Origin of the sequence: Oleidesulfovibrio sp. (assembly GCF_047973035.1) — a bacterium.
In the GTDB taxonomy this organism is placed as follows: domain Bacteria; phylum Desulfobacterota; class Desulfovibrionia; order Desulfovibrionales; family Desulfovibrionaceae; genus Oleidesulfovibrio.
In genome coordinates, this window is sequence record NZ_JBKEBF010000039.1 from 1 (window position 1) to 57,671 (window position 57,671).

Consider the following 57,671-nt stretch of genomic DNA (forward strand, 5'->3'; position numbering starts at 1 on the left):
TATGAGCCGACGTGGCAACTGCCACGACAACGCGGTTGCAGAAAGCTTCTTTCAACTTCTCAAACGAGAACGAATTAAGCGGAAAACTTACAGAAGCCGGGAAGAGGCCCGGCAGGACGTATTTAATTATATAGAGATGTTCTATAACCCGATTCGCCGCCATGGACACAATGGCAACTTATCTCCAATAAAATTTGAAGAAAAGTTTGTTAGTAAAGTTGGGGGTGTCTAGTAAATTAGTGGCGATTCACCCCAGCCATTTTACCACATGCTCTGTATCTCATTTTGATTAATTCCTTTTGGATGTAAGGGCAGGCCCCGGGGGGGGGATGGGCCTGCCCTTTTCGGGAGGAAGCACCAGATTTCCCTAAACGGTAATAATGTTACCTTGGTCCATCAGTGCCTGGAGGATTGCATCAGGGTCAGTTACACCTAATGCCGCCCCCAAAGAGTCTGCTGTTACGCCACTCAGTAGAATGTTTTGCCCGATGCTGCTGTTCGCGTCGCGAATGCTAAGGATCAGGTTGGCATTTGCATCTGCGGTCAGCTCTAATTCCCAATTCATACTGGCGCCGGCGGTGTTGAAGATGTCTGCAAGATTGATCACGTCACCTTCAGCAATACTGAAGTCACTGATGGCATGAGTCGAATCTTCGCTGTATTGGAAAGCAAAGGTATCCTGGCCAGTTCCGCCGACAAGTATGTCATTGCCTTGATGGCCCCAGAGAATATCGTCACCAAGTCCCCCGACAAGGTAATCATCTCCTGCGCCCCCATTCAGTATGTCGTTGCCGTCACCACCGTACATGGAGTCATTGCCGTCACCGCCAAAAAGCGAGTCATTTCCCTCTTCTCCATAAAGAACGTCAGCCCCGTCTAGACCATGCAAGGTGTCGTTATCCTCGCCGCCAAAGATGCTGTCGTCATCATCTCCCCCTTCCAGCCAGTCGTTTCCTGCGCCGGAAGTGATATAATCTTGGCCTGCTCCGCCATAGATGGTGTCGTTTCCGCCACCATCCCACAGCCAATCATCCCCGTCTTCACCGTAAATAAGATCGTGCCCGTTTCCACCCCACACGGTATCTGCGCCAGCGCCTCCGTATATGGTGTCGTTGTCATTGCCGGCATTGATGTTGTCGTCCCCGTCTCCTCCGAGAATGCTGTCGTTGCCATCGGCAGAGTAGAGTGTATCGTTGCCGTTTCCACCTACCAGCGTGTCATTCCCTTCGTTTGCCCATATTTTGTCATCTCCGTCTTCACCGTACAGCTTGTCATCTCCAAGGCCGCCTTCAAGGTAGTCATTGTCTGCCCCCCCGAGCAGCGTGTCATTTCCTGAATCTCCATAAAGAGAATCTTCGCCTATCCCGCCTAGCAGGCTGTCACTGCCATCGCCGCCTTTCAGAAGATCGTTCCCGAAGTCTCCCTCTAGGGTGTCATTTCCTGCACCGCCGGAGAGGGTGTCATCACCCCCGTTGGGGTCGGTGCCAAAGTCGTCGCCAAGCAGCCAGTCGTTCCCTTCTCCTCCTTCCAGGTCGTCTGCCCCTTGTCCTCCAAACAGAAAATCGTTTCCGCCACCACCGATGAGTGAGTCATTCCCTTCTTCCCCTTCCAGATAGTCCGCACCCTCATTGCCGAGCAGCGTGTCATTTCCCGTATCTCCGAATAACGTATCGTTACCCAGCTCTCCTTCAAGCAGGTCGTTATCGGCTCCGCCTTCCAGCCAGTCATTGCCTTCACCTCCAGTGATGCTGTCTTTGCCAGCGCCGCCGTATATGGTGTCGTTTCCTCCCTGCCCGTGAAGTGTGTCGTCGCCAGCCTGCCCGGAAAGCGTATCACTGCCTGCACCGCCCCAGATTTTGTCGTCACCGCCGCCGCCAAGGATGGTGTCGTTTCCGGCGTCTCCATACAAAGAGTCAGCCCCTAGGCCACCCCGAATGCTGTCATCGCTATTGCCAGTTGTAATTGTTCCGCCGGCGTTCGCGTTTAGTATGACAGTGTCTTCGCCATCCCCTGTGTCGATAGTGATCTGAGTTCTTTCGTCGGAATTGTTGATGCTTATTGTATCGTTGCCAGCGCCGGAATCGATCTGAAGGGCATTGTTGTCAGCAGAAAAACTGATCGTGTCATCTCCGGCTCCACTGGTAACCTCAAAGCTTTGAGGTTCTTCGATAGCATATTCCGCCCCGGGAAATGTGCCTGTACCGTAGCCGAGGCTCCCTGTAATTGTATCGTTCCCTGAGCCGGTAGATACCTCGCCACGAAATGCATTATTAATGGTGACGCTACTTGCTTCTTCTCCGCCAAGTGTAACGTAGGTGCCGACAAAGTCAGTCAGCTCAACTGATGCCGCATGGTCTCGTTCCAGATGTACATTAACAACAGAGCCCCAGCCGGAGTCTACGGTTGCGCTGATCGCGTTATCTATTTCACTGACAGTTGAAATGCTGGGACCACCGATCGGACTTGGGCCGATTGCCGCACCTACATCCCATACACGGCTTTCGGTTGCATCTAAGCAGCGTGAAGGATCATCCCACATGGGATAAGCGTCCTGATTGTTAAACGTGAGAATTAGTCCGTCGGGAACAAGCGGAAGTTGATTGTCAGGTCCTGCTTCGTTTGTCCCAGATAATAATGAATCCGTTGGAAGCAGAGGGATTTCCATAGAAGTTGTATCGAAGGTAATTCCCCGAATTCCATCCAATCCATGAAGCCCTTCAATGATTGCGCCGGCATCGTCGCGGTATTCTCCAGTTCCTCCACCTTGGGGTTGGTCTCCGGCTTCGGGGGTGATGACTGCAGTAGCATCCAACGTTGCAAGAAGTTGTGCGATATTAACTTCCGTGCTTTCTGGTGTTGCTAACGCAAGCAGGTCCTCATAACCGCTTCCATCAATGGTTATCGGGGCTTCTCCCGGAATATTCAAAATCAGACTGTTTCCTTCTTTTATAATAGAAGCATCATCTAAATTAAGGGTGGGGGCAATAAGCTGAAGCTCACCAACTATAATTCGGCTTCCTTCAGCGGATAAATCTGTATAAAGCGTATCTGGGCTGTGCTCTTGTGCTTTTATCATTTCGCTCCCTTCCCTGTTTTGGGTTGCCTTGTGACAGTCTTAACCTTTCGAGCTAAAGCAAATGCTATGCCAGTAAGAGAAGAGTATTTTGTTCTTTTTTTATCTGGTGTTAGAGAGGTGGGACGGGAGGGGGATAGTTTGGAATATTGCGATGCGTAATATCTTGAGGGGGCTTCGTTAAATGTTGAGGCTCTGATAATATAAAAGGCAGAAGAGATATCTCTTCTGCCTTTTGTATTATCAGCTGATGTTGCTGGCGGTCGGGTGAGACGACATTGCGTCACAAAACGCAGGGATTTTGTCTGCATCAAGTGGTGGACTATAATAATATCCTTGAATTATTCGGCAACCAAGGCTTTGCAACTTATTCAGCTGCTCCTTTGTTTCAACAAATTCTGCAACAATCTCTACGCCTAACTGGCTACATAATTGATTGATGGAATAGATAATTTCAGCACTATTTTCGCAATGTTCAATATCTCTTGTCAGGATGCAGTCAAGCTTTAAGCTGTCAGCCTGAAGCAATTTTAGGTACCTTATTGAACTGTGTCCCATGCCAAAATCATCAATAGCAAGTTTGGCTCCAGCCTTTTGAAGTTGCTGCAGTGTTCCGTTTTTAAATACTTGATCCGTTAAAGCTTTTGCTTCAGTCACCTCTAGTTTCACTAGCTGCGAGGAAATAGCTGTCTCTTGGATTATTGAGAGATACCTGTCAGGGAAAACAGGGTCTTCCAACTGCTTGCTTGAAACATTAACCGACATGGTTAGCTGCCTGATTCCTGCCGCCCGCCATTGAGAAAGCTGATTAACAGAGGTGCGAAGAATCCATTCTCCAAGCTCTATGATTTTGTCTGTTTCTTCTGCCAATTGAATAATAACTGGCGGTGGAATCATCCCGAATTTAGGGTGATTCCACCTGATAAGACTCTCAACTCCGACAACCCTTTCTGTAGTGCTGTCAACTTGTGGCTGATAGACAAGGTAGATTTCGTTTTTTTTGATCGCTGGAAAGATGTCCACTGCTAATCCGCGAGCAATTGTTCCAAGGTCTCCTGGCTGTTGCAGAAGCCGGCGACCACTTTCAGGGCTGAAGGCTACTTCCATGAGATCATTAAATTTTTTCTTTGACGTAATATTTCTCAGTCGTGTGTCGAGCGATATAAATGGTAAATATATGAAGGCCGATACGATAATGCACGAGAGTTGTAATATTGATCCGGCAATGCTGCCGGTAGCTGCGTAAGCATTAAGTAGTAGCGGGGTATTCCATGCAACTTCGTTCAGGGTATAAGGGGCAAAGCCGGTAGTCATAGCAACATAGGCGATCATCTGTGTTGTAAGCGGGGCAAGGATGAAGGGAATCAGAAGTGCCGGATTCAGAACAATCGGTATGCCGAAAATGAGTAGTTCATTTACGTTAAATATAGCAGGGATAATGGAAAAAAATGCAATTTTGCGAATCATAAGGTCCTTGCAGCCTATGAAAATTGCAAGGATGAGGCCTGCAGAGGCACCTGAACCTCCAACCGAAGTGAAACAGTCAAAAAAGGCCTTCGTATAATGAAATGAAGACGAAAGGTCTCCCTGATGAGGATTGACGTACAGCTCCTGCATGACAGGCTCCAGAATATTTGAACCATGTATGCCGAAGAACCAGAAAACATGACGTGAAAAATTATAAAGGGTAGCACTGCTGATGGAGTCCGCCCCCAGACTTGTGAAAGGGGCAGCTATTGTGCGGTAGATGTATTCGTATGTGTTACTGACTCCTAAGCTGCAAGCTCCTGCTTTGATAAGAGCAAAAACTGAGATTGTTATCAGTGCGGGGATAGCGAGTAATAAGAGTTGGGAGATGGTGGTGTCGAAAACATCTTTTGTCGAGACACTGCGAAGAAGGTTCGCTCGCAATAATGTTTTAAATAAAAAACAGGAAAGTAGAGTGATGATCAAGGTGAGAAACAGGCCCTGTACTCCTAGCCATTTAATGGGCAGTTGGCCATCTAAAGCGGGGCCAAGTGTACATGCGACAGAACTGCTTGCAACTACTGTGAAGGCCAAGGGCGGTGTGTATCGTGGCGATTCTGAATTTTGGATAAGTCCAATGTGATAGGATAGGCTTATGCAGACAACCACGGACATGATCCCGAAGCTTCCATTGTAAAGGAAGTTGCCAAAGTCTTTCTAGTTCGTACCGAACTGGTCTGACATGAAGTTTTGATACCCCTCAAGAGGGAAGGAATTCATAAGGATGGCTACTACGCCGGGGATTAAAACTATAAGTGTAATTCCGAAAGTATTTCGTAGCGCAGATACTAACGGTAGCTCTGCAAAATGTGATATTTTTTGTAAATATTTCATGGCCAACCTAAGGGTCGTGTTAGTCGATTCTATGCTGAAAGCACAGTCATGCCATTTGGTCGGTCTTGTTTTTACCTATGGCTTGAGTTTGAATGGTATTTCTAAACATTAATCCAGTATTCGAGTTTAAAAAGGCTACTTGCATAGATATAAGGTGGATTTGTTTTTTCCTGTCGCTTTACTGTGGTACATTGCTTGGTCCGCCTGATCTATAGCATCCAATGCAGTAGTGTTTTGTGAAAAAGCTCCACCTATAGAAACTGTGACTTTTAGCTTTGTATCATGCACATTCGTCCATGCATTCTCAATATGAGTTCGTAGTCGTTCGGCCATTTCGCCCAATGCTGTGTAGGTGGTGTTGGGGACAAAGACTACAAACTCTTCTCCTCCCCAACGAATAAGAGTGTCTCTTGAGCGTATCGTAGCTGCTAGTGTTGTTGCGACAACTTTTAAGACTCTGTCACCTGTTTCGTGCCCATATGTGTCGTTGATCACCTTAAAGTCATCTATATCAATAAAGAAAATTCCAAATGGTGTGCCGTAGAGCTGTTGCGACTGGTCCATCTGCTTGATGAGTTGTTGCCCGTATCGTCTGTTGCCCACTGCAGTTAGCGGGTCAAGGAGGCTTGCTTTCCGTAGCTTCTGAAGTTCATTCAGAAGGATATGAGGGGCAGGTGAGGGGGATATTGTAAATATCTGTACTGCGCCATTTATCAGCTTATTATCTGAGAAAGTGGGAAGAAAGGAGGCCATAACGCTAACTTTATGCCCCTTTTGATGGTGTAGATGCATGGGGACTGAGATAGTTGTTTCGCCTTGAAGAGCTTTATACAACAGGCATGTATCACAACATAAATAATGTTTTTTTTGTGCGGGACAGATGGCAGCCTCAGAACAGTGTGTTCCGATCAGGTCATATGCACTGCATCCACATACTTGCTCTGCACTGCGATTCCAGAAGACGACCTTGCGGTCCATATTGATGCTGCATACCCCGTCGCTGAGGCTGCTAAGTGCATGATGCGCAAGTAGAAAACTCTTCATTCTTTGCCCTTTGTTTGAATCTTTTCCTCAGAAAATGCCTGTTTCAATACAGGGTTTTTATGGACCTTGTTTCGGGATGCAAACGTGCTGCATTACAATTTTGCGCCCTCCCACAGTAGTGTTTTGAAGGGGGGACACTACAGGGAGGGCGCGCTACAGGATGGTTGTAGGCAGCACTAAGCCTAATGCGGGGGGGATTGCACCATCCTTAATATAGACCAGAAGCGGGATTGCTGGAACTTCTGTGTCTATTCTGTAGCAATTTATTATATTGTATTACTTGTTGGTGAGAGTTCATGAATCTTATATGATGCCCGGTATATAATTGCGCAAAAAATATTTATTTGAAATTGTAATTTGTTATTTGTAAAGGCGTGTTGCCAATTTTACTGGTCACCAAGTGGAAGATGGCGTGTTTTTTTATTTTGTAATAGCTATACGGGTAAAATGAATTGTAGAACGCTATATCAAGTGTTTGTCATCATAACAATGCATAAGTGCGCAAGCTTATCTAAAATCCATAACATCTAATTTATCTTGATTGATACGTAGCGCTTATACATGCGCTACAAGAGAAACACCGCTTGTTCATGGCGAAGTTATATTCTACTCCATCGACAAACGAAGATTGGACATACCCGTCGAATTGTTTTGGTATTGAATTTATTATTCTGTTTCCGATTTTATTAGAATTTGAAACGTGTGATTCTGTTATTCCACAGCCATTGTCTTTATATAGGATGGAAAACCTGTCTGGACATCTGCTTGTCACTGATATGCTGATAGTCGGACATGGGCATTTGTCAAAAGCATGCTTTATAGAATTTACAATCAGTTCACTTACGAGAACTCCAGATAAAAATAATACACGTTGGCACACATGCACTTCATGTAATTTCATTTGCAGCTTTATTTCTTTGTCTGTTGAAGATAGAATAAGCATTTCAGAAATACTTTTTATGAGGTCGTTAACATTTACGAACTTACTCTTTGAAAGAGAAACAATATCGTGAACTTCTGAAATTATACTTATTCTTTTTAATATATCTTCAAGCGTTGCATTGTGATCATATTGTTCGTCCTGTTCATTGATCATTTTAACCTGAATAATATTTGCAAGCATATTTAAATGGTTTTTGATGCTGTGATGCGCTTCCAGTAACGAGATTTCTTGTTCTTCCGCCAAGGCTTTAAAGCGTGCTTTTTCTGTGAGGTCGCTCAGGCTACGTTCTATTTCGCTTTGGCAAGAACGGAGTAATTCCCCGAGAGGGCCGGACAACTCAATCGGCTCACCGTCCAAAATGCAGATTGTTCCGAAAAATTCACCGTCAGGCCAGCGTATAGGCAGTCCTAAATAAGAGGTCATCCCGAATCGGATATCTGGATTATTATGCCAATACTCGTGATCAAGAGCATCATGGATATAAGTCATGTCGCCCCTGCCAATTGTTTCTTCACAGTATAACCCTAAGCTGAGCTGCTCTTTAGCCCCCAGACTATACGGGTTCCCAGGGGTATTGCTGGTAACGTAAACCTCTATATCCTTAGGATGGAGGCGCATAATCAGAGCTGCAGGAACGTTGGTCACTTCTGCCACTATGTTGGCAATGTTTTGCCAACCCTTGAGCAAGTCCTCTGGAATTTCAGGCTTAGTGGAAGCTGTGATAGGAATTGCAAAGAGTTCCCCCACTGTGGTTTTTATTTGGATATAATTTGACATATGAAACAGATATGTTTGTATAATCATGTTGTTAAAAACTGCATAAGGCCTTTTAGGCCTTTACTCCCCCCCCATGAGGTGTGCGATGAATAAAGCAAAGCATGTGCCATTTTTTTAATCATTTGACTTTAAAGGCTTTTTTTGTGTCTTGTAGTGTCCGCACTTTTTTTTGTGAGTGATTTCTCAATATGCCAAGGTGGCGGCTCAAAATATTGAGAGATGCTTTTGTCTAAATTCGATGGGGAAACTTGTGAGAAAGGTGAAGGAAAATAAGAAAGCGTTAGGGGGATTGCTTGCGCCAGATCTTGAAGAATGCGCTATGCATGTTTTTGAAGAAAGCTTGGACCCGATTGTATTCATTAATAGTGCGTCGGTAATTGTAGGGGCAAATCCGGCTTGCGAGAAGGCTTTCGGGTGGGAAGCTGCTGAGCTGCTTGGGCGTACTATTTTTGAGCTTTTGCCCGCAGAAAATCATGAAACAGCCCGAAGAGTTATTTACCGTGGGCTGAACGGGGCCAATTTTCGTTCTTTAAGGGGCGTTTGCTTTTCGAAGAGTGGAGAGCGGAAAAAATTTTTGGTTTCACTTAGTCGTATTTCGTCTCAGTTGGAAACCAAAAATGTGCTGCTGGCCATTTTTAAAGACCTGACACCACTTCATCGCTACCACGACACCATGGCTTGTACTCTTTTCAAATTCAAATCAAAGGATTGCAGTCTGGGGTGTGGAGGGCAAAAAAAAGATATTGTTAGCGACGCTCATTACTCACAAGATACTCTTGTAATTGATGGAGAATTTTTTACAAGTGTTACCCATGAACTCCGTACTCCTTTAAATGCAGTCATCGGACTTTCTGAGTTGACTTTGCAAACTGAATTGAGTTCAGAAGCAAGGGAGAATATAGAAAAGATATATTATTCTGCAAAGTATGTTGCTGCAATTGTAAGTGATATATTAGACTATACAAAACTTGAGTCGGCAAAAATCGAATTAGAGAAGCGAGCTTTCAATATTAATAACATACTTGAGAGCGTTTACGAGGTTTTCAATCATCAATTCGTAGCTAAGGGGCTTGAATTTAAATTCAAAGGGCTACAAGGGGGGGATGTGTGGATTTGGGGTGACCCTTATCGAGTCGCCCAGGTTGTGATTAACCTGATTGGAAATGCCTTGAAGTTTACCAGCGAAGGGGTTGTTGAACTTACTGCAGTGTCCCGCGCTGAAACCGATAACTCGATAGCAATTGATATTTCAGTGCGAGATACCGGTATCGGAATGAATGATGCTCAGTTGGAGAAGTTGTTTACTGAATTTTCACAAGCTGATGCATCCATCGCGAGGCGTTTTGGTGGGAGCGGTTTAGGCCTTTATATTACTCATAATCTTGTTTCACTAATGGGTGGGAGTATCAGGGCGGAATTTCAAATCGGGAAGGGGGCTTTGTTCGTGGTTTCTTTACAATTTCCAAAAGCTATGCCGCGTGCAGATGGCACAAGACAACTGCGCTCCTCTGTGAACCAAACTCTCTCTTCTGTTGCGGCTGCTGCGAATCACCCTTGTTTTGTAGGCAAAAAGGTTTTGCTGGCTGAGGACAATATAATCAATCAGGAGCTGGCCAAAACTGTATTAGAGCGGGCTGGCTTTTTGGTTTTTGTTGCAAACGATGGTCAGGAAGCCGTGGACTATTGCCGTAAAGAAGATTTTGATCTGATTTTGATGGATGTACAGATGCCCGTATTGAATGGCTTCAGTGCTACAAAAATTATCAGGGAAGAGATTGACAATGCTGTGCCGATTCTTGCTTTTACGGCTAGAAGCATGGAGGCAGACAGAGAAGAAGGGCGACGAGTGGGGGTATCCGGGTTTATTGTTAAACCTGTTGATACGCTAGCTATGTTTGCGCTTTTAGCTGAACAGCTAAAGTGCAAAGGTTTCTGTATTCACGGGGTACCAGAGACTGTAGAGCCTTTTCCGCAAGTGGAAAAGACTCCGGTTATTAATTTGGAGCGCCTTTATAAGCAGTTTGGTGCTAAGTTCGGTGTTGTTGAAAGCAGCTTGGAACGATTCTACTATACACATAAAGATGCTGCTTCTGAGATAGCTGCGGACTTCGAGGCCAATGATTTAGAGACTGCGAGGCGGAAAGCACACATCTTGCAAGGTGTTTCTGGGAATTTGGGGATGGCTGGTGTTCATCTGGCTGCAAAAAATCTGGAAGCCTTAATTCCCGAAGGTGATTCTTCGTCCGTACATGCTGAATTGGAAGCCCTTACTATAGCTTTGAAGCGTGTGATGGAAGAACTGGAGAGTTCTTCATTTCTTGATAGTAAAACGCAGGGTGATATTACGCCGGTAAACACGTCCCTTTTGCTTGAAAATGTCGTGAGCCAGATAAAGCACCATGAATTTCAAGCTTTCGAAACTAGCAAAGCACTTCTGACTGCTGTTGAAAATGATGGCTTGCTAGCACCGATAGTGGCAAATATTGTGGCAGCTCTTGGCAACTTTGATTTCGATGCTGCTGCTACTATTTTGAAACAATTAGAAAAACATGAAGTTTGAGTCGGATATTGAGGAGTGTGTGATGGGGGAAAACTTAAAGCGCAAAGAGCGCATCGTGATTGTCGATGACAGTAAGGAGAACGTGCACCTCCTGAGTGAGCTCCTCACTCAGGAGGGGTATGTTATTAGTCCTTTTACACATCCGGACAGAGCGTTAAGTGGTATCGAGCAACATGGGGCTGACCTTATCCTGCTGGATGTGGATATGCCTTCAATGAGTGGTTTTGATATGATTAGCGTTATTCGAAACGATCTTAACTGCCACGATATCCCGATTATTTTTATAAGCGCGCTTGCCGATATTGAAACACGGATAAAAGCGTTTAAATCCGGAGCAAGGGATTATATTTCAAGGCCTTTTTATCGTGAAGAGGTTTTAGCAAGGGTCACAACCCAGCTTACGCTTAGCCGTCAACATAAAGCCCTGCAGCAGGAAATTGTGCTGAGAAAATCAGCTGAAGAGAGGCTTGTTAATATAAATCAGGAGCTTGAAATCCGTATTGACGAACGGACGAGAGAGCTGCGTGAAGCTTACGAGACTATTAAGGAGCTTAAAGCGGAAGTTGATAATGACAATAGTTACTTGCGTGAGGAGATTTTTCAAAAGCATAATTTTGGTCATATCGTAGGGCAGAGTACTCCACTGAAAGGTCTGTTGACCTTGATTAAGCAGGTTGCAAAAACTGATAGTACCGCTTTACTCCTTGGTGAAACAGGAACCGGTAAGGAACTGATTGCCCGAGCGATTCATAGCAGTAGTGGCAGAAACAGCAGACCGTTGATTAAGGTCGACTGTGCCTCTTTACCTCCCACTTTGATCGAAAGTGAGCTTTTCGGGCATGAGCGTGGAGCTTTTAGTGGAGCAGATCGGGCTCGAACTGGTCGCTTTGAGCTTGCTAATAATGGAACATTGTTTCTTGACGAAATAGGTGAGCTGCCGCTCGCCTTGCAGTCAAAGCTGCTGCGGGTCTTGCAAGATGGCGAATTTGAACGTGTAGGTGGCAATAAGACGCTGAAAACAAATATACGTTTTATTGCTGCAACTCACAGGGATCTGCAAGCCTTTGTCCGCGATGGTAAATTTAGAGAAGACCTGTGGTTCCGGTTGAATGTTTTTCCTATCCGTGTTCCTCCGTTGCGGAGCCGGGTGGAAGATATTCCGCTGCTGGTTAAGCACCTTGTCGAGAAACATAGTTCCAGAATAGGCAAACGTATTTCGAAAGTCCCGGGTTCTGTAATCAGGAAGCTCATTCAATACAGCTGGCCTGAGAATGTGCGGGAGCTGGAAAATATAATTGAAAGGTTGATTATTTTATCTCCTGGCGATGAGTTGGACAGCTCTGCATTACAGTTGCCTTCAGACCTTATTGTACCAGAAAAAAAGCTTAAGCTGAAAGAAGTTGCACCTGAGCATAAGGCTAATGAGTCTCTTGCAGAAGTAGAAAAGAATCACATTGAGCGAGTTCTTGAAGCTGCCGAATGGAAAATTGATGGACCTGGCGGAGGGGCAGAGATTCTGGGCCTGAACCCGAGCACGCTTCGGTTTCGTATGAAGAAGCATAAGATTAAGCGCCCCATCTGATAATCTGGCAGACCTCTACTACGTTGAGAAAGAACAGGGTGTTGGCACGCGTGCTGACGCCCTTTTTTATGCGGATGAGCACACTCTCCGGGCTGCTTTCATAAGAATACCTGTTGTTACCTGAAGAGACTTTTTAGTGATTTTAAGCTGTAGAGAATTTGAGCAACAAGCTTTTACTTATCTAGAACCGTTCGGATAAATCTCATCCCGTATTGAATTTGGAGTTATTTCAGGGTGGAGATATTGTTAACAGTTTTAAATAGGTATTTATTCTGCACGTTACTACCCCTCACCCTCCCGGATTGTCTAACTTATACCCGAAGGCACTAGTTTCAAAGCCTACCACCTTTACCACAAAAAAGAACGGCAACAGATGAGGTGGTCTGTTGCCGCTTAAGGATTGTTATACGGTTTGCTTCAGTTCACTATCTTTTCGCGCTCTGCTGTCCGGGATTCCAGGCAGGCTTGTTGCAGGCAGCAAGAAACTCATTAATTGCGTCCTGACCGCCTACAAAATCTGCCATCTCAGGCCAGACTTTAGATATTGCAAGTGTTCTCCACTGATCTTCATCGCTCAGAGAGGAGATGGTGACGCCTTCATCAATAAGGAGCTGCTTTGCTTTGCCGGATTCGTTGATCTGATAATCAAGCACGGCTTTCTGAGCAACCTTGCCGCCATCAATAATGATCTGCTGGTATTCCGGTGAAAGTTTGCGGAATACCCGTTCGCTGACGCTAAGCGGCTGAAGCTGATAGGTATAATGCACTTCTGTAATAAACTTCTGGTTTGCTTCAGCAAACTTCATGGCGTTGAATCCGATATATCCATAACACTGACCGTCAACTACTCCCTGTTGCAGGGCCGTAAACGTTTCAGACCAGGAAATCGGTACGGGGTTTGCGCCCCAGGCCTTGTAGCTAGCTAGGAGAACAGCACTTTGCGGAACACGAAACTTCATCCCTTTTATATCTGCCAGTTTGGTGATGGGGCCCTTGGAGTTCGATATGTAGCGAAAATCTGTGTAGGTCCATGTCAGAATCCGGAAACCTCCTTCCTTCACCGCATAACCGTTAAGCAATTCATGTGCAGAGCCATTCGTCGCCTCAACAACGTCTGTCAGCCCGTCAAAGAGATAGGGAAGGGTAAGTACCCCAAGTTTTTTTACAAACGGTACATAGTTTGCGATACCTGCAATGGTAAAGTCCAATGTGCCGCGTCTGACATTGTGGATAGTCTCTGTTTCGCTGCCGAGGGCGCTGGCAAAGAAAAGTTGAACTTCCAACTCTCCGTTGGTCTGTTCTTCCACATACTTTTTAAAGCTTTTGCCGACGACTCCCATTTCAGAATTCTCGGGGTCACCAATGGCCATTTTCATAACGGTTTTGGCATTGGCTGTACTGATGGCAGCAATAATTACTGCAATACTTAACGCCAGACATAATAGGACTTTTTTCATGTGTCTCTCCTTTTTTATATTAGGTATGCCTGCATGTTCAGTTGCAAAGGTTGGTGTTAATTCCCGATCAATTCTGGCAACCAGAGGACTAATTGCGGGAATACTACAAGCAGGAAAACGACGCTGAGATTGACGCACACTAAGGGAATGGCTTTCATGGCAACTCTCTCCAGTGGCTCGTTAGCTATCCCTGATGCTACAAACATGTTTTCACCCAGCGGAGGAGTAGAGAATCCGATTCCGCAACAGCAGACCAGAATGACACCGAAATGCGTAGGGTCCACGCCGAAGGCCTGCATGACAGGAAGCAATACTGGTGTGACTAGTAGGATAATTGCCAATGTTTCCATGAACATACCGATAAAAATAAGGAAGGTGACTACTAATGCCCACACTACGTAAACATTATTTGTGTAATTAAGTATCCAGTTCGCTATTTCTATCGGGATTCTGTACTCGGTCAGAACTCTGCCAAAGGCGTACGCCGTGAAGACAATGATTAGAACACGCCCCGAGAGCCAGGTTGTGGTTTCAAGAGAACGTTTAATTGCTTTAAATTTTATTTCCTTATGGATGAAAAAGCCGACGAACAACGTGTAAAATATTGCCACAACGGCGGCTTCAGTCGGTGTAAATATACCGGCGTAAATGCCGCCGAGGATTATTACCGGGGCCGTAATAGCCCAGAAGCCTTCCTTAAGTGACGCGAAAAGTTTGGAAAGTGACCAGCTATGCTCACCATTACGGTGTGCTCTGCACAGGAACATGTGCGTAAGACTTAAACCCAGCGCAATCATTACACCCGGGATAATACCGGCCATAAACATTTTGGAAATCGACTGCTGACCGGCGACACCGTAGATGACCATCGGGATTGAGGGAGGAATGATAATTCCAACTCCGCCGGCAGTCGCAGTGGCAGCTGCGGCATAACCGGGGCTGTAGCCTTTTCTGGTCATGGCGGGAATCATAAGCATACCCACCGCGGCTGTAGTTGCCGGGCCCGAGCCTGAAATTGCCCCGAAGAAAACACATGCCAGAGCGGTGGAAACGGCTAGGCCGCCTGGGGTTGGCCCGACGATGTTTTCGGCAATTTTGACAAGTCGTTTAGATATACCGGCACATTCCATCAATGCTCCGGCAAGAATGAAACAAGGTAGAGCCATCAGGGGGAAAGAAGACAGCGAAGACGAAGCCATCTGAATAAGAACGCCAAGGTCTGTTCCTTGCAGAATGAATACCGCCATGGCCGCAATGCCAAGGGCGACCATGATGGGAGCACCGAGTAAAAGAAGTACTGCAAAAACAGCAAAAAGGACTTCAGCGATTTCTGTAGGGGACATAACTTACTCACCTTCCTCTGAGAGGGCGTTTTTACTGTCTTGAATTGCCTCCTGATCAGGGTCGGCGATGTTTTGTCCAAAAGCGTAGTGAAGCACATTGACCTGAACGATGCGTATGGCCATGAGCGAAAAGCTGATAGGAAAAGCGATGTAGACCCAACTCAGGCTCCAGTCCAAAGCCGGAGTAAAGTAAGGGAATTCTGCCAGATCAAGCACCTGCAGATAGCCCTGGTATGCCATGATAAGAGCAAAAATCAGCCAGATTGCGTCTGCAAGTAGCAGGCATGCGTTTTTAAACTTAGCAGGAAATTTTGAAAATTGGAGTGTTACTCTGTTCAAGGCTGCTTTTCGTGTTGCATAGCTTGCGCCGAAAAGAATGAACCAGAGAAATGCAAATCTTGAAACTTCTTCAGTCCACGTAAGTGGCCATTGAAAACATCTGAATATAATTTGAAGAAACAGGATGGTAACAAAGAAAATGAGAAGTACCTTACAGAGCATTGCTTCAAAGTTGTCGAGTACATAGGTAACTATCGTCTTTAGCATTAGCACTCCTTTCTTCGTGATTGTATGAAAAACGGGCTTTGATGCGCATGTTACGCACCAAAGCCCGTTCAATTTAAGGGGTCGTCTGGGCCTCGATACCCGCTCGGATTGCATCTACGATGCGATCAATTTCATTATTTGTAACGATGTATGCCGGAGACATTGTCAGTACGTTGTTCAATAACGGAACGCTTCTGTTCATACGGCCCAGAAGGATACCGTTCTGATAGGCATGACCAAGAATGCCGGCTACAAAGCCTTCGTCAACGGGTTCCTTGGTCTTTTTGTTTTTAACAAATTCAATGCCTGCAAACAGGCCTTTACCTCTGATATCACCCACATAAGGCATGTCACTCAGTTCATGCAGGCGATCAAAGAGATACTTGCCGGCTTCCTTCACTCTGTTGAGCAGATTTTCTTCTTCGATAATTTTGATGTTTTCCAGAGCTGCTGCACAACTACCAGCACAGCCGCCGTACGTGCTGATGTCGCGGAAGTAGCCAAACTTATCTGAAGGCTCGGTTACGAAAGCATCAAAAATTTGATTGCTGGCCACGGTACAGGATATGGGCTGGTAAGCACTGGCCATCCCTTTGGCCATTGTCACGATATCAGGCTGCACATCGAAGTGCTGATAGCCGAACCAGGTACCTGTCCGGCCAAAGCCGCATACAACCTCATCCATGATCAAAAGGACGTCGTGCTTCTTACAAATAGCCTGAACCATGGGGAAATATTCTTTCACCGGTTCAAGAATACCGCCGCCTGCTGTAATCGGCTCTACAATAAATGCAGCGACTCTGTCTGCCCCGAATTCAAGGATTTTGCTTTCTACCGCCTTTGCGCAGTCAATTTCACAGTTCGGGTATGTTTTGCCAAAGGGGCAACGATAGCAGAAAGCTTCGGGCACCATTTCAAAATCAGGAACTAAAGGACCGAAACCTGCCCGACGCTCTTCCTGCCCGGTAGCAGACAATGCCGCAATGGTTGTTCCATGATAGTCCCTGTGGCGGTAAAGGATTTTTGTTTTCTGTTTGCTGCCTGTGAGCTGGGCATACAGACGGGACATCTTGAAAGCTTTTTCGTTAGCTTCGGAGCCGCTGTTTGAGAAAAAGGCTCTGCGGGGCAAACCCGGCATAAGATTTACAACCTTTTCAGCAAGTTCAATCGCGGGCAGATTGCCTGCGGTCAGTGCGTAGTACGGCATTGTGCTCAGCTGCTCGTAAACAGAACGGGCGATTCTATCGCGACCGTAGCCTACGTTTACGCACCATACCCCGCCGGAAACTGCATCAAGAAATTCTTTGCCATGGATGTTGGTTAAGGTACACCCTTCGCCTTTGACAAAAATAGGCGGCTCACCATCAAGATATGGTTTGTGCTGAACAAGGTGGTGCCAGACAAAGGACTTATCCCTTTCAATATATTGGTCAGGTTTCATAGCTACTCCTTTTAGTGTTGATGTCGGCAGGGCAGGAATTCCTGCCGACATCAACTTCGGGCTGTTACCAGTTTTTATGGTCGAGGTGAGCGTACTTCGACAGGTGTCTTACAGGCATCTGGAATGCATCGCGGCGGAAAGGCGGTGCAAGGAAGGGAGCACTTCCATCGACCACTATTTCGATAACAGTGGGCTTTTTGTCTTTGATGGCTTTTTCAACAGCCATACCCACATCACCGGGTGAATTTACAGTAATACCCTGAGCACCCATAGATTCTGCAACTTTGGCAAAGCTTGCGGGAACAGGGATATCAACACCGATGAAGTGGTTGTTGAAGAAGTCGACTTGGTTTTTCTTTTCTGCGCACCATGCGCCGTTGCGGAATACACAAGCGACTACTGGCAGGTTCTGCTCCACTGCGGTGCTTACTTCGTGCAGGCTCATGCCCCATGCGCCGTCACCGATGACTGCAACAACAGGGGCTTCAGGCCGTGCCAGCTGCGCACCGAGCGCTGCCGGATACGCAAAGCCGGTGTTGCCGAAGGTCAAAGCCGCAATGTGCATGCCTTTACCGGTGAACTTCAGGTAGCTGTTTGCAGTAGAAGAAACGTTACCGATATCTGTGGTTACAATGGAGTCAGTGGGAAGCACTTTTTGCATTTCCATCAGCGCACGGCGAGGATTGATGGGATTTGCATCTTTCATGGCAAGGTCGTGGATTTCTTTTTCCCATGCTGCCTGCTGCTTTTTCATTTCTTCAATATACTGCAGCTTGGGAGGAACGCTTTCACCTGCTCTGAGTGCATTCAGAATTTCCGTGCTTGATTCACCTGCATCACCGCAGATGCCTACTTCCACGGGGTGGGTTCTGCCGATGTGTTTGGGATTGATATCAATCTGAATTATTTTGGCATTGCCGGTAAAGTAGTTAATGTCATACTGAGGCAGGGTGCCGAAAACTGAAAGGCGTGTGCCTACAGCAAGGACCACATCCGCGTCCTTAAGCATGTTCATCGCAGCTTTCGAGCCCATGTAGCCGATGGGGCCGACAAAGTTGCTGTGTTCGCAGTCAAAAGCGTCGTTGTGCAGGTAAGTGACACCTACAGGTGCCGAAATGAATTCTGAAATTTCGGCAATTACCTGCTTGCAGTCAGCATCTACAACACCGCGACCGGCAAGAATAACAGGGCGCTTAGCCTGCCTCAACAAGCTGGCCGCTCTTTTAATGTCTTCAAGCGAACCGCAGCCGCGGGCGGAAACGCGGTACTGATGAGGCTCAAGAATACGCTCTTCAAGCTCTCCATAAAAATAGTCGCGCGGGATATCATACAAAACTGCACCACGATCCGCGTAAGCAATGCGGAACGCCGTCCGGAGGCAGTCTGCGGCACGCTTGGGATGCGGTACCCGTACGACAGCTTTGGTAATGGGGCGGAACAGGTTTACCTGATCGCACTCCTGAAAGCCGTCCCAGCCTACGCTGACTGTCCCGGCAGACGGAGAGAGCACAACAACCGGAGTGTGCGCATGGGTGGCTGCTGCAACTGATGTAACCATGTTGGTGATGCCGGGGCCGTTCTGGCCGGTACATACGCCGCAACGGCCGGAAACGCGTGAGTACGCGTCTTCCATATGGGCCGCAGTCTGCTCATGGCGTACCGGAATAAAATTGATGCCCGCAGTCGGGAACAGGTCGAGCATATCCATGAACGCAGAACCAACAATACCGGAAACGTGTGTAACGTTTTCTTTGACCAGAGTTTCTACAATCGCTTCGCTTGGAGTCATTTTTACTTTTTGGCTCATGTGTATCATCCTTTAATCAAAGTGCTAAAAGTTACAGTTTGTGCTGGTAAGGTTAAACAAGGACTTCTTCCACGTCATAAACCGGCAGGTTGAAAGCCTCTGCAACGGCTTTGTACGTGCATTTACCGTCTGCGATGTTGATTCCGAGTGCTAACGGTTTGTTCTGGCTGCATGCTTTTTTCCAACCTGCGGTGGCAAGCTGGATTGCGTAAGGCAGAGTTGCGTTGGTAAGTGCAAAGGTTGAAGTTCTGGGCACTGCACCGGGCATGTTGGCAACAGAGTAGTGGACAACTTCATGCTTAAGGTAAGTTGGTTCGGCGTGAGTGGTCACTCTGTCAATTGTTTCAACAGAGCCGCCCTGATCTATCGCTACGTCTACGATGACGCTGCCGGGCTTCATTGCTTTTACCATCGCTTCCGAAATGAGCTTTGGAGCTTTTGCACCGGGAATCAGAACTGCACCGACCAGCAAGTCTGCATCTGCTGAAAGTTCCGCAAGTGCGCTGCGCGTAGAGTACATGGTGGAAATACGAGCGCCATAAAGCTCATCAAGATACCGCAGGCGATCAAGATTGGTATCAAGAATGGTGACTTTAGCACCGACGCCCATAGCCATCTGCGCTGCGTTTATACCGACAACACCACCGCCTACGATAACCACATGAGCCTGAGGTACACCAGGCACTCCGCTGGGCAGGATACCAGCCCCGTTGTGGTGCTTGCTTAATAAAGATGTGCCGACCAGCGTTGCCATTCTGCCGGCAACTTCAGACATAGGAGCAAGCAGGGGCAAGCTGCCGTCTTTAAGTTGGATGGTTTCATACGCTATCGCGGTTACACCGGAATCAATCAGAGCTTTTGTCAGGGCAGGTTCTGCCGCAAGGTGCAGGTAGGTGAACAGCAATAAGCCCTTTCTGAAGTAAGGATACTCAGCAGGTAACGGCTCCTTTACTTTCAGAACCATATCAGCCTTGCTCCAGACATCCTTTGCTGCTGGTAAAATTTCAGCGCCAGCGTCCATGTATTCCTTGTCGGTAATTCTGCTGCCTATGCCTGCATTTTTCTCGATTAAAATTGTATGTCCTTCAGTCTTTAAAGCTTCAACTCCTGCGGGGGTGATGGCAACTCTGTGTTCGTTAGCTTTAATCTCTTTCGGTACACCGATGATCATGAAACACTCCTTAAATTTCAGATAGTCGCAGGAAATGGCACTGCGATAATGAGGTGAATGGTTTCTCAACTCGCGCTTCCGATTGTATTGTGAGATCGGTAATTGATTGCGCTTTGTGGGATGGTAAGAGCATGTAGTGTGCCATTTTTTTGTCTGTGTGCTTAATTATCTGAAATGTAATTGTTTTTAACGGATGTTTGACTTGCTTGAAGATTGTATTGAGTCATTTATGAATTGCTGTAGGTAGTTCTTTCTTGAATTTACTTGTTTTACTCTGAAAAATAATGCAACACTGCATTATAAGTGTGGTGTAAAAGCTTGTATAACGGCGGTTAAAGAGTTTTCGGACGAGGTGGCTCAATATGGTTGGGTATGTTGTAGTCTCTGGAGATGATTGGAAAATTGAACGCGTTAATTTACAGCGCTATGTAACTGTTGATTTTCGTAAACTACTTGAGCGGGAAGAATCATTTTTGAATTGTTTGTGTGAACAGGGGGTAAGAAGGGCTGTTCAGTCCGTAGAAGAGATGAGGATGGTCACAGTCCGGTTTAAAGATACCTCGTGCTATACGATGAGGTGGGTATGGGGGGATGATAGCCTTCAAAAGAGAGTTGTTCTCCTTGCGGAAGACGGAGGAGACGTTGAAGACCTTGGGATGTGTTCTCACGAATTGGAGACGCTTCTCGACTCTTTATACGACGGGATATGGGTCATTGACCGCCACGGCATTACTGTTCGCGTTAATAAAGCTATGGAGAGGATTGCCGGTATCAAGGCATCAGATGTTACCGGGATGCACGTTCTGTCTGCCGTGGAACTAGGGTATACGGAGACAGCTGTGACTTTAAAGGCCATGGAGGCTAAGCAACCAGTAACAATGTTTGATGTTTATAGAAGTGGAATACGTTGCCTGAATACGAGTACACCGATTTATAATCAGGCTGGAGAAGTGTGGGGAGTTATAGCGTGCATTCGCGATATGACTGAGATTGAGGAGTTGCAGAAAAAGCTTTTGCGGTATGAATGGGAAGCAAGAGCATATAATGAGCGGGTGGGAAAAGATGATTATTTCACTTTTGAGGTGCCATCCAGCGATCTTACCGGAGTCCAGCGCGAATTGGCAAAAGCTGCGTCCGTTAACCATCCCGTTTTATTGCTGGGGGAGACCGGCACTGGAAAGACCTTTGCAGCCTCTCGCATACATGAGTTGAGTTATCGCCAAAGTAAGCCCTTTGTGCCGGTTAACTGTGGTGCTATTCCCCCTGACCTACTTGAAGCGGAACTGTTCGGGTACGAAGGTGGAGCTTTTACTGGCGCAAAGCAGGCTGGCAAACTCGGCGTGGTTGATCTGGCTGAAGGGGGAACGGTCTTTCTTGATGAAGTGGCGGAATTACCCTTGGCAATGCAGGTTAAACTTCTGCATCTGCTTGATGGCAGTGGATACCGTAGAGTGGGGGGACGGCAACAGATCATTCCCGATATACGGGTGATTGCAGCCACAAACCATTCTTTAGATAGCTTGTTACACTCTGGTAAATTCCGGCGCGATTTGTATTACAGGTTGTGCGGGCTCGTAGTCACACTTCCTGCCCTTCGAGGGAATCCGCAGCAGATTAAAATCTGGGTGGACTTCTTCCTCAAGCGTATCCAACGAGATGCCGGCAAAAAAAGGTTGCTTTCTCCTGCCGTGCTGGAGGCTCTATGCGAGCATTCCTGGCCCGGAAACCTGCGAGAACTGAAAACCTGTATTGAGTTGATGTTTGAACTTTCGGAAACTGAAGTCGTCGGGCTAGACTGTCTGCCTGAATCCATTAGTTCTACGGGTAAAAGGCAAAGAGAACATAGGCCGGTGAGACTTAACGATGCAGTAGAATCCTTAGAAAAAGAATTGATTTTAGCCTCGCTGGAGAGAACGGGCAGCACCTATAAAACAGCAAAGGAGCTTGGCGTTAGTCAAGCTACGGTTGCGAGAAAAGCTAAAAGATACAGAGCACACAAAGACTATATTGAACACGAGCCCTTGTATTAGTTCTAACTGATGAAATGCTAAGTGAAATAGCGTTGGCCTGATGGTGCATTGTGTATGTCGCAGGGTATTGCGGCTCTGTGATATGTTTTATTTTTTCTTGAGGGCTGCTGTTTGTTTCATAACATGGTTAAAAAATACTTTAACCAGAATTGCTTAGTTTTATTGGCAGATAGTTGAATTTTGAAATTGCATTGTGCAGTTACAGTGGGTGTAATTTATTTTGTTATGTAGTCATCTGAATATTAATTTGTATAATTATAATACATGGTCATGAGTCTTGTTTTTTCATGTATATATTAAAATGAGCTTGTTATGTAGTTTTGTAAAATAAGCAATAATAACTTTAACATTATATTGGATGTTATTGCAATCGCCAGCAGGACATCGCTCATGTAGTTGGCAATGTCTTGTCACTTTTTAGAGTTTCAATAAAGAATACATAAAAGTGGCTTGCCTAATCCTCTGCCAAATATGGCGGGGACACACTTGGTGTTTACTTTTTTGTGGCAATGCTAAGTTTAACTCGCCAGTTTCGGAAAGAAGGTAAAAAGTAACGGCGCGAGAGGGTTGCCCTCCTGCGCCGTTTGGGGCTTGATGATGTTAGCCTTTTATAATGCTTCGGCTAACAGTTCTACGATGTGTTTTGCGCACATTGCAGTATTAGGGCCACGCCGGATACCGTCACGCAGTAGCATGATACAGCCTGGGCAGGCTGTGGCAATGCGGTCTGCACCGGTTGCTGTGCGTCATCAATTTTTTTGGCCTGAATGGACTTTGAGCGCTCCATATGAGCGATGCAGTATGTACCACCCAGTCCGTAGCAGGCTTCAGGTTGCTTCATTTCTTTACAATAGACATCTGGAATAAGTGAGGGCAGTTTGCGCGGCTCTTCCGTAACTCCCTGCGCTTTCCTTAGGTGGCATGGGTCATGGTACGTCACCGTGGCGGGCTTTTTACGGTTCAGCAACCTGGACAGTTGCTCTTCACCCACGACGTTGACCAGATAGGTGATTATGTCCGTTGTGCGGGCGGCAATGTCGTCCAGATCGGCCTTCAGTTCTGCGTTATCGCCCAGCACCTCGTGATACCCGTGCTGAAGCATATGGCCGCATGAAGCACAGGTTACCACGATGGGGCCACGTGTTCCGGCAAGAGCTTTAACATTACGCTCTGCCTGCTTACGTACGGAATCAGCGTCTCTGCTGACCAGCATGGGCATGCCGCAGCATGCCTGTTTTTCCGGTACGGTCACAGTTACACCTGCTGTATTCAGCAATTTTACGGTGTTGTCCGCAATCTCAGTCATGGCGTAATTGGCCATGTATCCCGTGAAGTATATGACCTCCGGCTGACCGGCGTTGCCTGCCCTGCGGACACGGCTGCGGAGCGGCTTGGATGCAACCTTGGGAACATATTGATTACCATCTACCAGAGGCAGGGCAAATCGCGGCAGCAAGCCGCTGTCTTCGGGAATTCCCCTGAAAACCAGCGGCTGAAGAACTGCATCGATCCTAGCACCTAGATCCAAAGCCATACCGGGTTGTGTAAGCGTCTTTCCCAGAGCCTTTTTGACAAGAGGCAAGCCCAGTTCATCAGCAAATGTCCGGCGAACGGCCATAATTACTTTGTCGGCTCTGGCTCCGCTGGAACACTGGCTGGCGCAGCCTGTGCACAGCAGGCTGTTGTCAAAAGCTTCACGTACACGTGGCGTCAGCTTCAGATTACCCTTAGAACTTCTACCGCTATGGCAATTTTGCCGCGGGCAGTATAGCGCTCTGCGGGTTCTTCCCTGAAGACTGGACAGACCGTGCGACACTATCCGCAGCGGATACATTTATGCGCTTCTTCCTGCGCGATAGTAAGAAGCCGTGAAAGATCGGCAGCTTTTTTTCTAGACATGGCACTACACCTCGCGGGGCATTACTTTGCCGGGATTAAGAATGTCTTTGGGGGCAAGCAGCTTTTTAAAGCTGCGCATCATGGCAAGGGTCGGGGCATCTATATTCCAGTGCAGGTTATGCGCCTTAACGCAACCGATGTCATGTTCGGCTGCGATGCGCCCTTCAATCTCCACAACAGCTTTGATAACTTCATCCTTGGCAACCATCGGGAAAGGCCTGCCGCCTTTGCCGATGGTCATGCCTATATGAATGTTGCCATCACCGTAATGGCCGAAGTTTGCAATGATGATGTTGTGGCGTTCTGTGATTTCGTCCAGTTTGCGGATCATCTGGGGAATGCGGGCGATGGGCACAGAGATGTCGTCATTTTCCCACTGGTTGGAGATTTCCGTTAAAGCAAAAGACAAAGCCCGGCGGGCTTTCCACAACTCTTCGCGGTCTGTTTCGGTTTCTGCCTTGCGGAAAGTGATGCAGTCGTAGCCTTCGCAGGCTTTCTGGATTTTTAATACGTCAGAATCAAGAGCAGCTTCTGCTCCGTCCACTTCCATTAACAACAATGCTCCCTCTTCCGGAGTAGCTTCAAAACTGGTGCTTTTTACTATTGCTTCAACCGAAATGCGGTCGAGGAACTCCAGCATAGCAGGGCGTACGCCGGTGGCGTATACGGCTTTTACGGCCTCGGCTGCCTTTTCCAGAGTAGAGAATGTGGCAGTCATGGTTCGACGGGCTTCGGGTTTAGGCACAACTTTTATGACGGCCTTGGTGATGACATCCAGCGCACCTTCAGAACCGACAAAAAGCTCTGTCAGGTTATACCCCACGACGTCCTTGATACACTTAGAGCCGGTACGCACCACTTCGCCGGTGGGCAGAACAACCTCAAGTCCCATTACATACTATTTGGTTACGCCGTATTTAACAGCTCGGATGCCACCTGCATTTTCAGCAATGTTTCCGCCGATAGTAGAAAAGCTGGTGGATGCAGGATCGGGAGGATACATCAGGCCAATTGTGTCTACAGCAGCCTGCAAGTCCTTTGAGCCGAGCTTGATGACTAGCAAGTGGAAGTCAAACTCATCTGCGAAAAAATGAGACTTGTAGCGGAATATTAGATTCTTTAAAAAAATATTGTTAAAGGCCTATGATATCGTCGAAGTACAGGCAGGGTGAGCAGTTGTCAGAACAGAACAGCAGCAAAAAAATACATAATTAGCCGAACAAACGTTAATTTTTGAAGCACCTGATCACAAATAATTAGGCAAAGCACTCGTATGCCGCTGCCGCCGTACTGGATGACGGGCGGCAGCGGGCGGGGCATAAGGGCTAGTCGTCGGGATGACAACCAATCCTGCGGGCGATTTCTTTGGCAGCTGTTCGGCCTGCTCCCATGGCTAGGATGACCGTTGCTGCACCTGTTACGATGTCTCCACCTGCGAACACACCGGACATGCTTGTTTCACAGGTTTGCTTGTCTACCTTAATGTAGCCCCACTTGTTCAGAGCCAGTTCTGGCTCAGCTTCAAGCAAGACTGGATTTGAGCGTGTTCCAACGGCGATGACGGCTAGGTCTGTGGACAGTATCAACTCACTTCCTTTTATAGGCTCAGGCCGCCGCCTGCCTGAATCATCAGGCTCTCCCAGTTGCATCTGCTGAAGTCTTATGCTGCCCAGATTACCTTCTTCGTCAGGCATGAAGGCAATAGGAGAGCATAACTCCTGCATTTTTATCCCTTCTTCTATGGCATGATCTACTTCTTCGTGGCGTGCCGGCATTTCAGCTACAGTGCGCCTGTAGACGATGTGGACAGAATCGGCACCAAGCCTTCTGGCTGTTCGGGCTGCATCCATTGCTACATTTCCGCCGCCGAATACGGTTACTCTGCGACCCTTGATTATAGGGGTATCAAAGTCGGGAAAGCTGTAAGCTCTGCCCAGATTGACACGGGTAAGGTATTCATTGGCAGAAAAAACGCCATTTAGGTTTTCGCCGGGAATGCCCAGAAACTTGGGTAATCCGGCACCGACTCCAATAAAGACCGCTTTGTAGCCAGCAGCAAAAAGCTCTTTGATTGAGAATGTCTTGCCACCTACGCGGTTGCGGACAAATTCAACTTCAAGCTCTTTCAGTGCGTTGATTTCCTTGGCGACGATTTTTTCCTTGGGTAGCCGGAATTCCGGAATACCATAGACAAGAACACCGCCAAGCTCATGCAGCGCTTCGAAAACAGTCACTTTGCATCCACGGCCAGCAAGATAACCTGCAGCAGTCAGGCTGGCAGGGCCGCTGCCGATGCAGGCAACCTTTTTTTCAGGGTCGATAAGCGGACATTCTGGCTTGCCGGTGATCAGTCCGCAGGCATCCCGATGCATATACTCGTCAGCAACAAAGCGTTCCAGCCGGCCTATAGCTATTGGATGACCTTTAACATTCAGGATGCACTCACCTTCGCATTGAATTTCCTGCGGACAGACTCGGCCGCACACAGCAGGCAGGCTGTTTGTGCTTTTAAATACGGCATAAGCGCTGTCTATGTCGCCTTGCGTAAGCTTTTCAATGAACTGCGGGATAGGAACCTCAACAGGACAGCCTTTTACGCATTTGGGTTTCTTACATTGCAGGCATCGTTCTGCCTCTTCCTTTGCCATTTCCAGTGTGTACCCTAAGGCGACTTCGTCGAAATTGCCTATGCGCTCATCCGGTGGTTGGTTAGGCATAGGGACACGGGGTCTTAATTGTTTTTTATTTGTTTTCATTACATCTGCACCTGCAATGATGATCGTATGATTCCCGCTCCAGAACTTTGAACGCTCCTAGACGTTGACGCAGTTCGGCAAAGTCAACCTTGTGTCCGTCAAATTCCGGCCCGTCTACACAGGCGAAACGGGTCTCGTTGCCTACAGTCACACGGCAGGCTCCACACATGCCTATGCCGTCCACCATGATCGAGTTCAGGCTGACAGTTGTTTTTACCCCGAAAGGTTCTGTTGTACGTGCAACTGCCTCCATCATGGGCACAGGGCCTACGGCGACAACTTCGGTAATGCTTTTATCGGCTTCCAGCCTTTCTTTAAGAAGTTCGGTCACCAACCCTTTACGCCCGTAGCTGCCATCATCAGTAGAGATGAGCACCTCTGGGGCAAAGGCTTTTAGTTCTTTTTCAAAAAGCAGCAGTTCCTTGGTTCGTGCACCGATTATGGCTACTACATGGTTACCCGCACGATGGTGGCCTTTGGCAATATGGTGCATGGCGGCTATACCGGTACCGCCGCCCACACAGATTACAGTGCCGCCGGACTCGATATGTGTGGCTTTGCCTAGAGGACCGCACAGATCAAGGATTTGGTCGCCCTCATTCAGTTCTTCCAGCAATGCGGTACTTTTACCTAACACCAGATATACAATGGTAATGGTGCCGTTTTCTTTATCCGTATCTGCGATGGTAAGGGGGATGCGCTCCCCCTGTTCACACACGCGGAGTATGATGAAGCTGCCTGGCTCTGCCTTTGCCGCTATATGCGGCGCTTCGATGACAAGCTTGCTTGTCTGCCCGAGAATCAGCCGTTCTTTTTTAACTATTGTATTGCTCATGATTCTTTCTGCCTGCCGTGTGCCCTAGAAGGGCCAGATCATGGGGATTAAAAGAACGCTCAGAATCAGGCTGATGATCTGCAGCGGCCAGCCGGCCTTGACGTAATCAAGGAAGGAGTACTTGCCGGGGCCAAGTACGATTGTGTTAGGCGGCGTAGCGACAGGGGTCAGAAAGCATGCTGAAGCGGACATGGCGATGCCCATGGCCAGCGGCAGCGGGCTGATACCGCTTTGCATGGCGATCGGAATTGCCAGAGGCGCCATAAGCGCAGCAGTCGCGGTGTTTGACATGAAGTTGGTGATACAGATGGTCAGCAAACAGGTGACGAACATTATACCGTACGGGTTGCTGACGTGCTGGACAACACTTTCTGCGATAAGGGCCGCTGCGCCGGATTTGTCCATTGCCGTACTCATGGAGAGCATGCCTGCAAACAGGAAGATGGTCACCCAGTCAATACTGCGGAAGGCTTCGCGCATGGTCATACAGCCTGTAATTACCACAAGGCATGCACCCAGTACGGCGGCAGTGACCAGCGGCAGAAAGTTGGTAGCCATAGCAACAACTACGAAAAGGAAGATAAGCAGCGACCAAATCATTTTTTCAGGACGCTTAGGCCGTTCGATTTCCTCATCGTCCAAATGGCATTCAGCGTCTGAATCAGGCAGCATGCGGTGTCCGATGAGTGCGTAGTACGCAATACCCACAATGAACAGAATGATGCCGAATTTTGCGAACTCAAAGAATCCGAAAGGCTGAATACCGGCAGGGCCCATTTTTTCCAGCACGGAGTTTATGAGGCCGTTGGGAGGCGTACCGACAAGAGTCATGGTGCCGCCAAGGCTGGCTGCAAATGCTACCGGCATCAGTACCTTGCCGGGGCGGATGCCTGCACTGGCGCACATGCCCATAATCATGGGAATTGCCACAACGGTGGTTCCAGTGTTGCTCAGAAAGGCAGATAAAACACCTACGGAGACCATGGAGAATATGAGAAGGCGTACCTCGCTGCCTTTTGACAGCTTAACGGTCATTTTGCCTACTTTGTCTGCAAAGCCTGTAATAAAGGTTGCCTCACCTACAATGAACATAGCCATGAAGATGACCACCCAGCTATTACCGAAGTTGGCAAAAGCCGCCTTTGCCGGAACGATATTGAAAATTGAAAGAGTAACAGGCACCAGCATGGCTGTGATGGGCAGCGGGATGACTTCTGTGAAAAAGAGAACAGCGGCTACTGCCAGCGTGGCCAGAGTAAGGTAAGCCTTGGTCATGTCCTGCCCGCCTTCCGCAGCGGCAAAAGCTACACCAAAAGCAATAATTAGAATGAAAGTTGTAAGGCCTAATATCTGCAATACGCGTTTCATTACTCTATCCTCCTGCCGGAAGGATTCATCCGGCTGGTTTTGGGCGCGTGAGGGGAGAGGGCCATCCTGCAGCAGGTGCGGGATGGCCAAATAACTGTCCGTATTAATGGCAGGAAATACGGACACCCTAGGTCGGGAGTTTAGAGGCCGTAGCTTTCTACAACTCCGGCAATGCGCTTGCGCGACTCATTAAAGCGTTGGGTGAGCTGTTTTTTGTACGCTTCCATGTCGGCAATGGGCTTTTTCGCAACACCGGAGTCCATAGCAGCTTGTGCCACCGCGGGGGTTTCCCACACCAGCACGCGTGGATCGAGGGGCTTGGGAATGACATAATCAACGCCGAACGTAAGTTCTTTGACGCCGTACATGTCGCAGATTTCAGCAGGAACGGGTTCTTTGGCCAGTGCGGCTAAAGATTGCGCAGCAGCTACTTTCATCTCTTCGTTGATTTCAGCAGCGCCTACGTCAAGCGCACCGCGGAAGATGTACGGGAAGCCGGAAACATTGTTAACCTGATTGGGGAAGTCGGACCTGCCTGTTCCCATGATGCAGTTCGGGCTGGCTTCCTTTGCGTCAGGGTAAGAGATTTCAGGGTCGGGATTCGCCATGGCAAACAGAATCGGGTCTTTTGCCATGGAACGGACCATGTCTTTGGATACAAGGTTCTTAGTGGAAAGGCCAAGGAACATATCCGCACCTTTCATTACGTCTGCCAGCGAGCCGGCATCCTGTGCCTGCGCAAAGAGCTTTTTATACGGGTTCAGGTCGGTGCGACCTTTGTGGATCAGGCCACGGGAATCGAACATGAAGATGTTGGCAGGATCAATGCCAAGAGCAACGTAGAATTTGGCGCAGGCGATACCGGCTGCACCGGCTCCCACGACAACAACCTTCATGTCTTCAACTTTTCTGTTTGTAATTTCCAGCGCATTAATAAGACCCGCACCGGAAATGACGGCCGTCCCGTGTTGATCATCGTGGAAAACCGGAATGTTCATTTCCCGCTTGAGCGTATCCTCGATGTAGAAGCATTCAGGAGCCTTGATATCTTCAAGGTTGATGCCGCCGAAGGTAGGCTCAAGGGCTTTTACAATTTCAATAATCTGGCCGGCGCTGGATGCTTTCAGGTTGATGTCGTAGACATCGATGTCGGCAAATGTTTTGAAGAGGACACCTTTGCCTTCCATGACAGGTTTGCCTGCCAACGGCCCGATGTTTCCAAGGCCCAACACTGCTGTTCCATCGGACACTACGGCCACCAGATTGCCGCGTCCCGTGTAGACTTCGGCAAGCTCAGGATTTTCTTTGATGGCTTTGCAGGCTTCTGCAACGCCCGGTGAGTATGCCATGGAAAGGTCTTTCTGGTTGCGGCAGGGTTTGATGGGGATAACCTCAACCTTACCGCGACGGGGGACTTCGTGATATTTCAATGCTTCTTCTTTAGTGAACAGAGCCATAGCGGAATCCTCCTGCTTGCTAGCGGTCAAGAGCGGGTTTTACGTACAATTCTCCGCCGTGGCAGTCGTTGATGACCAGCAGCGGAAAGTCTTTAACAGTAAGGCGGCGGATGGCTTCGGGGCCTAACTCTTCGTAGGCGACTACTTCAGATGCGGTGATGCACTGCGAAAGGAGTGCGCCGGCACCGCCGGTAGCGCCGAAGTATACGGCTTTGTATTTTTTCAATGCCTCCACAACATCCTGATTACGCTTGCCTTTGCCTATGCTGGCTTTGACACCGAGGCTGTGCATGCGTGGGGTATAAACGTCTACACGGCCGCTGGTTGTCGGGCCCGCAGAACCGATGGGACGGCCGGGAGGGGCAGGGGTGGGGCCTACGTAGTAGACAACGGAACCCTGAGCTTCAAAGGGCAGCTTCTCCCCTTTATCCAGCGTGTCCATCATTCGTTTATGTGCGGCATCACGCGCTGTGTAGATTTCGCCGTTCAGAAAAACGACATCACCGGCTTTCAGCTGCACCATGTCTTCATCACGCAGCGGAGTGTTCAGATAGTAGGTAGCCATTAGAATACAACCTCCTTGTGCCGCGAAGAGTGACACTGCACGTTGACGGCCAGCGGCAGACTGGCAATATGACAAGGATGCATGGCAATTTTGACAGCAAGGCAGGTTGTTTTGCCGCCAAGTCCCATAGGGCCTATGCCCAGCGCATTAATTTCATCCAGAAGTTCTTTTTCCATGGCTGCGATTTCAGGATCTGGATGAACCTCATCAATCCGGCGGAAAAGCGCTTCTTTTGCCAGCGTAGGCGCAAGGTCAAAGGTGCCGCCTATGCCTACCCCCACGATTGTAGGCGGGCAGGGGTTGGGGCCGGCTTCTGCCATGCGTTTGACGACAAAGTCTTTAATGCCCTGCCAACCTTGAGCAGGAGTAAGCATGGTGCAGCGCGACATGTTCTCGCTGCCACCGCCTTTGGCCATGTAGCGGATTTTCAGGGTATCGCCTGCGACAATCTCGGTATGGATAACGGAAGGCGTATTGTCGCCGGTGTTTTTGCGTGTCAGCGGGTGGCACATAGACTTACGCAGGTAGCCTTTGTCATATGCTTCCACCATAGCGGCGTTCAGGGTGTCTTTCAGTGTGCCGCCTTCAATGCGTACGTCCTCACCCATCTCAACAAAGAAGATGGCAACGCCGGTATCCTGACAAAGGGCAAGCCCAGTTTCGGCGGCAAGGTCTGCATTTTCGAGCAGTTGGCGCAATACCTCTTTGCCGGAGTCTGTGCTTTCCTGTGCCATGCAGGTTTCAAAAGCGTTGTATACGTCTTTGCCAAGCACGCGGTTGGCATCCAGAATCATATCCCGTACGGCAGCGTGCAATTCTCCAGCTTTAATGCTTTTCATGGCAGCACCCCTTGTGTTGCAGTTTTTTAACCACGGATGCGGGCAGAATGCCTTTAACGGAGTTGACGGCCAGCATACGGCGCATGATACCCAGCTGGTCCTGAAGCGGAATCTTTTTGGGGCATACGTCTTCACAGGCTAAAAGCCCCATGCAGCCGAACACTCCGGCGTCATTGCCGATGAGGTCGTAGTAGTCGTCCTCGCTGCGATCGTCGCGGGGATCCATATAGAAGCGGGCGATGCGGTTAATGGATGTTGCGCCGATGAAGTTTTCGCGCATTCTTGCCGTTCCGCAGGCTGCGACACAGCACCCGCATTCAATGCAGCGGTCCAACTCGAATATTTCGTTGGCGAGCTGGTTTTCCATGCGGGTTTCTTCGGTGTTCGGATCAAACTCTTTGCTGGAGTGAATCCATGACTCAATGCGGGTACCTACGTCACGGAACCAGATGCCTGTATCAACAGACAGGTCTCCGACCAGCTTGAACACCGGTAACGGGTGCAGCACGATATGGTCGGGCAAGTCTCTGGTCTGCGTGTGGCAGGCAAGGGCAGGGCGTCCGTTGATGACCATGCCGCATGACCCGCAGATGCCCGCGCGACAACAGAAGTCAAATTGAAGCGAAGGGTCATGTTCGTCACGGATGATGTTCAGCGCGATGAACAGTGTCATGGAGTCAAATTCGGTAATGTAGAACGACTGCATGTACGGCTTGATGTCCGGAATGGCGGGATTGTACCGGAATACCTCTATGTGAAGTTTGCGACTCATAAAGAATCCCTCCTATGCCTTTTTCTTTGACTTGGTTTCGGGCTTGGCTTCAGCCGTAGTGTCGGGCTTTCTCAATTTTTCTTCCGGGATATCGGCGTAGATGATTTTTCCGCCGCCGTAGCCACGCTCACCGGGAGGCATTTCAAAGTAGGGTGAGGCTTCTTCGTATTTCAGCGTGGGCAGAGACTCGCCTTCTTTCCAGTAGGAAAGCGTGCGATTCAGCCAGTCGCGGTCGTTACGCTCGGGGAAGTCTTCACGGGTGTGAGCACCACGACTTTCCGTACGCATCAGCGCGCCGTGTGCGGTGCACAGTGCAAGCTTGATCATGCCGGGCACGCGAAGCGCCAGAGACATTTCCGGCGTGAATCCTTTGCTGTTGGATTGCAGACCGATTTTTTCAGACCGCTCAAGGAGTGCAACAAGCTTATCCACGGCGTTTTTCAGGTCTTTTTCATTACGGAAAATGCCGACACCTTCCATCATGATGTCCTGCATCTCGTTACGCAGACCGACGGCACTTTCTTTGCCTTTACGCCCTGAAGCGATATCGCTGATGCGCTGGCTCATTTTGGCTGCAGCATCGCGCATGGCCGCTGTGGAGAATGTCGTGGAATGACCTTGGAGGAACTCCACGATTTTTTTGCCGATGTGGCGACCGGCCACGACCGTTTCGGCCAGTGAGTTGCCGCCAAGACGGTTAAACCCGTGCATGTCCCAGCAGGCAGCTTCGCCTGCTGCGAAAAGCCCGTTCAGGCCGTAAGCCGCACCGTCTCTGTCTGTTCGTACGCCGCCCATGGAATAGTGTTGTGTGGGACGTACGGGAATGAGCTGATGGATGGGGTTCACACCGAGGAAGTTGGTGCAGATGTCATATACTTCGCGCAGGTTGGTGGTGATGTGCTTTTCACCGAGGTGGCGGATATCAAGCCACAGGTGGTCGCCGTAAGGGCTTTTTACCCCAAGGCCTTTTCGCATGTGCTCCGTCATACGGCGGGATACAACGTCGCGGGAGGCAAGCTCTGCTTTTTCCGGTTCGTAATCGGGCATGAAGCGGTATTCATTGACATCCAGAAGTGTGCCGCCATCACCGCGGCAGCCTTCTGTTACCAGAATATCGGTAGGCACGGTGCCTGTGGGGTGAAACTGGACAGCCTCCATGTTACCCATGGGAACGATGCCGGTATCCAGCGCGGCAATCTGACCACCGCCATCACAGATAACAGCGTTGGTTGTTGCACGGTAGATACGTCCGTAGCCGCCCGTGGCAATAAGCGTTGCAGAGGCAAAGTAGGCAATCAGCTCGCCGGTGCGCAGGCAGCGGGCGATACAGCCCATACAGGTTTGCCCGTCATGGATGATGGCTTCCGCCTGAACGCGGTCATGGATGTTTACACCGTACTGCAAGCAGATATTGTCGAGAGTGTAGAGAACGGAATGCCCTGTGCCGTCTGATGTGTAGCAGGTACGCCACTTGGCAGTGCCGCCGAAGGCACGGGCATGGATGAGACCGTGTTTTTCTTTTTTCTCTTCCGCTTCAAAAGGCTTGCCGCCTTTATAGTAGGTGTGTGTTCCGGCCACTACGCGGTTCCACGGCACACCCCAGTGGGCCATTTCGCGCATAACCAGAGGAGCGGTGTCGGCAAACAGTCTTGCTACTTCCTGATCACATCCCCAGTCAGAGCCTTTTACGGTATCTGCAAAATGAACATCTGGACTGTCTCCATCGCCCATAATGGCGTTACCAAGCGCAGCCTGCATGCCGCCCTGAGCTGCCGAAGAGTGCGAACGCCGTGGCGGTACGATTGAAAGACACACAACGTCGAAACCCGCCATAGCCGCTTCAACGGCTACACGCTCACCGGCAAGACCTGCGCCTATGCACAGAACGTCGGTATAAATAACTTGCATTGAACACCCCTTGCTGTGGCTGAATCAATTAAATCAGGTCAAGAAACATGAAGCGGGTAAGCGTAAGCAGGCCCACCGCAATAAAGCCGATCATCATGACGTTTTCTGCACGCTGGAACCACCTGCGGTTTTCGCGTGTAATGAAGCCGTATTTGACACCGATACGGTAGAAGCCGACGCCTACATGGATTTCAGCCATGGGCAGAAGCAGAAGGTAAAAAGTAAGCCAGCCATGCTGGATGCGGGCCGCACTTTTTTGTGCAGTGATGGGTAAGTCGGTGAGGATTACGTACATGTGGATACTGGCCATAACCAGAATTACGAGAGCCGTGACAACCTGAGCGAGCCACAGCCACGTGTCTTTATGGCGCAACATGCCTGCGTGCTTTATGAAAGCACGTTGTTCATTTGTCTGAAAAGGCATTTTGCGGCCGGCAAGAATGAAATGGAAAAGCATGAGAGCAAAAATGATGGGACCGCCCACTTGGGCCATATACGTGGCTTCAAAGAACCACGCGATGGCATTCATCAGTCTGGGGCTAAGGATGACGCTGGAAACCAGTAACAGGTGCGCCCATAAAAAAAGAATTAACAGGACGCCTGAGAGCATCTGGAGGAAGTCTAGCTTACCTGCCACTTTGCTCCTTTGGGGGACATGAAGCGTAACGGTGCTGGAGTTCATGTACTGCTCCTCGGAAAAGGTTCTGTTTTCCGGATATCCTGCGGGGGCAGGTATCCTCCCTTGCGGCTTGAGGCCACACAGTCGCGTCTTGCTACCTTTTACCGAAGGGGCAGCTAGAAACGCGGTGAACCTTATTCAGCACATGTCATGCCATCGTGTTGTATTGAATACATGTTAAATTTAAGGGTGTTGGAGAGTGTGCTAGTTGAGCGCTCAGTGTGTTTTACTTTCTGATAAGAAGATTTTCCTGTCCGGCAGGAATGGGGGTGGCGGTCTTTTTGCCAGAAAAGAAAGCGGGCAGAGAGGTAAGCTTTAGAAAGGGCGGAACTGAGTTTTTGTTGATTCCTGATGATTCAGGAAGGAAGCAGCATAAACGGAGTATCTGTCCTGCTGGGTGCTGGGCGTGATAGATTTATACCTCACTACTGGTGTGGCGAGGTATAACTTGTTTGTATAATAATACCTTGCTGCGCATGCAATGTGCTGTTTGCGTTTTGAAGTTCAACTTCAGGATGTAGCAATGCCGTACTTTTTCAGCAGAGCATACAAGCGTGATTGCGAGAGGCCGGAAATTCGTATGGCTTCGCGGACAGAATTATTTACTGACAGCATCAGCCCCCTGAGATAACGGGCTTCAGCCTGTTGAATGACAGACTCGCGAAAAGTATTCAGGGGCGGAATTTCCGCTTCCATACTGTAATGGTTCCATAGGAGATCCACCCCGCAGGCAGCTTCAGGCGTGTCTTGCGTGTTCTGTGCGGAAGCAGGGCTGACTCTGTTGCGGGTGACTTTTGCACGCAGTTGCGGAGGCAGATGTCTGGCAAATATGCATGATTCATTGATACTTGCTGCTAGAGCGTGGTCAAGAGCGTGCAGTAACTCTCGAACATTACCGGGCCAATCGTAATCATGTAACATGTCGAAGAAATCAGAATAACACCCTTTGCGTTCCAGCCCGGTGCGAGCATATTCCTTGTCGAGGTAGGCATTGGCAATCGCTCTGATGTCCTGCTTGCGTTCGTGAAGCGACGGCAGGTCGATATGGAAAGAACGCAGGCGGAATAGTAAATCGTCTCTGAAAGCACCTGTAGTAACCATTTTGTCAATGTCTTTATTGGTGGCTGCAACCAGGCGGAAGTCACACCTTGTTTCTTCACCTGAGCCGAGGGGCCGTACTTTGCGTTCCTGCAGAACACGTAAAAAAGCTTTTTGCATAAGGACGGGTAACTCACCTATTTCGTCCAGAAACAGCGTCCCTCCGTCGGCGCGCTGAACAAGCCCCAGTCTGTCTTTATCCGCTCCGGTAAACGCCCCTTTGCGATGACCGAAGAGCATGCTTTCAACCAGATGTTCAGGCAGGGCTGCACAATCAACTACAACAAACGGGTGTGCTGCTCTGCTGCTGTTGTCATGTATTGCTCTGGCAAACAACTCCTTGCCGGTGCCGGTTTCTCCGGTAATAAGTACACTGGCGTCAGTCTGGGCGCATTGCGCGACCTGATCCAGACAGCGGAGCAGCGAAGGGCTTTCGCCGACGATGCTGTCGCGACGCAGGATTCGAACGGGACATCCTTTGCGGGCCGAAACTCTTTCTCGTCTGAAATCCAGCGCACGCTTCAACGTAAGCGTGATTTCCTGAATGGAGGCTGTTTTTTCAATGTAGTCCCAGGCTCCGTTGGTAATGGCCAGTTCCGCACCATCAGGGTCTCCTGCTCCGGTAATTATGATTACCTCGGGGCGGGAGGGCATTTCCGCCAACTGCGGTAAAATAGTCAGGCCATCACAATCTGGCAGGCGCACATCCAGAAAAACGGCATCAATGTATTGCTGTATTGCTTTTTCAAGCCCTTCCTGCGCGGTCTCTGCCGCTAAGGATTCAAAGCCCAGCCGCCTGACAGCCCTGCCAAGCGCATAGCGCATGCTTTCATCGTCATCGATAATAAGTACCCGCATAGCCCCCCCTACTGATGAACACTTGTGGAATGCTGTTTGTCTAGCTGGTTGCGAACCTCAGCACTTAACGCAGACGTGTCGAAGGGTTTTGAAAAGAAAGCTGCAACACCTACCGTACGCCAGTCTTTAGGGTAGCGTGACAGGTTTCCCCTACCTTCAAAGCCGGTATACATGATGACGGGAAGTTCGGGGCGGATGGCTAATAGCTCGCGTGTCAGTTCTACCCCTGTCAGGTCCGGCATCATCTGGTCTGTTAATACAAGGTCAAATGTGTCCGGTCTGTTGCGGAACATGTCCAGAGCATCACGGCTGCGTGTTGTGCTGGTGACCTTGTATCCTAGTCTGGAGAATAGTTTTCCGACGGAGTACACAAGGTCGTCGTCATCATCGACAATAAGCAAAGACTCTGAGCCCCTGTGCAGTTCGGGCTTTACATTGGGAATAATTTCCTCTTCCGCCATGCCGTGGCAGGGCAGATAGACTGTGAAGGTGGAACCTTTGTTAGGAGCACTGTCCACAGTAATTATTCCGCCGTGGAGTCTTACTATGTTCTGGGTGATTGATAGCCCGAGGCCGGTACCTCCGCTTTTTTTGCGTGTAGTATAGAAGGGTTCGAAAATGTGTTTTATGACCACCGGCTTCATCCCCGTTCCGGTGTCTTTGACGGATATGACTACATACCGACCGGCGCTTAACCCCATAGGACGAGCCTGATCTGCATCAAGTGTTTCCAGATCAAGCGAGATTTCAAGAACGCCTTTCATGCCGCGCATGGCTTGTTCTGCGTTGGTGCACAAGTTCATAAGAACTTGCAGTAACTGGTCGGAATCCGCTTTAACCAGCACTGACGGAGCATTAATGCGCAGGCGTATTTCTACTGTGGCCGGAATGAATGTCTGCAATAGCTGTATGCATTCCTGCAGTGTATGACGAACCTGAACTGTTGTTTTCGTTACATCAGACCGCTGGCTGAATGCTTTGATGCGCTTGACGAGGTTCTTGCCTCTGCGGGCCGCTTTTAAGACATGGCGTAAATCTTCCTGCACGGGGCTATGGTCTGGTGTGTCTGCCAATGCCAGTTCGCTGCACGACGTGATAGCTCCGAGAATGTTGTTGAAATCATGTGCTATCCCTCCTGCAAAAATGCCGATGGCCTCCATCTTCTGGGCGTGCCGGAGTTCTTTTTCCATTTGTCTCCATGGTTTTAATATACCGCTGACCATATAGAGACTGGTAGGAAGGACAAAAAATATCAATGTCACGGTTACACCGACACCGACAATGAGCAGAGCATTATTGGTGTGTCCGTCCAGCCGTGCCGCAAGATTTTCCTGTTCGCTTTGGATGTTATCTGTATATATGCCCGTGGCTAACCAGTAAGGGGTACCGGGTATGAGTTCGGCGTAAGCCAGTTTGGGGAGCGGGGTAGTCTCTCCTGGTTTGTGGAAGCTATACGAAACATAACCTCCACCTTCACGGGCAAGGTTGGCTAAAATACTGATGTACGGGACCCCGTCTTTGTCCTGATGCTCCAGTCTGTTTGTCCCCTGAAAGTCCGGATCAACGGGATGGGCAACATTGATGCCGTTGAGGTCGTAGACAAAATAGTAGCCATCGGAGTCGTAACGGGCTGCATTGATAAAACGCCTGAGCACCAGAATGGGATCTTCGCCGCGTTCTTCTGCCTTGCTCATTGCATCACTCAGTGATGCAGCCATACTCTGAACCGAATATCGTAGTGTTCGCTCGTACCCGCGCACAGTAGCAGACTTTACTTCTGCGAGAGAGTCTGTCTGCACTAACTTAATGTAATACGTGTATGTTAAGCCGATGGCTGTGGCAAAAACAATAAGAAAAAGCAGCAAAAGCCCTATCCGGCCCGCGATAGTAGCGTTGGCACGCAAAGCAGCATCCTCCAGCGGTACAGGTTGGCAGCACCCCGTGGGACAAAGTACTTCTTATGCTGGCAGCGGCACTGGATTCCTGTTTGGCAGGAAAGCAGCGCAGAAGAACTTTGTTCCATTTTTATCACGTACACACATCGGCGATAAGGTGCAACTCTTTGGCACTAATAAGTGGCAGCGGACTGCTTGTGGCATCTAAACTTCAATATTATTGCACGGTAGGCGAATTTTCAGGCGAAATGCTGATATTATGAAGTGTAAGCGAATCTGCCCCCAAGCGCACGGCAATGCTGTGGAAAGAGAAGCGGAAAAAAGGCAGACTGCCTATGTGGCGCCTGCCTGAGTACGGTAGCTATATTTCAGATAACGTATCTTCATCGTCCGGATTTTCACGCATTTTTCTGAATAAGGTTGTCCTGCTTATTTTGAACATTTTTGCAACCTTACATACTGATCCATGAGTAGAAAGTGCATTTTGTAAAATTTCGCGCTCTATATCTGCCATAATTTCTTTCAGAGAGCGGGAGTCATCCGTAGCAGGCGGAGTATATGTATGCTGCAACTTTGCAGCACTGGCAATATGCGGGGGCAGGTGTTCTGGTCTTATTGTTTTTCCGGCACTGGTAACAACAAGGCTTTGAATAAGGTTTTGCATTTCACGCACGTTACCGGGCCATTGGTAATTGCTTAACGCCTGACGTGTTCCTTTCGTCATGCTCATACAGCGGTGGTATTTGGCATTAAACCGATCAAGAAATGTTTCCGTCAGGGGGATAATGTCTTCCTGACGCTTACGAAGCGGAGGCAGGTTTAATACTGCCACATTGAGGCGGTAGAAAAGGTCACTTCTGAATTTGCCGTTTTCCACTTCCTGTGCAAGGTCGCGGTTGGTAGCCGCAATAATACGTACATTAATGCTTTTAGGCTGTGTGCCACCAACGCGCATGACTTCTTTATCCTGCAATACCCTGAGCAGCTTTGCCTGCATGGGCAAGGGAAGCTCGCCAATTTCATCAAGAAAAACTGTTCCCCCGTCTGCCATTTCAAAATATCCCGGCTTGCCTTTGTTGCTTGCGCCAGAAAACGCGCCGGGCATATAGCCGAATAATTCTGATTCAATAAGATTTTCTGCAATGCTGCCACAGTCAACTTTCATGAACAGCTTGCCGTTTCTGGGGCTGTATTCGTGTGCTAGACGGGCAATGACATCTTTACCTACGCCTGTTTCTCCTAAAATAAGAATAGTGGCATCTGTTGAAGCAACACGTTGCACCAGTTCGATCACTTGCTTCATCGCTTTGCTTTCGAAAACAGGGCGGGGATGCCTTGTCTGCTCCTGCGCCATATGCTCCATACGTTCGTTGAATGAGTCGATCAGTTCTCGCTGCTGTGCTATCTGATCCCTGAACTGAGTGATCATCGTAATATCCCGCGCGAATGTTACAACAAGACAGACTTCCTCGCTGGCATCGAACACAGGGTAACCGCGTAAAATGACCTTTTTGCTTTGACGTACATTTTGTACGGAGGTTGCGGGCTTTCTCGTACGCACTATTTCAGGGTTCAGAATAACATCAAACACACCTTCTTCTAGCAAAGTAGCTACGTTACGCCCTTTGATGTCCTGCATTTTTAGGCCGGTAAGCTGCTCGTAACGTTGATTGACAAAAAGCGTGTTCCCCGTTTTGTCAGTTATGTATATCCCGTCACTTAAAACGTTAAATATGCTTTTTATGTGCTCTATTACTTTTTGCATCTTACTTAATGTGTCTTTTGTATGTTTTACTATAAGGTGTGTCAGATTGTTATCAGAATGTAATAATATGACAGGCGCATTTGATTATAAGATGTGGAATGCTACTTAATATTCTTTGTGATATAGAGCGCCTGTATCGTATAAAGTGTAGCTTCTTATGATGTGGAGATTGTTTTCTGGTTGTACATACGCTTTAGCAAGAAAGCACCATAAAAATGAAGCCGCTTCTGTATCTAGGCGGCTTCATTGTATATCTGTTTGAGCACGCTATGCGCCCTTTGAGTTCTGTATGTCGCTATAAACATTGCTCTGCCGGGTGGAACTCTTTTTAAGAATGATACTGCTCAACTATTTTAGTTAATTGCTGCATAACTTCATCAGAAAGCTTCACATCACCCATGGGTACTTCACGCCCGAGAAAGTGATACTTCTGAGTGCCAAGGCGGTGGTAAGGGAGTAGCTGGTATTCTACGCCTAGTTTGGCAGTGAACTGGGCGATGGCCCTAATGTCCTTTTCAGAATCGTTGAATCCTGGGATGACAGGAGTGCGTACAACCACTTTGATAGCAGGAAATTCTTTTACCATTCGTTCAAGGTTTTCAATAATGCGCTTGTTGGATACGCCAGTAGCTCTTTTATGCTTTTCGTCATTAAGGCTTTTTATATCGTAGTGTGCGAATTTAATAAATTCCAGCGCAGGTGCCATGTCTTCCCATGCTGCATACCCACAGGTTTCAATAGCAGTGTGGATACGCCGTCTGCGTGCTTCGCGCAGGATAGCAAGCGCAAAGGCTGGTTGGGCAAAAGGCTCACCGCCTGACAAGGTCATTCCGCCACCGGAACGTGCGTAGAATACACTGTCCTGTTCAACGGTGTTCAAAACTTCATCAACTGTTTTCTGAGTGCCATAAGTGATGAGCGACTTGGCAGGGCATGCTTCCGCACAAAACATGGTACATCCTTCACACAACGCACGATCAATGCTTATTGTATCGTCTTCTGCGCGGGTAATGGCTCCTGTTGTGCACACTTCAACGCAGCGCACACATTTGGTCAGAGTCAGGCAGCGCCCGGTATTGTAAGCTAATTCTATTCTTTTGCGCTGAGATTCCGGGTTACTGCACCAGTCACAACGTAACGGACAGCCTTTTAGAAATACGACAGTTCTGATGCCCGGACCGTCATGGACGGAGTACTTCTGGATATTGAATGTGATTCCCGTAGTTTTCTTGTCTTGCAAAGAGCTCATGAACAGTGCTTCCGCGTATGAAGGTTAGTGGGCCAGCCGCCCGAAGGCAGCTGGCCTGAATGTATTCGGATGTTTGAAAGCCGTTACATCACATCGTGCTGTGTACGGGCGATCAGGTCGTTCTGCAGGTCGGGAGAAAGGTCCACAAAGTAAGCGCTGTAGCCTGCAATACGGACAATGAGGCTGCGGTATTTTTCAGGATCTTTCTGAGCCGCAATCAAAGTGTCGCTGTTGATAACGTTGAACTGAACGTGCCACAGCTTGAGGTCGCAGAAGGTACGGATGAAAGAAACCAGCTTTTCGGTGCCTTCGTCGCCTTCAACGCACTTGGGAGTGAACTTGATGTTCAGCATGCGGGCAGCGCGGTCGCGGTATCCGTAGTTTTTGGAGTTGAAGTTGGACTGCAGAATTGCAGTGGGGCCGTTTACGTCGGCACCGTGCGAAGCGGAAGAGCCGTCAGACAGAGGGGTCCATGCAAGGCGACCGTTGGGAGTAGCAGATACAACCTTACCAAACGGTACGTGCGAGGTGAACGGCACGTAGCGGATATCGTTGTGCATACCCAGTTCGGGGGAGTAACGACGTCCGTACTTTACAGAAAGGGCGTCGATATCTCGGGCGATGCTGTCTGCGTACTCATCGTTGTTGCCGTAGCAGGGCGCAGACTTCAGCAGCTGCTGAATGTCTTCCTTGCCTTCGAAGTTGCACTTCAGAGCATCAATAATTTCCTGCATGGTCAGCTTCTTGTCTTCAAACACCAGCTTTTTGATCGCAGCCAGCGAGTCAACAACAGTACCGAAGCCCATGTATTCGAAGTAGCCGAGGTTGATACCTTCGGGAATCTGCGGAGTATGCAGGTCGAGGCAGTGCTTCATGCAGAGGTCGTGCAGCGAGCTGCCCATGGGCTGAGCAAAGTGACGGGCACGCAGGTTGTTAATGATATGCTGCTGAATGAAAGCAGCGCGCAGGAAGTGTTCGTGCTGGAGCACATACGCGTTCCAGAACTCTTCCCAGGTTTCGAATTTGGTCGGATCACCGGTCTGAATGCTCAGATCGTTTTCACCGTACTTCAGCATGCGGCCGTTGTAGAGCACCATTTCCAATGCTGCTGCAAAGTTAACGTAAGCACCACCGCTGGTGTATGTGTCGCGGTTGGGCATACGGGCTTCGGTGCAGCCCGATACAGCGTAATCAAGAGCTTCTTCAAAGGTTGCGCCCTTGGAAACGTACAAAGGTACGATTTCTTCGTCGTTGATCAGCTTGGGGAAGCCGGAACCGAATTTGATGGTTTCGGCAACGTCGTGCAGGTAACGCTCGGGCGAACGCGAATGGATACGTGCTGCAAGGTCAGGGTAGTGCAGCGGGAATTCACGCTTGGACTTCAGGAACAGGTAGGTCAGATCGTTAGTAGCATCTGCACCGTGAGGAGTCTGGCCGCCGATGGTTACAGCTTCCCAGTGAGCGTAGCCTTCGTTAAAGGCGCCTCCAGCGGGAGAGATATACAGGTCGACGTACTGTGCCATACCAACCCACATGCACTCCAGCAGTTCCATGGCGCTTTCTTCGGTGATAACGCCAGCTTCGATGTCCTTTTGGTAGAAGGGCCAGAAGTACTGGTCCATACGACCGTTGGAAACGATGGTACCGGTCTTTTGCTCAATACGGGAGAACATCTGGGTAAACCACTGAGCCTGAACTGCTTCGTGGAAGTTACGGGCAGGATTTTCGGGAACCCATGCGCAGATTTCAGCCATGGTTTCCAGCTCGGCTTTACGCTTTGCGTTGGTTTCCTTTGCTGCCAGATCAGATGCCAGCTTGGCGTGACGATTTGCCCACAGAATGATTGCATCGCAAACAGTTACGATGGCTTCAAGGAAGGGGCGTTTTTCCACGTTGTCACGGGGGCTCAGGGGGTCCAGAGCTTCAATTTTTTCCAGAGCTTCTTCTTTAAGGCCTTTGAAGCCGCGGTTGAGGACTTTTTCGTAGTCGTGCACCCACTGGATGGACGAACGGAAAGAAGAAGTTTCGTTGACGATGAAGCGGGACTTCAGACCCTGAGGGTCGTCGTACGTAAGCTTGTGAACATCAGAAGGAAGAGCGATGTTCAGAGCTTCATGGTAGGTTTTGCCTTTCCAGTAAGGAGCAATCTCATTCACAACAACAAGCGCGTCTTCAGCGGTGATGGTGAAGGGAGACTCGGTACGGTTGGGCAGATCTTCGATGGCAAGGTCAAGGAAGTCGCCGTCCAGTTCGGGGTAAAGAACGCCGTACCGTCCGGGGCAGCCGCCACGGCCGCAGATCAGCTGGTCATCATCGATGTAAACGGTGATGTTCTCAGCGATGTGCTTCATGGCTTTGGCCCAGCGCAGAACGAGGGGCTGGCCTTCGGTGCTCTTCATGGAGTCGGTGAACAGCTTGGCGCGTTCTACGTCAATACGGGGGCGCTTGCCGTCAAAGCTTTCCAGGATGTTGAATACACGTTCGTGGGACTTACGATATGCATCTTCCTTACCAGCAATTTTGTCCTGAAGACGTTGCTCGTGGGGAGACAGGGGGCTTGTGCAGCATTGCATGGTTTTTTCTCCTGATGGCTATTTAGGTATATTATGTTGAGTGTGTATAAAGTGCGCCCCTGATTTTGGCTTGGCCTCGGCAGGGGCGCCGATTATTAAAGCTAGCCCGCCAGAATCATGGGGACGGCGGGGATGTATGTGGTAATCAGAAGTACGATCAGCATGATGGCGATCAGCGGCAGTACCACTTTGGACAGTTGTTCGATTTTGGCATTTGCTACTCCGCTTGCCACGAAGAGGTTGACGCCTACGGGGGGAGTCACGAAGCCGATGGCAAGGTTAACGACCATGATGACACCGAAGTGTACGGGGTCTACGCCGACCTTCAGTACGATGGGCAGCAGAATCGGAGTAAGGATGACAATCGCGGCAAGTGCTTCCATGAAGGTTCCGATGAAGAGAAGCAGAACGTTGATCATCATCAGGATTGCGAATTTGTTTTCAGTCAGGCTGAGCATGGCGCTTGCAATGGTGGAGGGCACTTCTTCGATGGTCATGATGTTGCCGAAGATAGTAGCCATGGACATGAGTACGATGACCATTGCAGAGGTTCCTGCCGCTTCAACTACACAGTCGTAGAAGGTGCCGCAGTTGAGCTCGCGGTGGATGAAGCAGCCGACGATGAGGCCGTAGAAGGCTGCCAGCGCAGCAGCTTCAGTCGGAGTCATGATGCCGCCGTAGATACCGCCCAATACAATGACGGGTACCATGAGAGCCCATTTGGCATCCCATACGGCTTTAGTGAAGGTTGTGAAGTTTCTTACGCGTTCTTCACCTTTCCAGCCGCGCTTTTTGGAGTACCAGTAGCTGTAGAGCATCAGCGCAAAACCGGTAAGCAGGCCGGGAACGATGCCGCCCATGAAAAGCTTGCCAATGGAAGCCTGAGCAGAGACGCCATACACGACAAACGGGTTGCTGGGGGGAATCATTACGCCGATGGCGCCGGCGGCAGCGACAATGGAGGCAGAGAAGTATTTGCAATAGCCACGCTCTACCATTGCAGGAATGGTAAGCGAGCCGATAGCTGCAACCGTTGCAGGGCCAGAGCCGCTGATTGCGGCAAAAAACATACAGGTGCCGATGGTTGCCAGGGCCATGCCGCCGGGAAGGGCGCCAAGCATTTCGTCAGCCAGATTAAGCAGGCGACGGGAAAGACCGCCTGCACCCATGAAGACACCCGCTGCGATGAAGAACGGAATTGCCATAATAGGGAAGCTGTCGATGGAAGTGAATGCAACCTGAGCAACGTAATCGATAGGCAGACTTTCTGCTGCAATGATCGTAGCCAGTGCGGCAAGGCCAAGGCCGATTGCGATGGGTACGCCGACAATGAGGAGCAGCAGGAAGTAGCCGAAAAGAACAGGCAGCGGATCGATGTAATCAGTAATGAACAGAGGTGCCGCCAGAGCTATGCAGACTGCGAATCCGATGACAGAGTCCAGTAATCCGCATTCTCGCACCTGACGGGCCAGATCCTGTATCAGGCGGATACTCATCAGGCCGAAGCTGATGGGAAGCACGAGATACGGAATGTAGTAGGGAATCTGTAGTGCAGGAGAAGTCTGGGGGAACGTCAGCTGCATACTGATAAGATCCATTGATTGCCAGAGAACAGTTGTGGCAAGTGCCATGAAGCATACATCCACAACTACCCAAGAAATATTCTGGAACCGGACAGGCAGACGGTCATAGATGATGTCTACTCGGATGCTTGAGCGGTTTTTAATGGCAACAGGGACAGCCAGATAGGAAATCCAGATGAAGATAAAGCGGGCCATTTCTTCGGTCCAGACAGCGGCAGATGCACCTTCATGCAGGTATACGCCGATATAGCGGTACAAGGTCTGGAAAGTAATGATGAAGATGATGGCCAGCATGCCGAGAACAAGGAACGGCTTTTCAAAGTTGGCATCAAGCCAGCCGAGGATTCCCGGGCGGGTATCAATGCTACCCCCGCCGCACTCACCCTGTGCGTTCATGATGGCTGCTGTTACGTTGGAATCTGACATTATGACCTCTTGATAGCGTTGTCGGAAATCATGGTTGCGGTACGGGCCGCGGGCAGGCAGCCCGTACCGGAAGATAGCTTACTGTTGGGTTTCCTGAACCAGCTGGATAAGATCAGCGGGAATAACGTCACGATATTTGTCCCAAACAGGACGGGTGAGTTTGACAAGCTTGGCACGCTCTTCGTCGCTCAGTTTGGTAATTGTGATACCCTGAGCGATGAAAGCTTCTTCTGCTTTCTTTTCGAGGTCGTTAGTGATGGCGCGCTGGTAGGCGAGAGCTTCCTTGCCGGATTCAACAAGAATATGCTGTACGTCTGCGGGCAGGCTGTCAAAGCGCGCTTTGTTCATCATCAGCAGGTGCATGCTGTAGTTGTGGGCAGAATCAATGGCATACTTCAGAACTTCTGTATGCTTGGCATCGTTAAGCAGCGAAAAAGTGTTGCCTTCACCGTCAACTGTGCCCTGCTGAAGCGCAGTGTAGGTTTCGCCCCAAGAGATAGGGGTTGGAGCCATGTTCAGAGCTGCTGCAACAGCAACTTCGATGGGAGAGTCTGTGGTGCGGACTTTCAGGTTCTGCAGATCAGCAGCGCTGGCGATAGGCTTTTTGGTAGTAACAAAGTTACGGTAGCCGTATTCACTGTACATGATGGGCTTAAGGCCGATGGAGGCAGCCATGGCGTCCAGTCTTTTGCCCAGTTCACCTTCATCAAGAGCCTTGTAGAGCTTTTCCTGATGCTCGGGGGTAGTGATGTAAGGCAGGTCAAATACCATCCATTCTTTTGCAAAGTTCGCCATGTTGGGCGAAGAGCTGGATGCCATTTCCAGAGTGCCGCGTTGTGCAGCTTCCATGGTTACACGGTCGCTACCCAGCATGGTATTGCCGAAAATCTGAATACGTACGCGACCGTCACTTTTTTCGTGAACAAGTTCTTTAAATTTTTCGTAACCGAGAGTTACGTTGTTGCCCGGTGCCATGGGGTGCGCAAGGCGAAGAGTGATACGTTTGGCCGCTTCGGCATACGATCCGGCGGCAAGAGTCACTAAGCACGCCAGTGCGGTAATCGCTCCGGCCTTCAGAAAATTTCTCATGGTCTTTCCTTGGTCTTGAGGGTTCATCCCGAGTATAGATTGCAGTAGCCTTTGTCCCCATAAAGCACGGAGCGTGCCAACTTTGTAGAACTGGCTTGGAGATTGATAAAAACTGCACAAGCGACATCGCGAGTGAGAGCGTTGAGGGGAAGCGAGGAAGAGCGACAGGAAGGGAATGTTCCATAGTTGAAACATTTGTTTTTTTATATTTCTTTTCAGCATGTTGCGTTGGTGGTAAAATATGTTTCAAAAATGTAACATGCTGCAGAGAGGTGGCAATCTGTGCGCAGAATATTGTGACAGGTGTTTATTAGGTTGTGCTGCTTGTGCTTTTGGGGGGGGCGCTTCTCACAGGTCGAAGATTGAGAAGATGAGCTTTCCCGCATATCTTTTTACCCACCATTGTTGTTGCGGCAGTAGGTTATGGTGGAAGGGGTCGGCTTGCACAGATGGGGGAGGGGGAGTGCTTTGTATTATATTTTGCCAGTTACCTTTAACCTGTGGTTGTTTGGATGTGCTTACTGACTTTGTGAAAAATGCAGCAAACTAGGCGCCGCACTTGGTCTGCCTGTAACATAGTGAGTGATATTGAGTGTAAGACCGTACTTAAAAGCGGCCTATGCTTGTTTCTTCGTAATGTTTACTATGGGGCTAGGTAGCGTGTTACAACTTTGAAACATGTCTTGAGAAGTCTTTTGTTCTGCTGATGAAAATATTCACAAGGCGCGGTATGCGAGCAGGGCGTGTAGAGCATGCCCATCATTAAATGCTATAGTCAGACTAAGGCTATTGTGAGAGGAAAGAGGCGAATTGCTCGTCTGTAGATCGGAAGTCAGTTGCCATGGATATAAGGCACGCTTCTTGCCTTAAGGGAAATACCTTTTATCGCAAGGAGTGAATAATGAAGGTGATTGATTTTCGTTTCCGTCCTAATACCCCTGAGATTATTAACGGCATTGCGGGCAGCAACATGTTCAAGGCTGCCTGTAAAGCTATAGGTTTTGATGCCCGTAAGCCCCAGCCTCTGGAAGAAATTGTTGCAGATCTTGAAGCTCGTGGTGTTGAACTGAGCGTGATTTCCGGTCGTGATTGTGAAACAACGTACGGCTCGCCCGCGAATAACGCCAGCGTTCTTGAGTTTTGCATGGCTTATCCTGACCACTTCATCGGCTTTTGGGGTGTAGACCCGCATAAAGGGATGGCGGCTGTTCGTGAACTTCGCCACTCTGTGGAAGAGTTGGGCATGCGAGGCGCATCCATAGACCCTTACCTTGCCCATATCCGTCCTAATGAAGCACGCTACTATCCAATCTATGCTGCGTGCTGCGACCTTAATATTCCGGTTTTCGTCACAACAGCTCCTCCGCCTCAGGTTGCAGGTGCTGTGATGGATTACACCGACCCTCGTTATATTGATATTGTCGCACGCGATTTTCCTGAATTAAAAATTGTTATGAGCCACGGCGGATATCCTTTTGTGAATGAAGCGATTTTTACCTGCTTGCGCAATGCAAACGTATATATGGACTGTTCTGAATATGAGCAGGCCCCCATGGCAGAAGCTTACATTCAAGCTATGAACACATTGATTACGGACAAGGTTGTTTTTGCAAGCGCTCACCCGTTTATAGAACAGGCAGATGCTCTTGAAGTGTATGCCAAGATGCCGTTATCTGCAGAGGCTCGGGAAAAGATTATGTACTCTAATGCGCGTAAAGTGTTGGGCCTGTAATTAGGTCTTGCCGCATCACGTAGCTTATAGGGAGGATTGCTGTTGCTTTCCTCCCTTTTTATTGGGGCGAACTGTGGGCGGTTGAAAAAGTAAAAACCGATTGATTAGTTAAGATAAAAAATGATTTTTAAAGACAATGCTCTCTTTTTTTGTATGATAGCAGCATGACCCTGGAGGGATTTTAATGCTCAGGCTCATCTGGATTGTATTTTGCCTGCTGCTGTCTGCACTGATGCCGCTCGCCGAATGTCCGGCAGAGGCCGTTGCAGATGAGGCCGCGGCAGAGGGCCGCCTGTTGCGCAAGAGTATTGTAGTTCCTGTTGACGACTGGGTGCCGTATCGCTTTGTTTCCGACGGAACAATGTCCGGTGTTGATTTCGACTTGTGGGCCGAGCTTGGAGAGCGTCTTTCTTTTGAGGTGGAATTTCAGCATACCCCTTGGAACCGGAGCCTTGCGCAGATGAGGCAGGGCAGGGGGGATGCGATGAGCGGACTGGCCCGTACATCAGAACAGGAAAAATATATTTATTATGTCGAACCTCCGTACTCTTCCTGTTCAACCGTATTTTATACTAAAAAGGGCAACGGGGCGCAGATTAAAGCATATTCAGACCTGATGGGTAAGCAGGTTGGTTTTGTTCTGGGGTCTGCTTACTACCCCTTATTCGACTCTGACGGTTCGCTCAATAAGATTGGTGTTGCAACAGAGGAGCAACTATTAAAGATGATGCTTGCCGGACGTGTAGATGTGATGATCGGAACTGACTGTCAGGTCGATTACGAGTTGATCAAGCAAGGATTTTCAAAAGAATTGGAAAAGACAGCTTTCAACCCCGGTAATCGGGTTGATTTGTATCTGGGCATTTCCCGTTTTTCCAAAATGTACCGCGCTATCCCTACGTTTGAAAACGTGATGCGCGAAATGCAGGCCGATGGAACGCTGCAGCGAATTAATGATAAGTACTTTCTAAAGGTTGAAGTAGACAATAATCGTGAAGTGATCGAGTGAGTAATCTGCATGTTATATAATGTAGATAACAGCAGCCACGACTACGACATCAACCTGACCCAGACCTGCTACGGTTGGACATTGTAAGTTAGAATTTGGCTTCGATGCTTGTTTTAAGTCTTGTGCGTGTCTGGGCTGATAATGCGGAAACTAGAAATTGTGTCAGATTATACTGTTTGACATCGCAACTATTCAGGGATGTCAGAAGGGCTCGGTCAGAGCCTTTTTAGTTGGCGCTGTTCCTTAAATTATAAAGAGAAAAAGGGCCATGCCGTATGGCACAACCCTTTGTCATCTGTGGTCGGGGCGACACGATTTGAACGTGCGACCCCCTGCTCCCAAGGCAGGTGCGCTACCAAGCTGCGCTACGCCCCGATATTGTCGAAGAAGTCTGATAGACCAAAGCCTTCTTAGTTGCAAGAAGAAAAATTGTGTCTTTGTTTATTTATTGCCTCTGTTGCCTCTGCAAATACCTTTGTCAAGGCGATAAAGCGACTGCGGACATCAGTGAGCTTACCTTCAATACAGTCATTTTCCAGCGCTTGCGCGATATTGGACATGCTGGAAGCTCCCACTGTGGCAGAACTTCCTTTTAGCGTGTGCGCAATGTGTCTGACTTCAATAAAGTCGTCCTGCTCAATAGCAAGTGCGAGTTGTCGCATCTTTTTAGGAGTGTCTTCCAGATACGCATCATAGAGCGTATGTAACAGTTCGACATCGCCCCCGAGTCTAAGAAGAGTGTCATCCAGATCAAGAATAGGGTGGAGCTCAGGCATCCAGTATCACCTTACACTTGTTTGCTATGTTAATACTCAATGCCGGGGGTTGCGGGTCTGCCCTTTTGGTACGCATGCTGAATCTCGGTCATTTCTGTGACAGTATCGGCCTGTTCTCTAAGCCATTCCGGCAGGCCTCTGCCGGATAAAACAAGATGAGTGTTGGCGCTGGCTGCTTTACCGATGACCGCTTGTAGTTCTTCTTGTGAAATCAGTCCGTAACCTAAAGCATAAAGAGCTTCATCAAGCACCAATAAATCGAAGTCTTCCATTCGGCTTAAAGCCCAATCTAGCAGGTTGCGGGCAGCTTCGGTATGGAGTTTTCTGTCTTCTTCTCTCGTAAAAAAGCCAAGGCCGAAAGCGTGGAAATTTTCGTTAAGCAGCTGCTTCAGGATGTGTTGTTCTCCGGCCTGATTATCACGCTTCATAAATTGCCCGAAGCCAACACGCATGTTTTGGCCAAGAGCTCTTATGGCAACTCCGATGCTTGCTGTTGTTTTCCCTTTGCCGTTTCCTGTATGAATAAGAAGCATTAGACTCCCCTTATTTCCATACTCCTGCGTGTCTTACAGCGCAGGCGGGGCATGTGCCGTCCCCGTTGTATGTAGTTGTAAATCCGATGCGGGAAACTAGCAACTGACCGCACTTGTAGCAGTAGGTATTCTCAGCCTTGTGGCCGGGAATGTTGCCGGAATACACGTAGCGCACCCCGTATTTGCTACCGGCTTCCAAAGCTCGTTCAATTGAAGATATAGGAGTTGGAGGGGCTTTGAGTAGTTTGAACGTAGGATGAAAACGAGAAACATGCCACGGAACGTCTTTGCCCAGCTCGTCATGTATAAAGTTGGCGATTGCTTCCAGTTCACTTTTGCTATCGTTATATCCCGGAATCAGCAAGGTAGTGATTTCAATCCACCAGCCGAATTTTCTGGCCTTTTTGATTGTATTTAAAACAGGCTTAAGCCGTGCGCCACAGATGTTTTGATAAAAAGCGTCCGAAAATGATTTCAGGTCAAAGTTTGCAGCGTGAATTATCTCTTTGAGAAGGGATAAGGCTTGAGGGCTTTGAAACGCGTTGGAGACTAAAATGTTTTTTAGCCCGTGCTCACAAGCTTGTTCCGCTGTCTGGCTGGCAAGCTCGGCAAAAATTGTTGGCTCTGAATACGTATATGAAATACTTTTTGTTCCTGCTCTAAGCGCGTGCCTGATCAGCTCTTCTGGGGAAACCGTTGTCCCCAGAACGAATCCAGAATCAGGTAGAGGCTGGGACAGTTGGAAGTTCTGACAGAACAAGCAGCTAAAATTACATCCTTGTGTACCGAAGGATAACGTTTCTGTGCCGGGCAAAAAGTGAAATAGCGGCTTCTTTTCAACAGGGTCAATATTAAGAGCAGCTATCGTATCTGCTACAAGAGTGTATAGCTCACCTTGCCAGTTCATACGGACATGGCACTTGCCTGTCTCGCCATCGGCAATGTTGCAAAAGTGAGCGCACAATACACATTGTACGTGATTATCCGGTCTTGATTTCCACAAAATAGCAGGGCGCATGTCTGTTCCTAAAGAAAGTTATTTGATAGGGATTTTGATTTCAGGCGTAATTATGAGAATTTGATTAGTCGCATTTTGTGCCTGTTTTCGGGGTTGCGGTTTGGTTTTCATAATCAAATCCCCGCGTTCATTCCGCTCAATTATTGTTCCGTTGCCGGAGGTACCGATGCGAACCCCGGATTTCTTTTGTGTATGGATATTTTCCGAAGCAAAAATTTGCGCATTTGCAAAAATACATATGCCTGTAATCGTAGCAAAAAATACAGTGATGATGCTGTGTAAGCGGGTTTGATGCTGCATAAGGCCCCCTTGCGTTCAAAGCTCTAAAAGCCTATGAATGCGTTCCGAAATCTGAAGCAACCTGCAAGGAGCAAGTTACATGCCTGAGGATCGTGCAAAAGCGTACACCGAGGCGGGGGTTGATATCAATGCCGGGAACGCTCTTGTCTCGCGAATCAAGTCCATGGTCGCCAGTACTCATACCAAAGGTGTTATTTCTGACATCGGTGGTTTCGGCGGCCTGTTCAAACCTGATCTGGGAGGCATGGAAGAGCCGGTACTTGTTTCATCCACCGATGGAGTCGGTACAAAGCTCAAGCTCGCTTTCATGTTTGACAAGCACGATACAGTAGGTATCGACCTTGTTGCCATGAGCGTGAATGACGTTTTAGTTCAAGGCGCAAAGCCTCTGTTCTTTTTAGACTACTTTGCTACCGGCAAGCTTGACGTCGAAGCAGCCGCACAGGTCGTAGCCGGTGTGGCTGAGGGCTGTCGTCAGGCTCAATGCGCTTTGCTGGGCGGCGAAACCGCAGAAATGCCTGATATGTACGGCCCCGGCGAATATGATCTTGCCGGTTTCTGCGTGGGTATCGCCGACAATAGCCGCATTGTTGATGGCTCCGATATCCGTGTGGGTGATACCCTTATCGGTCTGGGCTCAACAGGAGTCCATTCTAATGGATACACATTGGTCCGTAAGCTGTTTGAAAAAAGCGGCCTTGGCGCGGATGACCTGATGCCCGGTACGGATTCTAAAGTCCGTGACGTATTGATGGCTCCCACTCAAATCTACGTAGAGACTGTGCGTAATATCATGCGTGATTTTCAAGTCAAAGGCATGGTGCATATTACCGGCGGCGGTTTCTATGATAACCTGCCCCGTATTCTGCCTTCCTCTGTTGATGCGCATATCAACTTCGGAACGTGGACCGTGCTGCCTGTTTTCAACTGGCTGAAAGAACAAGGCGAACTCAGCTGGCCTGAAATGCTGCAGATATTTAACTGCGGTGTTGGCTACGTGTTGATCGTCGGTCAGGATGAAGCAGATGATGTACTAGGTCGTCTTGCTGCTCTTGAGCAGCCTGCATGGGCCATTGGCACTGTCGAACGACGTAAAGAGGAAAGTGAAGAGCAGGTTTTCATCAACTTTGCTTAGCAGCTTGGATATTAAAAAGGCCGGAGACAGCGTCTCCGGCCTTTTTTGTTTTTATGTGGGGGCTTGTTCTTTTTCAAGGGGAAGATGAGGGTTGAAGTACCCGAATTTAAGCCAGGGATTTGCCTTGCGTAGTCTTCTGCGAAAGTTGATAAATCCTGCACTTGGGCCGAATTCAATTCCTTCAAGCAGTTCAAGATACATTTCCGGATCGATGTTCAGGTTGCGAAGTTGGATGAAATCTACTTTTTCCGTTCCAACAAGCTCATTTAACGCATCAAGCTCTTTTTCACAGTCAGAAATTCCGGGGTAATAGAGCAGATTCAGAGATACAAAAATGCCTCTTTTGTGTGCCTCTGTAATTGATCTGCGTACATCGGCAAAGGTGTACCCCTTCGGGCGATAGTAACGGTTATAGACCTCTTCACGGGCGCTGTTGAGGCTTACTCTGATTGAGCTTATGCCTGCTTCTGCAAGTTCGATTACGGCATTGGGCAGTGATGCGTTTGTGTTCACGTTTACGGTGCCTTTGCCGCCTTGCTGGCGGAATGAGCGCACTGCTTCTGCGATTATCACGGCTTCTGTCAGAGGTTCGCCTTCGCAGCCTTGACCAAAAGAAAAGATGGGCTTTTCAGTTTCGGCACGGCCGTGATGCATCATTACCTCGGTAATCTCTTTTGCTGTAGGCGTGAAGCTGAGGCGATTCTGGGGGGTGCTGCAAATACGGGAGCCATCATCCTGCTGTGAAATACAACCAACACAACGGGCATTACAGGCACGTGATGTGGGCAGGGGGGCTTCAAATCTTCCAAGCGTAAGGTTGCGCGCTGCGGGGCAACAGTATGTCAGGGCGCAATTACTCATCAGATGCTGCATCAACCGGTTGTCCGGATATTGCTTCATAAGAGCATGCGCGTTCTTTTTTATAAGCTTTTTAGATATATGTTTGAAGACCTGCCTGTCGTCCTGATCAACTCTTTTGGCGCATATGTAGAATCGGCCATTTGCGAAACCTACGGCTCCGTAGGCAAAAAGAGGCAAAGTAGGGGCGTCATGCTGGCTTGCATACGCGGCATGGGCTGTTAACGTATGTGCAGGGGCAGCAAAAGCTGCTACTGCCAGTTCTTCCTGTGCTTCAATTCGCCCTGTTTCCTGCGACAGGCCAAGCGCATTGCGGCCGGGCAGAAGAAAAATATCGCTTTCTTCCGGCAGTGGCATAAGCTCATCAGGTCTTGGCAGGGCAAATTCATGGCCTCTACGGCAGACCATTAGCAGGTCGGGGTGATCGTATATATTGCCATCCTTGTCTGCAACAAGGAGTCTGGGCTGTATTTTGGATGATGCCATGGTGCGTCCTCCGGCAACTATTGTGGCTATAATGCCTTTTATGCTAAACGGAAGTTCTTACGGAAAGCAAAAGCAGCGGGCAAGGGAAATTGTTCTGCATAGCACACTGCCTTTGTGAAAAATAAGTTCATAATTATGGAGTAACTTTTTCTCATGTTTGAAGAAATGCTGACACCCTTCATGGTGTTCATGTTGCTTTGCTTTGTCGGGCTCATGGTTATGTTTTTCTTTATGTTGCGCGGTCTTGATGACCTTTCGCGTAGCTTGAGGTCAGAGCGCTCAGCAATGCTTGATCAGCTTCGCAGCATTGAAGAACGGCTTGATGTGCTCAATGCTCTGGCTCGAAGGCACGTCGGAGGCGCACAACCGGACAAGCTGCAGCGTACTTCACGCAGGGTTGCAACCAGCCTTGACGCACCGCGTCTGCCGGAGAAGCAGGACAGGACTGATCAGGACGATAATATAACGGAATTCATTCTGCATGAATAGAGCGGGTAGCTAGCCTATGGATTACATGTTTCTTCTTTTGGCTTCCCTATCGGCTGCAGCCGTTCTTTTTACATTATTCCGGCGTAAGTCGCAGGAATTTAATCAGGCTATACATCAGCTTGAACGCAAAAATGCACAGTTAAATTTGCATCTTTCGCAGCTGGCAGATGAAGAGACCAGACTCGGAGAGTCTATTTCTTCTCTTGAGGGGCAGATCAAACTTGCTGCCATGGAAGCTTCTTTCACTTCTACAGACGCAGAAAGCACTAAAGATGCAATGCGTTTTATGGACTATCTGGTACATCGCGGCGGAATTACGACGGATCAGCTGAAAAAGGTTGAGCGCTATAAAGCGCAGACTGGTAGCCCGATGAGTTATGAAGAATTGCTGATCATGCTGGATATGATTACCAGAGAAAAACTGCAATCTATGAAAGACGCCTTCGATAAGATGGAGACATAATCATAGGTCCGGATGTGTAGTTCGCTAAACGCTTCATCTTAACTGTACCGCTTTGCTTCTGCCAGATAGAGTGCTCTGGCTGCCGGCGCTTCAGAAGATTCTGCATGAAGCAGATAGAGAAAACGAAGATACTGTTGGTGGATGGATGCTGCTTTGGCGCAGCGTTCATCCACTGTTTTTTTGATGTCTATTTTCTTGAGAGCTTCTAAAAACGCTGCTGCCCGATGTGATGCCCTGTGGGCTTTATTTATTTCTGCATTTCCTTGTGCAGCCAGCGTGGCTCTTAATTGCGGGGTATTCAGCAGCGTCAGGGCCTTACGGGCAGCGTCTTCCGCGTTATCAGGCTGATATGTTAAAAAGTGCTTCCGGTCGCAAAACAGTTCCTGCTGTCCATTAGCGATTGCAGGAGTCACCAAGCACCCGCCACATCCGAGCGCTTCAAATACTCTGAAGTTAAGGTCACCGTGCTCGCAATAGTTAAGGATGACTTTGCCTTTTGGATACAGCGTTCTGTAGTCCCCTTGAGTGATGTGAAGGCGGTCGCCGAGAATGGTGCGTAAGTGTTCAAGAAAAATTAAACGCTTAGGCGTGATTTCTTTATTGACTGTACCTACAAAGAGCACATCCCATAGGGGCTCTGCCGGTAAAGGCTGGTCATGGTCTTTGGCAAAGGCAGGCATCCACAGGATATGGTCATCTTCAAGGCGCATATTCTGGAACAACTTCAGGTGATCGCGGAGGCTTACAAGGCAGAGGTCAAACCCCTGAGCGTAGCGAGGATACCAACTGTGAATGTGGGAATCTATGCATAAAAAGACTGTAAGGCATGGAAAGCTTTCAATGCCTCTGACAAACGGCGGGCGGCTTTTATCCGCCACCACTACAATATCCGGTGTAAAGCCCGCATGTAGTACAATGTCATCCCAGCTGAACGTTTCGTGCTGCTTAAAGTCGTGTTGTACAACTGTGCATTCAGAAGTCGTAATAGAGGGGGCAAAAAAGGGGCTGCCAAGCCAAAAAATTTTATACATGGTTTCTTTTTAATCCTTACGGCCTGTTAACGCAATGCTGCGGTTTGTATGTACAGCTTTTGTATTGCTATCTGAAGTAGGTCAATATATAC

44 protein-coding genes, 1 tRNA gene and 1 pseudogene are annotated in these 57,671 nt (G+C 48.8%); 9 read left to right on the forward strand and 37 right to left on the reverse strand.

The features are described 5' to 3' along the window. Nucleotides 1-232: IS3 family transposase (locus ACK5LI_RS13525; RefSeq protein ID WP_416946081.1), on the forward strand; the 232-nt coding region annotated here is incomplete at its 5' end. Between the two features lie 135 nt (nucleotides 233-367). Here the strand turns inward: ACK5LI_RS13525 and ACK5LI_RS13530 are convergent. The 5 genes and pseudogenes from ACK5LI_RS13530 to ACK5LI_RS13550 all read right to left on the reverse strand — a co-directional run bounded on the left by ACK5LI_RS13530 (nucleotide 368) and on the right by ACK5LI_RS13550 (nucleotide 8,225). Beyond that, nucleotides 368-3,076 carry a calcium-binding protein gene (locus ACK5LI_RS13530; protein WP_416950241.1) on the reverse strand — a complete coding sequence of 903 codons (2,709 nt, stop codon included), beginning with the start codon at nucleotides 3,074-3,076 and terminating at the stop codon, nucleotides 368-370. A gap of 240 nt (nucleotides 3,077-3,316) precedes the next feature. Further along, nucleotides 3,317-4,405 (reverse strand): EAL domain-containing protein, encoded by a 1,089-nt coding sequence (locus ACK5LI_RS13535; RefSeq protein WP_416950445.1) that lies wholly within the window; start codon nucleotides 4,403-4,405, stop codon nucleotides 3,317-3,319. Between the two features lie 24 nt (nucleotides 4,406-4,429). Next, nucleotides 4,430-5,227: pseudogene (locus ACK5LI_RS13540) on the reverse strand (PTS transporter subunit EIIC); the annotation flags it as partial. A 342-nt stretch (nucleotides 5,228-5,569) separates the two neighbouring features. After that, nucleotides 5,570-6,478, reverse strand: a complete 909-nt coding sequence (locus tag ACK5LI_RS13545; protein WP_416950243.1) for a diguanylate cyclase — start codon at nucleotides 6,476-6,478, stop codon at nucleotides 5,570-5,572. Nucleotides 6,479-7,010: 532 nt separating this feature from the next. Further along, nucleotides 7,011-8,225 (reverse strand): GAF domain-containing protein, encoded by a 1,215-nt coding sequence (locus ACK5LI_RS13550; protein ID WP_416950245.1) that lies wholly within the window; start codon nucleotides 8,223-8,225, stop codon nucleotides 7,011-7,013. A gap of 223 nt (nucleotides 8,226-8,448) precedes the next feature. Between ACK5LI_RS13550 and ACK5LI_RS13555 the strand changes: the two genes are divergently transcribed. Further along, the gene (locus tag ACK5LI_RS13555; RefSeq protein WP_416950247.1) at nucleotides 8,449-10,758 is read left to right on the forward strand and encodes a response regulator; all 2,310 of its coding nucleotides are present in this window, start codon (nucleotides 8,449-8,451) and stop codon (nucleotides 10,756-10,758) included. A 22-nt stretch (nucleotides 10,759-10,780) separates the two neighbouring features. Next, entirely contained in the window at nucleotides 10,781-12,340 is a 1,560-nt protein-coding gene (locus ACK5LI_RS13560; protein WP_416950249.1) for a sigma-54-dependent transcriptional regulator, read from the forward strand. A 425-nt stretch (nucleotides 12,341-12,765) separates the two neighbouring features. Here ACK5LI_RS13560 and ACK5LI_RS13565 read toward each other — a convergent pair whose 3' ends face one another. From ACK5LI_RS13565 to ald, 6 genes are all read right to left on the reverse strand, one after another. Further along, nucleotides 12,766-13,797: a TRAP transporter substrate-binding protein gene (locus ACK5LI_RS13565; protein WP_416950251.1), complete on the reverse strand. Its 1,032-nt coding sequence runs from the start codon at nucleotides 13,795-13,797 to the stop codon at nucleotides 12,766-12,768. Between the two features lie 56 nt (nucleotides 13,798-13,853). Next, nucleotides 13,854-15,140 (reverse strand): TRAP transporter large permease, encoded by a 1,287-nt coding sequence (locus ACK5LI_RS13570; protein ID WP_416950253.1) that lies wholly within the window; start codon nucleotides 15,138-15,140, stop codon nucleotides 13,854-13,856. 3 nt (nucleotides 15,141-15,143) lie between these two features. Continuing rightward, a complete protein-coding gene (locus ACK5LI_RS13575; RefSeq protein WP_416950255.1) occupies nucleotides 15,144-15,686 on the reverse strand; it encodes a TRAP transporter small permease in 543 nt (180 codons plus the stop codon). A gap of 73 nt (nucleotides 15,687-15,759) precedes the next feature. Further along, nucleotides 15,760-17,127 carry an aspartate aminotransferase family protein gene (locus ACK5LI_RS13580; protein ID WP_416950257.1) on the reverse strand — a complete coding sequence of 456 codons (1,368 nt, stop codon included), beginning with the start codon at nucleotides 17,125-17,127 and terminating at the stop codon, nucleotides 15,760-15,762. 64 nt (nucleotides 17,128-17,191) lie between these two features. Beyond that, on the reverse strand, nucleotides 17,192-18,934 hold the full coding sequence (xsc, locus tag ACK5LI_RS13585; RefSeq protein ID WP_416950259.1) for a sulfoacetaldehyde acetyltransferase: 1,743 nt from the start codon (nucleotides 18,932-18,934) through the stop codon (nucleotides 17,192-17,194). A 52-nt stretch (nucleotides 18,935-18,986) separates the two neighbouring features. Then, the gene (ald, locus tag ACK5LI_RS13590) at nucleotides 18,987-20,105 is read right to left on the reverse strand and encodes an alanine dehydrogenase (protein WP_416950261.1); all 1,119 of its coding nucleotides are present in this window, start codon (nucleotides 20,103-20,105) and stop codon (nucleotides 18,987-18,989) included. A 362-nt stretch (nucleotides 20,106-20,467) separates the two neighbouring features. Here ald and ACK5LI_RS13595 point away from each other — a divergent pair, with 362 nt between their 5' ends. After that, a complete protein-coding gene (locus ACK5LI_RS13595; RefSeq protein ID WP_416950263.1) occupies nucleotides 20,468-22,135 on the forward strand; it encodes a sigma-54 interaction domain-containing protein in 1,668 nt (555 codons plus the stop codon). A 631-nt stretch (nucleotides 22,136-22,766) separates the two neighbouring features. Here the strand turns inward: ACK5LI_RS13595 and ACK5LI_RS13600 are convergent. The 19 genes from ACK5LI_RS13600 to ACK5LI_RS13690 all read right to left on the reverse strand — a co-directional run bounded on the left by ACK5LI_RS13600 (nucleotide 22,767) and on the right by ACK5LI_RS13690 (nucleotide 47,749). After that, nucleotides 22,767-23,969: a (Fe-S)-binding protein gene (locus ACK5LI_RS13600; protein WP_416950265.1), complete on the reverse strand. Its 1,203-nt coding sequence runs from the start codon at nucleotides 23,967-23,969 to the stop codon at nucleotides 22,767-22,769. A gap of 69 nt (nucleotides 23,970-24,038) precedes the next feature. Beyond that, nucleotides 24,039-24,926: an FAD-binding oxidoreductase gene (locus ACK5LI_RS13605; protein WP_416950267.1), complete on the reverse strand. Its 888-nt coding sequence runs from the start codon at nucleotides 24,924-24,926 to the stop codon at nucleotides 24,039-24,041. Nucleotides 24,927-24,932: 6 nt separating this feature from the next. After that, the gene (locus ACK5LI_RS13610) at nucleotides 24,933-25,097 is read right to left on the reverse strand and encodes an FAD-binding oxidoreductase (protein WP_416950269.1); all 165 of its coding nucleotides are present in this window, start codon (nucleotides 25,095-25,097) and stop codon (nucleotides 24,933-24,935) included. Between the two features lie 262 nt (nucleotides 25,098-25,359). Then, on the reverse strand, nucleotides 25,360-26,790 hold the full coding sequence (gltA, locus tag ACK5LI_RS13615) for an NADPH-dependent glutamate synthase (RefSeq protein WP_416950271.1): 1,431 nt from the start codon (nucleotides 26,788-26,790) through the stop codon (nucleotides 25,360-25,362). Next, the gene (locus ACK5LI_RS13620) at nucleotides 26,777-27,625 is read right to left on the reverse strand and encodes a sulfide/dihydroorotate dehydrogenase-like FAD/NAD-binding protein (RefSeq protein ID WP_416950273.1); all 849 of its coding nucleotides are present in this window, start codon (nucleotides 27,623-27,625) and stop codon (nucleotides 26,777-26,779) included. The genes gltA and ACK5LI_RS13620 overlap by 14 nt, the downstream gene beginning before the upstream one ends. A gap of 24 nt (nucleotides 27,626-27,649) precedes the next feature. Beyond that, nucleotides 27,650-28,993: an SLC13 family permease gene (locus ACK5LI_RS13625; RefSeq protein ID WP_416950275.1), complete on the reverse strand. Its 1,344-nt coding sequence runs from the start codon at nucleotides 28,991-28,993 to the stop codon at nucleotides 27,650-27,652. A gap of 140 nt (nucleotides 28,994-29,133) precedes the next feature. Beyond that, the gene (locus ACK5LI_RS13630) at nucleotides 29,134-30,450 is read right to left on the reverse strand and encodes a malic enzyme-like NAD(P)-binding protein (RefSeq protein WP_416950277.1); all 1,317 of its coding nucleotides are present in this window, start codon (nucleotides 30,448-30,450) and stop codon (nucleotides 29,134-29,136) included. Nucleotides 30,451-30,469: 19 nt separating this feature from the next. Then, nucleotides 30,470-31,015 (reverse strand): Fe-S-containing hydro-lyase, encoded by a 546-nt coding sequence (locus ACK5LI_RS13635; RefSeq protein ID WP_416950279.1) that lies wholly within the window; start codon nucleotides 31,013-31,015, stop codon nucleotides 30,470-30,472. Further along, a complete protein-coding gene (locus ACK5LI_RS13640) occupies nucleotides 31,015-31,854 on the reverse strand; it encodes a fumarate hydratase (protein WP_416950281.1) in 840 nt (279 codons plus the stop codon). The genes ACK5LI_RS13635 and ACK5LI_RS13640 overlap by 1 nt, the downstream gene beginning before the upstream one ends. Continuing rightward, on the reverse strand, nucleotides 31,841-32,626 hold the full coding sequence (locus ACK5LI_RS13645; protein WP_416950283.1) for a fumarate reductase iron-sulfur subunit: 786 nt from the start codon (nucleotides 32,624-32,626) through the stop codon (nucleotides 31,841-31,843). The genes ACK5LI_RS13640 and ACK5LI_RS13645 overlap by 14 nt, the downstream gene beginning before the upstream one ends. A 12-nt stretch (nucleotides 32,627-32,638) precedes the next feature. Next, nucleotides 32,639-34,534 carry a fumarate reductase flavoprotein subunit gene (locus ACK5LI_RS13650; RefSeq protein WP_416950285.1) on the reverse strand — a complete coding sequence of 632 codons (1,896 nt, stop codon included), beginning with the start codon at nucleotides 34,532-34,534 and terminating at the stop codon, nucleotides 32,639-32,641. A 28-nt stretch (nucleotides 34,535-34,562) separates the two neighbouring features. After that, entirely contained in the window at nucleotides 34,563-35,216 is a 654-nt protein-coding gene (locus tag ACK5LI_RS13655; RefSeq protein WP_416950288.1) for a succinate dehydrogenase/fumarate reductase cytochrome b subunit, read from the reverse strand. Nucleotides 35,217-35,723: 507 nt separating this feature from the next. Next, nucleotides 35,724-37,169, reverse strand: coding sequence for a sigma-54-dependent transcriptional regulator (locus ACK5LI_RS13660; protein WP_416950290.1), 1,446 nt, complete (start codon nucleotides 37,167-37,169; stop codon nucleotides 35,724-35,726). Nucleotides 37,170-37,177: 8 nt separating this feature from the next. Next, on the reverse strand, nucleotides 37,178-39,073 hold the full coding sequence (locus tag ACK5LI_RS13665) for a cache domain-containing protein (protein ID WP_416950292.1): 1,896 nt from the start codon (nucleotides 39,071-39,073) through the stop codon (nucleotides 37,178-37,180). 352 nt (nucleotides 39,074-39,425) lie between these two features. After that, nucleotides 39,426-40,829 (reverse strand): sigma-54 interaction domain-containing protein, encoded by a 1,404-nt coding sequence (locus ACK5LI_RS13670; RefSeq protein ID WP_416950294.1) that lies wholly within the window; start codon nucleotides 40,827-40,829, stop codon nucleotides 39,426-39,428. Nucleotides 40,830-41,157: 328 nt separating this feature from the next. Next, complete coding sequence (hpsH, locus tag ACK5LI_RS13675) at nucleotides 41,158-42,078, reverse strand: (2S)-3-sulfopropanediol dehydratase activating enzyme (RefSeq protein WP_416950296.1); 921 nt, start codon at nucleotides 42,076-42,078, stop codon at nucleotides 41,158-41,160. Between the two features lie 83 nt (nucleotides 42,079-42,161). Further along, complete coding sequence (gene hpsG, locus ACK5LI_RS13680) at nucleotides 42,162-44,651, reverse strand: (2S)-3-sulfopropanediol dehydratase (RefSeq protein ID WP_416950298.1); 2,490 nt, start codon at nucleotides 44,649-44,651, stop codon at nucleotides 42,162-42,164. A 101-nt stretch (nucleotides 44,652-44,752) separates the two neighbouring features. Further along, complete coding sequence (locus tag ACK5LI_RS13685) at nucleotides 44,753-46,660, reverse strand: TRAP transporter large permease subunit (protein ID WP_416950300.1); 1,908 nt, start codon at nucleotides 46,658-46,660, stop codon at nucleotides 44,753-44,755. 78 nt (nucleotides 46,661-46,738) lie between these two features. Further along, nucleotides 46,739-47,749, reverse strand: coding sequence for a TRAP transporter substrate-binding protein (locus ACK5LI_RS13690; RefSeq protein WP_416950302.1), 1,011 nt, complete (start codon nucleotides 47,747-47,749; stop codon nucleotides 46,739-46,741). A gap of 901 nt (nucleotides 47,750-48,650) precedes the next feature. Here ACK5LI_RS13690 and ACK5LI_RS13695 point away from each other — a divergent pair. After that, nucleotides 48,651-49,481, forward strand: coding sequence for an amidohydrolase family protein (locus ACK5LI_RS13695; RefSeq protein WP_416950304.1), 831 nt, complete (start codon nucleotides 48,651-48,653; stop codon nucleotides 49,479-49,481). Between the two features lie 184 nt (nucleotides 49,482-49,665). Then, a complete protein-coding gene (locus ACK5LI_RS13700) occupies nucleotides 49,666-50,490 on the forward strand; it encodes a substrate-binding periplasmic protein (RefSeq protein ID WP_416950306.1) in 825 nt (274 codons plus the stop codon). 298 nt (nucleotides 50,491-50,788) lie between these two features. Here ACK5LI_RS13700 and ACK5LI_RS13705 read toward each other — a convergent pair. The 5 genes from ACK5LI_RS13705 to ACK5LI_RS13725 all read right to left on the reverse strand — a co-directional run bounded on the left by ACK5LI_RS13705 (nucleotide 50,789) and on the right by ACK5LI_RS13725 (nucleotide 53,117). Further along, nucleotides 50,789-50,865, reverse strand: a tRNA-Pro gene (locus ACK5LI_RS13705). 35 nt (nucleotides 50,866-50,900) lie between these two features. Then, on the reverse strand, nucleotides 50,901-51,266 hold the full coding sequence (locus tag ACK5LI_RS13710; protein WP_416950309.1) for an Hpt domain-containing protein: 366 nt from the start codon (nucleotides 51,264-51,266) through the stop codon (nucleotides 50,901-50,903). A gap of 29 nt (nucleotides 51,267-51,295) precedes the next feature. Continuing rightward, the gene (locus tag ACK5LI_RS13715) at nucleotides 51,296-51,799 is read right to left on the reverse strand and encodes a cob(I)yrinic acid a,c-diamide adenosyltransferase (RefSeq protein ID WP_416950311.1); all 504 of its coding nucleotides are present in this window, start codon (nucleotides 51,797-51,799) and stop codon (nucleotides 51,296-51,298) included. Nucleotides 51,800-51,809: 10 nt separating this feature from the next. After that, nucleotides 51,810-52,817: an AmmeMemoRadiSam system radical SAM enzyme gene (gene amrS, locus ACK5LI_RS13720; RefSeq protein WP_416950313.1), complete on the reverse strand. Its 1,008-nt coding sequence runs from the start codon at nucleotides 52,815-52,817 to the stop codon at nucleotides 51,810-51,812. An 18-nt stretch (nucleotides 52,818-52,835) separates the two neighbouring features. Further along, nucleotides 52,836-53,117, reverse strand: a complete 282-nt coding sequence (locus ACK5LI_RS13725) for a hypothetical protein (RefSeq protein ID WP_416950315.1) — start codon at nucleotides 53,115-53,117, stop codon at nucleotides 52,836-52,838. Between the two features lie 79 nt (nucleotides 53,118-53,196). Here ACK5LI_RS13725 and purM point away from each other — a divergent pair, with 79 nt between their 5' ends. Further along, entirely contained in the window at nucleotides 53,197-54,252 is a 1,056-nt protein-coding gene (gene purM / locus ACK5LI_RS13730; protein ID WP_416950317.1) for a phosphoribosylformylglycinamidine cyclo-ligase, read from the forward strand. A 51-nt stretch (nucleotides 54,253-54,303) separates the two neighbouring features. Here purM and ACK5LI_RS13735 read toward each other — a convergent pair whose 3' ends face one another. Next, nucleotides 54,304-55,596, reverse strand: coding sequence for a radical SAM protein (locus ACK5LI_RS13735; protein WP_416950319.1), 1,293 nt, complete (start codon nucleotides 55,594-55,596; stop codon nucleotides 54,304-54,306). A 153-nt stretch (nucleotides 55,597-55,749) separates the two neighbouring features. Here ACK5LI_RS13735 and ACK5LI_RS13740 point away from each other — a divergent pair, with 153 nt between their 5' ends. Together ACK5LI_RS13740 and ACK5LI_RS13745 are read left to right on the forward strand one after the other, a co-directional pair. Beyond that, nucleotides 55,750-56,085 (forward strand): hypothetical protein, encoded by a 336-nt coding sequence (locus ACK5LI_RS13740; protein WP_416950321.1) that lies wholly within the window; start codon nucleotides 55,750-55,752, stop codon nucleotides 56,083-56,085. A gap of 16 nt (nucleotides 56,086-56,101) precedes the next feature. Beyond that, nucleotides 56,102-56,548 carry a hypothetical protein gene (locus tag ACK5LI_RS13745; RefSeq protein WP_416950323.1) on the forward strand — a complete coding sequence of 149 codons (447 nt, stop codon included), beginning with the start codon at nucleotides 56,102-56,104 and terminating at the stop codon, nucleotides 56,546-56,548. Nucleotides 56,549-56,586: 38 nt separating this feature from the next. Here ACK5LI_RS13745 and ACK5LI_RS13750 read toward each other — a convergent pair whose 3' ends face one another. Then, nucleotides 56,587-57,579, reverse strand: coding sequence for a glycosyltransferase family protein (locus ACK5LI_RS13750; protein WP_416950325.1), 993 nt, complete (start codon nucleotides 57,577-57,579; stop codon nucleotides 56,587-56,589). Between the last annotated feature and the right edge of the window lie 92 nt (nucleotides 57,580-57,671).

What these genes read in the sequence shown, in the direction of transcription:
- ACK5LI_RS13650 (WP_416950285.1), bottom strand. Translation starts at nt 34,534, where the DNA reads ATGCAAGTTATTTATACCGACGTTCTGTGCATAGGCGCAGGTCTTGCC.
- ACK5LI_RS13605 (WP_416950267.1), bottom strand. Translation starts at nt 24,926, where the DNA reads ATGGGACTTGAGGTTGTTCTGCCCACCGGCGAAGTGGTGCGTACCGGC.
- ACK5LI_RS13700 (WP_416950306.1), top strand. Translation starts at nt 49,666, where the DNA reads ATGCTCAGGCTCATCTGGATTGTATTTTGCCTGCTGCTGTCTGCACTG.
- ACK5LI_RS13710 (WP_416950309.1), bottom strand. Translation starts at nt 51,266, where the DNA reads ATGCCTGAGCTCCACCCTATTCTTGATCTGGATGACACTCTTCTTAGA.
- ACK5LI_RS13715 (WP_416950311.1), bottom strand. Translation starts at nt 51,799, where the DNA reads ATGCTTCTTATTCATACAGGAAACGGCAAAGGGAAAACAACAGCAAGC.
- purM (WP_416950317.1), top strand. Translation starts at nt 53,197, where the DNA reads ATGCCTGAGGATCGTGCAAAAGCGTACACCGAGGCGGGGGTTGATATC.
- ACK5LI_RS13600 (WP_416950265.1), bottom strand. Translation starts at nt 23,969, where the DNA reads ATGTATCCGCTGCGGATAGTGTCGCACGGTCTGTCCAGTCTTCAGGGA.
- ACK5LI_RS13725 (WP_416950315.1), bottom strand. Translation starts at nt 53,117, where the DNA reads ATGCAGCATCAAACCCGCTTACACAGCATCATCACTGTATTTTTTGCT.
- ACK5LI_RS13560 (WP_416950249.1), top strand. Translation starts at nt 10,781, where the DNA reads ATGGGGGAAAACTTAAAGCGCAAAGAGCGCATCGTGATTGTCGATGAC.
- hpsH (WP_416950296.1), bottom strand. Translation starts at nt 42,078, where the DNA reads ATGAGCTCTTTGCAAGACAAGAAAACTACGGGAATCACATTCAATATC.
- ACK5LI_RS13655 (WP_416950288.1), bottom strand. Translation starts at nt 35,216, where the DNA reads ATGAACTCCAGCACCGTTACGCTTCATGTCCCCCAAAGGAGCAAAGTG.
- ACK5LI_RS13535 (WP_416950445.1), bottom strand. Translation starts at nt 4,405, where the DNA reads ATGATCGCCTATGTTGCTATGACTACCGGCTTTGCCCCTTATACCCTG.
- ald (WP_416950261.1), bottom strand. Translation starts at nt 20,105, where the DNA reads ATGATCATCGGTGTACCGAAAGAGATTAAAGCTAACGAACACAGAGTT.
- ACK5LI_RS13565 (WP_416950251.1), bottom strand. Translation starts at nt 13,797, where the DNA reads ATGAAAAAAGTCCTATTATGTCTGGCGTTAAGTATTGCAGTAATTATT.
- ACK5LI_RS13570 (WP_416950253.1), bottom strand. Translation starts at nt 15,140, where the DNA reads ATGTCCCCTACAGAAATCGCTGAAGTCCTTTTTGCTGTTTTTGCAGTA.
- ACK5LI_RS13750 (WP_416950325.1), bottom strand. Translation starts at nt 57,579, where the DNA reads ATGTATAAAATTTTTTGGCTTGGCAGCCCCTTTTTTGCCCCCTCTATT.
- ACK5LI_RS13620 (WP_416950273.1), bottom strand. Translation starts at nt 27,625, where the DNA reads ATGAGCAATACAATAGTTAAAAAAGAACGGCTGATTCTCGGGCAGACA.
- ACK5LI_RS13695 (WP_416950304.1), top strand. Translation starts at nt 48,651, where the DNA reads ATGAAGGTGATTGATTTTCGTTTCCGTCCTAATACCCCTGAGATTATT.
- ACK5LI_RS13740 (WP_416950321.1), top strand. Translation starts at nt 55,750, where the DNA reads ATGTTTGAAGAAATGCTGACACCCTTCATGGTGTTCATGTTGCTTTGC.
- ACK5LI_RS13550 (WP_416950245.1), bottom strand. Translation starts at nt 8,225, where the DNA reads ATGATTATACAAACATATCTGTTTCATATGTCAAATTATATCCAAATA.
- ACK5LI_RS13645 (WP_416950283.1), bottom strand. Translation starts at nt 32,626, where the DNA reads ATGAGTCGCAAACTTCACATAGAGGTATTCCGGTACAATCCCGCCATT.
- hpsG (WP_416950298.1), bottom strand. Translation starts at nt 44,651, where the DNA reads ATGCAATGCTGCACAAGCCCCCTGTCTCCCCACGAGCAACGTCTTCAG.
- ACK5LI_RS13745 (WP_416950323.1), top strand. Translation starts at nt 56,102, where the DNA reads ATGGATTACATGTTTCTTCTTTTGGCTTCCCTATCGGCTGCAGCCGTT.
- ACK5LI_RS13530 (WP_416950241.1), bottom strand. Translation starts at nt 3,076, where the DNA reads ATGATAAAAGCACAAGAGCACAGCCCAGATACGCTTTATACAGATTTA.
- ACK5LI_RS13595 (WP_416950263.1), top strand. Translation starts at nt 20,468, where the DNA reads ATGGTTGGGTATGTTGTAGTCTCTGGAGATGATTGGAAAATTGAACGC.
- ACK5LI_RS13625 (WP_416950275.1), bottom strand. Translation starts at nt 28,993, where the DNA reads ATGAAACGCGTATTGCAGATATTAGGCCTTACAACTTTCATTCTAATT.
- ACK5LI_RS13735 (WP_416950319.1), bottom strand. Translation starts at nt 55,596, where the DNA reads ATGGCATCATCCAAAATACAGCCCAGACTCCTTGTTGCAGACAAGGAT.
- ACK5LI_RS13640 (WP_416950281.1), bottom strand. Translation starts at nt 31,854, where the DNA reads ATGAAAAGCATTAAAGCTGGAGAATTGCACGCTGCCGTACGGGATATG.
- ACK5LI_RS13670 (WP_416950294.1), bottom strand. Translation starts at nt 40,829, where the DNA reads ATGCAAAAAGTAATAGAGCACATAAAAAGCATATTTAACGTTTTAAGT.
- ACK5LI_RS13575 (WP_416950255.1), bottom strand. Translation starts at nt 15,686, where the DNA reads ATGCTAAAGACGATAGTTACCTATGTACTCGACAACTTTGAAGCAATG.
- ACK5LI_RS13660 (WP_416950290.1), bottom strand. Translation starts at nt 37,169, where the DNA reads ATGCGGGTACTTATTATCGATGACGATGAAAGCATGCGCTATGCGCTT.
- ACK5LI_RS13635 (WP_416950279.1), bottom strand. Translation starts at nt 31,015, where the DNA reads ATGGCTACCTACTATCTGAACACTCCGCTGCGTGATGAAGACATGGTG.
- gltA (WP_416950271.1), bottom strand. Translation starts at nt 26,790, where the DNA reads ATGAAAACAAATAAAAAACAATTAAGACCCCGTGTCCCTATGCCTAAC.
- amrS (WP_416950313.1), bottom strand. Translation starts at nt 52,817, where the DNA reads ATGCGCCCTGCTATTTTGTGGAAATCAAGACCGGATAATCACGTACAA.
- xsc (WP_416950259.1), bottom strand. Translation starts at nt 18,934, where the DNA reads ATGAGCCAAAAAGTAAAAATGACTCCAAGCGAAGCGATTGTAGAAACT.
- ACK5LI_RS13580 (WP_416950257.1), bottom strand. Translation starts at nt 17,127, where the DNA reads ATGAAACCTGACCAATATATTGAAAGGGATAAGTCCTTTGTCTGGCAC.
- ACK5LI_RS13685 (WP_416950300.1), bottom strand. Translation starts at nt 46,660, where the DNA reads ATGTCAGATTCCAACGTAACAGCAGCCATCATGAACGCACAGGGTGAG.
- ACK5LI_RS13690 (WP_416950302.1), bottom strand. Translation starts at nt 47,749, where the DNA reads ATGAGAAATTTTCTGAAGGCCGGAGCGATTACCGCACTGGCGTGCTTA.
- ACK5LI_RS13630 (WP_416950277.1), bottom strand. Translation starts at nt 30,450, where the DNA reads ATGGCTCTGTTCACTAAAGAAGAAGCATTGAAATATCACGAAGTCCCC.
- ACK5LI_RS13545 (WP_416950243.1), bottom strand. Translation starts at nt 6,478, where the DNA reads ATGAAGAGTTTTCTACTTGCGCATCATGCACTTAGCAGCCTCAGCGAC.